The sequence below is a fragment of the Ruegeria sp. CL3 genome (assembly GCF_056536505.1).
Genome location: NZ_JBQFPT010000002.1, coordinates 334319 through 391989 on the forward strand (window position 1 = coordinate 334319; position 57671 = coordinate 391989).

The following is a 57671-nucleotide window of genomic DNA, read 5'->3' on the forward strand; positions in this document are numbered from 1 at the left end:
GCCGCCGTTGGAAAAGTCCGAGAACAAAACAGTCTCGCCTTGATCAATACCTATGGGATGGGTGCGAAAAGTCTTCATATTTTTATGTCTTTAACTCGTAATTACCGGTACTTATTCCACAGATATCTCACAATCACGACAAAAAAACGGCCCCGCGAAAGCGAGGCCGTTCAATTCTTCTGCAGGTGAACCTGTTACAGGCTCATATGCGTTCCAAGGGCTTCCATATCGGCCAGCAGCTTGGCGGCTTCGTCGACGATGGACTGATCATCTCCTTCCTTGGCCGCGTCATGCGAGGCACGCGCGTCAGCGATCAGGTCATCGAGATGCGACCGGGTCACTTCGGCAACCGGAATGGCCTTTTCGGCCAGAACCGACAGGCCATCACCGTTGATCTGAGCAAACCCACCGGTCACCAGATATTCGCTGGCGCCTTCGGGTGCGTCGACCTTCAGGATGCCCGGGCGCAGCGTGGTGATCGTGGGGGCATGATCGGGCATTGCCGTCATATCCCCGTCCGCGCCGGGTAGCTGGACCGCGGTGGCCGCGAGCGAAGCAAGGCTCCGCTCGGGGCTGACGAGGTCGAATTGCATTGTGTTTGCCATCAGGGATACTCCTTAGGCGGCTTCTGCGGCCATCTTCTCCGCTTTGGCGATCACTTCGTCGATGCCGCCAACCATCAGGAAGGCCGCTTCGGGCAGGTGATCGTATTCGCCAGCCACAACAGCTTTGAACGATGCGATGGTCACGTCCAGAGGAACCTGAACGCCGGGCGAACCGGTGAAGACTTCGGCAACATCGAACGGCTGCGACAGGAAGCGCTCGATCTTTCGGGCACGGGCAACGGTCAGTTTGTCTTCTTCCGACAGTTCGTCCATGCCGAGGATGGCGATGATGTCCTGCAGCGACTTGTAGCGCTGGAGGATCTGCTGAACGTCGGTCGCAACCGCGTAGTGCTCTTCACCAACGATGGCCGGGTCCAGCAGACGCGACGACGAGTCGAGCGGGTCAACAGCCGGGTAGATACCCTTTTCCGAGATCGCACGGTTAAGAACGGTGGTCGCATCCAAGTGAGCAAACGAGGTGGCCGGCGCGGGGTCGGTCAAGTCGTCCGCAGGCACGTAGATCGCCTGCACCGAGGTGATCGAGCCCGACTTGGTCGAGGTGATGCGTTCTTGCAGAGCACCCATGTCGGTCGCCAGTGTCGGCTGGTAGCCCACCGCCGAAGGAATACGACCCAGCAGAGCCGAAACCTCGGAGCCCGCTTGCGTGAAGCGGAAGATGTTGTCGACGAAGAACAGAACGTCGGTACCGGACTGGTCGCGGAACTGCTCGGCCAGGGTCAGACCAGTCAGAGCAACACGTGCACGCGCACCCGGAGGTTCGTTCATCTGACCGTAAACCAGCGCAACCTGCGATTCCGACAGGTTGTCAGGCTTAATAACGTTCGATTCGATCATCTCGTGGTAGAGGTCGTTCCCTTCACGGGTCCGTTCACCAACACCCGCAAACACCGAGAAGCCCGAGTGCACTTTTGCGATGTTGTTGATCAGTTCCATGATCAGAACGGTTTTACCAACGCCGGCGCCGCCGAACAGGCCGATCTTACCGCCTTTGGCGTAGGGGGCCAGCAGGTCAACAACCTTGATGCCGGTGACCAGGATTTCCGACTCGGTCGACTGTTCGTCGAACTCGGGTGCGGGCTGGTGGATTGCGCGGGCTTCAGTTGCTTCAACTGGGCCTTTTTCGTCAATCGGTTCGCCAACAACGTTCAGGATGCGGCCCAGAGTTGCGTTACCAACCGGAACCGAGATCGGTGCGCCAGTGTCGGTTACAACTTCGCCGCGGACCAGACCTTCGGTCGCGTCCATCGCGATGGTACGGACGGTGTTTTCACCCAGGTGCTGAGCAACTTCCAACACCAGGCGCTTGCCGTTGTTGGTGGTTTCCAGCGCGTTCAGAATTTCAGGCAACTGATCTTCGAACTGCACGTCGACGACGGCCCCGATGATCTGTGTGACTTTGCCTTTTGCATTCGCCATGTTTCGTCTCCGGTTTTCTTACAGCGCTTCGGCGCCGGAAATAATTTCAATCAGCTCGTTGGTGATCACGGCCTGACGCGAGCGGTTGAACTGAATCGTCAGCTTGTCGATCATCTCACCCGCGTTGCGTGTCGCGTTATCCATCGCGGACATCCGTGCACCCTGTTCAGACGCTCCGTTTTCGAGCAGAGCCGAGAAGATCGCGGTCGCAACCCCCTTGGGCAGCAGGTCGGCCAGAATGGCCTCTTCGCTGGGCTCGTAGTCGAAGATTGCACCGCTGTCGTCACCTGCCGCTTCGTCCTCGAACGAGGCGGGGATAACCTGCTGTGCCGTCGGGATCTGGGTCACAACGTTGACGAACTTCGAGTAGAAGATCGTGGCAACATCGAACTCACCCGCATCGAAGCGAGACAGGACGTCCTTCGCGATGTCTTGCGCATTGGTGTAGCCAATACGTTTGACTTCGCTCAGGTCGACATGACCTACGAACAAATCGCCCAGATCGCGCTTGAGCGCGTCGCGGCCTTTTTTGCCAACGGTCAGAACTTTGACCGCTTTGCCTTTGCCGCGCAGCTCTTCAGCTTTGGCGCGGGCCAGCTTGGCGATGTTCGCGTTGAAGCCGCCACACAGGCCGCGTTCAGCTGTCATCACAACCAGCAGATGGACATCATCACTGCCCGTACCACGGAGCAGCTTGGGGGCGCTGTCGCTACCCCCGACCGAAGCCGCCAGCCCCGCCATCACGGCATTGAACCGCTCGGCATAGGGGCGCGAGGCTTCAGCAGATTCCTGGGCGCGGCGCAGTTTTGCTGCCGCGACCATCTGCATGGCCTTGGTGATCTTGCGGGTCGATTTGACCGACTCGATCCTGTTTTTAAGGTCCTTCAGACTAGGCATCGGAACCTCCTCTTATGCGAAGGTCGCGGCAAATTCGTCGATCGCTGCCTTGATCTTGTCGGACGCTTCACCCTTGATCTTCGGATCTTCGTCGGTGAGCCATGTCAGCAGGTCAGCATGCTTACCGCGCAGGTGCGCCAGCAGACCGGCCTCATAGCGGCCAACATCCGATACGTCGATTTTGTCGAGGTAACCGTTGGTCCCTGCGAAGATGACGCAGACGATTTCCGCGTTGGTCAGCGGCGAGTACTGCGGCTGTTTCATCAGCTCGGTCAGACGCGCGCCACGGTTCAGCAGCTGCTGAGTTGCGGCGTCGAGGTCCGAACCAAACTGCGCAAACGCAGCCATTTCGCGGTACTGAGCCAGTTCCAGTTTAACCGGGCCAGCGACCGATTTCATCGCATTGGTCTGAGCCGAGGAGCCCACACGCGAAACCGACAGACCGGTGTTCACAGCAGGACGGATACCTTGGTAGAACAGTTCGGTTTCCAGGAAGATCTGACCGTCGGTGATCGAAATCACGTTGGTCGGAATAAACGCGGAAACGTCGCCACCCTGAGTTTCGATAACCGGCAGAGCGGTCAGCGAGCCTGCACCGAAATCTTCGTTCAGCTTCGCCGAACGTTCCAGCAGACGGGAGTGGAGGTAGAAAACGTCACCCGGATAGGCTTCACGGCCCGGCGGGCGGCGCAGCAGCAGGGACATCTGACGATAGGACACAGCCTGCTTCGACAGGTCATCATAGATGATCAGAGCGTGGCGGCCATTGTCGCGGAAGTACTCGGCCATCGCAGTCGCGGCGTATGGCGCCAGGAACTGCATCGGCGCCGGGTCGGACGCGGTCGCGGCAACTACGATCGAGTATTCAATCGCGCCGGACTCTTCCAGTTTCTTCACCAGCTGCGCAACGGTCGAACGCTTCTGACCAACCGCAACGTAAACGCAGTACAGTTTCTTCGACTCGTCGTCGCCCGCTGCGTCGTTGTAAACTTTCTGGTTCAGGATGGTGTCCAGAGCCACAGCGGTTTTACCGGTCTGACGGTCACCAATGATCAGCTCACGCTGGCCACGGCCGATCGGGATCATCGCGTCAACCGATTTCAGGCCGGTTGCCATCGGCTCGTGCACCGATTTACGCGGGATGATGCCGGGGGCTTTGACGTCTGCAACGCCACGCTTGGTTGCGTTGATCGGGCCTTTGCCGTCCAGCGGGTTGCCCAGACCGTCAACAACGCGGCCCAGCAGCTCGTCACCGATCGGAACGTCCACGATCGAGTTGGTGCGCTTGACGGTGTCACCTTCTTTGATGTCACGGTCAGAACCGAAGATAACGACACCAACGTTGTCGCTTTCCAGGTTCAGGGCCATGCCCATGATGCCACCGGGGAATTCGACCATCTCACCGGCTTGCACGTTGTCCAGGCCGTATACACGGGCAATCCCGTCACCGACGCTCAGCACGCGGCCGATCTCGGCCACTTCGGCTTCCTGACCAAAATTCTTGATCTGGTCCTTCAGGATTGCAGAAATCTCTGCAGCTTGGATTCCCATTTATCCGACCTCTTTCATTGCATTCTGTAGGGAGTTCAGCTTCGAACGGATCGAGCTATCGATCATTTTCGAGCCCACTTTAACGACAAGACCGCCGATGAGGCTTTCATCCACGGTCGCATTGATAGTTACGGTCTTGCCCACACGCTCGGACAGCGTCTTGGACAGTTTTTCCATCTGTGTTTTGGTCAGCGCCTTGGCCGAGGCGACATCGGCGGTCACTTCGCCGCGCTCTTCGGCCAGCATGTCGCGCAGGACCTGCACCAGCTGCGGCACCACAAACAGGCGACGCTTCTGCGCCATCAGACCCAGCGTGTTGCGCAGGATGGCGTTCAGGCCCATCTTGTCAGCAACAGCGGCAATAGCGTTTTCCTGTTCGGCGCGGGAAACCAGCGGAGATGCGATGAGGTCGCGCAGATCGGCGCTTTCGCCCAGTGCTGCTGCAAGATCATTGATGCCGGATTCCAGACCTGCGAGGTCTTTGTTCTCTTTTGCGATCTCGAAAATCGCGGTGGCATAGCGCTCGGCGATGCCTGTGGAAATCGAAGCTGGTTCGGACACGTCCACCCTTCCGATACTTAGGCCCCGAAAACCGCGCGCGCAGCCAACCCGGGGGCGTGAAGATACCCCGTCCTTGAAGGGCGGGGATCAAAATCACCGGGGATGTATCAGAGGTGCTTCCACCAAGCAATACGCGATAGCGGTAACTGAATTATCCACAAATCGTTATTTTTCATAAGCTTAACCCAAGTGCGACCGTTTGGACCTCTTGGCGCAGTTGAAAAATGTTACTGATTTGCAGGTTTTTGCGATTCCTGTGACCTTTTTCCCGCATTTTTTCCCGATGACTGCGCGGAATCGTCACGCCGGCTTCAGCAAACCGTCCAGCGCTTTGATCGGGCGTTTCACCTTGTCCTTGGTGACCGTACCGCTTGGCGGGCGGATCAGCTTGCTGACCTCAACCATCAGCACGCCTCCGGCCATTACGGTGGGAATGCGCTGGCCGGTTTTTTCGATCAGGCTACCCGATTTCAGCCAGAACCGTCGGAACGAGGGCGGCAGATACAACGCGGAACAGTGGTTTTCAGGCACGAAATGATGGCTGCGCAGAAGGTTCTCGAGTTGCGTGGCCGAATATGGGTGACCAAATCCGAACGGTGTCCGGTCGGACCGCGACCACAGGCCCGCACGGTTCGGCACCACAAAAAGCGCTCTGCCCCCCGGCCCCAACACGCGCCAGCATTCCTCGAGCACCTTGCTGGGCTGTTCCGAGGTCTCAAGCCCGTGCATCACCACCAGCTTGTCCACGTGACCTGTCTCAATCGGCCAGAGCGTTTCTTCGGTCAGAACGGACACATTGGGCATTCCGGCGGGCCAGGGCATCACCCCTTGAGGGCCGGGCATCAACCCGATAACCCGCCGCGCGTCGGCGAGGTAGGGCCGCAAAAGAGGGACCGCAAAGCCAAATCCGGCCACCGTCTGGCCTTTCGCCTCGGGCCAGAGGTCGATCAGCCGACCACGAATCGCAGCCTGCGCCGCACGGCCCAGCGTGCTGCGATAGTAGAAATTCCTCAGATCCTGCACATCAAGATGCATTGCGGACACCCGATCAATCGGCTTAGCTGAGGCGCAGTCTAGCAACGAAAGGGCAAAAGGCCATGCCTCTTGAGATCGTAACCATCCCATGTCTCAGCGATAATTACGCGTTTCTTGCGCATGATGCCGAAAGCGGCGCGACCGCGCTGATTGACGCACCCGAAGCCGGGCCCATCCTGGCCGAGTTGGAGGCGCGCGGCTGGACCCTCAGCCATGTCTTTCTGACCCACCACCACTGGGATCATGTCGACGGACTGCCCGGAATTCTTGAGAAACACCCGGCCAAGGTGATCGGAGCAGCAGCTGATGCGCACCGCCTGCCCCCGCTCGACCAACAAGTCAGCGACGGTGAGAGCTTTGAGTTCGCAGGTGAGCCAGTTCAGGTAATGGATGTCTCGGGGCACACTTTGGGTCACGTCGCCTATTACATGCCGCAAAGTGCCACTGTCTTCACTGCGGATAGCCTGATGGCGCTGGGATGTGGGCGCTTGTTTGAAGGCACGCCGGAGCAGATGTGGCGCTCACTCAGCAAGCTTGCGGCGCTGCCGGATGACACGCTGGTCTGTTCGGGCCACGAATACACCCAATCTAACGCCAAATTCGCCGTCACCGTTGATCCGAATAATGCAGCCTTGCAACAGCGCGTCGTCGATATCGACCGCGCGCGCGCTGCAGGTCTGCCCACGGTGCCCTCAACAATGGGTCTGGAAAAGGCAACCAACCCGTTCCTGCGCGCCGAAGATCCGGCGATTCTGGCCCATTTGGGCATGGAAGGCGCGGACCCAGTTGCTGTTTTTGCCGAGATCAGGGGTAGAAAAGACAATTTCTGATGCCTATTTGACCATCCTCACGGCCACTCTCACAACAAATGTGACTGTCAAGTGAAAGAAAACCCTTGAAGCCGGGCGTCGATCAACCAAACTCTAATAGTATGAGGACATGGTTGGGATGGGGATCCGGCCGCAAGCCTGCCCCCTTCTGACCCAAGACAGAGGAGCACCCGCGTGCCTTCATTCTCGAGCACTTTGGAACAAGCCATTCACGCAGCTCTGGCAGCGGCGAATGAACGGCGACATGAGTTTGCTACGTTAGAGCATCTACTACTAGCGCTTTTGGAAGAGCCTGACGCAATCCGGGTCATGAAAGCCTGCAGCGTCGATCTGGACGAATTGCGCAGTACATTGGTCGAATTCATTGATGAGGATCTGTCAAACCTCGTCACCGATATCGACGGGTCCGAGGCCGTGCCAACGGCAGCATTCCAGCGCGTCATCCAGCGCGCGGCCATTCACGTGCAAAGCTCGGGCCGGACTGAGGTCACAGGCGCCAACGTACTGGTCGCCATCTTCGCCGAACGCGAAAGCAACGCTGCCTATTTTCTGCAGGAACAGGACATGACCCGGTATGACGCGGTCAATTTCATCGCGCACGGCGTCGCGAAAGACCCGGCCTATGGCGAAAGCCGCTCGGTTTCGGGCGCGGATCAGGTCGAAGATGAAGTGCAGGCCACCGCCAGCGACGAAGATCAAAAAGAAAGCGCCTTGGGCAAATATTGCGTCGATTTGAACGCCAAATCGCGCGCAGGCGATGTGGACCCGCTGATCGGTCGCGCCGATGAGGTCGAGCGCTGCATTCAGGTGCTATGCCGCCGCCGCAAGAACAACCCGCTTTTAGTAGGCGACCCCGGCGTGGGCAAAACGGCGATTGCCGAAGGCCTGGCGCATAAGATCGTGGCCGGTGAAGCCCCGGATGTTCTGTCGAACACCACCATTTACTCGCTCGACATGGGCGCTCTGCTGGCCGGAACCCGCTATCGCGGCGATTTCGAAGAACGTCTCAAGGCGGTCGTGACCGAGTTGGAAGATCACCCTGATGCGGTGCTGTTCATCGACGAAATCCACACCGTGATTGGTGCCGGGGCGACCTCGGGTGGGGCCATGGACGCGTCCAACCTGCTGAAGCCTGCGCTTCAGGGGGGCAAGCTGCGCACCATGGGGTCGACCACCTACAAGGAGTTCCGCCAGCATTTCGAAAAAGACCGCGCACTGAGCCGCCGGTTCCAGAAAATCGACGTGAACGAGCCTTCGGTCGAGGACAGCGTGAAGATCCTGCGCGGTCTGAAGCCCTATTTCGAAGAGCATCACGCCATCAAATACACCGCGGATGCGATCAAAACCGCTGTGGAACTCTCGGCGCGCTATATCAATGACCGTAAACTGCCGGACAAGGCGATCGACGTCATCGACGAAGCGGGTGCCGCGCAGCATTTGCTGGCCGAAAGCAAGCGCCGCAAAACAATCGGTGTGAAGGAGATTGAGGCCGTTGTCGCCAAGATCGCCCGTATCCCGCCGAAGAACGTCACCAAGGACGATGCGGTGGTTCTGAAAGACCTTGAAGCCTCGCTCAAGCGCGTGGTCTTTGGTCAGGATGACGCCATTGTGGCCTTGGCCAGCGCGATCAAACTGGCGCGCGCCGGGCTGCGGGAGCCTGAAAAGCCCATCGGCAACTACCTGTTCGCCGGTCCGACCGGTGTGGGTAAGACCGAGGTGGCGAAACAGCTGGCCGACAATCTGGGCGTGGAACTGCTGCGCTTTGACATGTCGGAATACATGGAGAAACACGCGGTCAGCCGTCTGATTGGTGCGCCTCCGGGCTATGTCGGGTTCGATCAAGGCGGTCTGCTGACCGACGGTGTCGACCAGCATCCTCACTGCGTCTTGCTGCTGGATGAGATCGAAAAAGCACACCCGGATGTGTTCAACATCCTGCTGCAGGTCATGGACCATGGCGAGCTGACCGATCACAACGGCCGCACGGTGAACTTCCGCAACGTGGTCCTGATCATGACCTCGAACGCGGGTGCGCAGGAACAGGCAAAGGCCGCGATCGGCTTTGGCCGCGACCGTCGCGAGGGCGAAGACACCGCCGCGATCGAGCGGACGTTTACGCCGGAATTCCGCAACCGTCTGGACGCGGTGATCTCTTTCGCGCCGCTGCCGAAAGAGGTCATCCTGCAGGTGGTCGAAAAGTTCGTTCTGCAGCTTGAGGCGCAACTGCTGGATCGCGGCGTGACCATCGACCTGACGCCCAAGGCCGCCGCATGGCTGGCCGACAAGGGCTATGACGACAAGATGGGCGCGCGCCCTCTGGGCCGCGTGATCCAGGAACACATCAAGAAACCTTTGGCCGAAGAGTTGCTGTTTGGCAAACTCGCCAAGGGCGGTGTTGTTCGTGTCTCGGTCAAGAAAGGCGATCTGCACTTGGATATCCTCGGCCCCGATCAGCCGCGTATTCCGGGCAACAAACCTCCGCTTTTGACTGCGGATTGATCGCAGATCATCGAAACAGAAAAACCCGCCAGTGTTTGGCGGGTTTTTTCATGTCGAAAACCCTTGTGGTCAAAGTCCGTTTGTCACAGCCCAGTGTGGATCTGACGCACTGGAGCGGTATTGGCGACGGCCCATTTGCCCCGAACCCTCCAATAACCGGATAGCAGGCTGGATGCATAGTGCATTCCTAGTTGACCTTGAGATAAGGCCGACAGCACTGCGATACTCAGATCGCGGGTTTTGCGCAGTCTCCCTGCTTTGGTCGGCTTAAAGTACTCGAAATCAATGAACCTGATCTGCTGCCCATCCCAACACATATCGCGAAAGGCGGGGCGGCCGTGGGCAAGATCTGACGCATGAAGCCGCGCCAAAGCCCTTCCTGCGGCGCGACAGGCTGTTTGTTTGCTGACAAGCTCACGAGAACGATCCCCGCAAAAACGGGTCAGGCTGAGACCCGCATCCTCGACGGCGATGAAATCGGAACCCTCGGCCAAGATGCGCGGCACTGGGACTCCTTTGTTCCACAAATAGCGATGCGACGTCCGGTCCCTGGCAAATGCCACCTTAGGGCAACCTTTGACCAGCCAAAGATGGGGGGCAAAGCGCTCGACCCGTTTGAGCCAGAACCTGTCTCCGCTTGCGGTCTGGCACAACAAAACCCGACGGTATGATGCCCGAAAAACCGTTTCAACCGTATGGTACAGGTCTGCTCCCTTCTGGGTCACGCGCGTCTCCTCTCAACCTATGACTTCAATCTAGGTTTGAGGCGGGTGTCTTTCATCGGTTGCAGGTGGCAAAACAGGGTCGGAAGGGCGGTTTTCCGCCACGCGAGGGTTTTAGCGCTCGGTCAGTTTCAACTCAATCCGCCGGTTCTGTGCCCGCGCCTCGGGCGTGTCTTCAGGGTTGACCGGCTGGAACTCACCGAACCCGTTGGCGGCCAAGCGATTGGGTGGAATGCCCAACGCTTCGACCATATAGCGCACGACGGAAAGCGCCCGCCCCTGGCTCAGTTCCCAGTTGTCGCGATACCGACCCGACCCGGCCAAGGGCACGTTGTCGGTGTGGCCATCCACCCGGATCACCCAGTTCAGACCTTCTGGGATTTCGGCAGCAACTGTGCGGAGGATCTCAGCGACTTTGGCGACCTCCTGCCGGCCTTCCAGCGACAACACGGCAGAGCCTGTTGCAAACAGCACCTCAGAGGAGAACACGAACCGGTCGCCTTCGATCCGCACGCCATCCTGATCACCCAACACATCGCGCAGGCGGCCGAAGAATTCCGACCGGTAGCGTTGCAGATCCTCGGCCTGCGCCGCGAGTTCCTCATTCTGTCCGGCCAGCGCTTCGGCCTCAGCCTCGAGGCGTTGACGCTCAGCCTCTTCCAGCAGGCGGCGGCGGCGTTCCTCGGATGCGGCGCGCGCCAGAGCCGCATTCAGGTCTTGCCCCAGTGACTGGATTTGAATTTCGGCGGCCGTATTGCGGTCCTCGTAGTCATCCAGCAGCGCCTGCAGCGATCCCAATTGCCCGCGCAACGCTGCGATTTGCTGGTTCAACAAAGCGGCCTCGCGCTGCGCCTTTTCTGAGACCGCCTGTTCCGCCGAAAGCGTCTCGCGGGCCACGGCCAGCAACGCATCGCGCTGTTCGGCCAAGGAACGCTGGGATGCTGCGTCTTCCTGCGCCTCGGCCTGCGCTGCCAGAGCGGCCTGCAACTGGGCCTCCAGCTCTTCTGCGTTCAGCTCACCAAACTGTCGTTCCAGTTCAGCGCGGGCTGCATTTGCAGCGGCCAAGAGGGTCAGGGTATCCTCAGCCTCTTTGCGCTGCGCCTCTAGCGCAAGGGTCATGGCGGTCAGTTCCGCATCGGCGTTCTGAAGGCGATCCCTCAGACCTTCGGCAGCGGCGGCCTCCGCCAGCCTGCCAGCCTCTTCCGTACTTAGCTGATCTTCGAGTTGAGCTATCTGCGCAGCGCGTTCTTCGCCGCTTTGTTCCAGATCGGCGACCAAAGCCTCCAAAGCCTCGCGGCGGGCTGCAGCAAGGCGGGCGGCTTCGGCTTGCGCGTCAATTTCTTCGCGGCTTTGCGCCAAGGCCTGATTCAGACTGTCGCGTTCGCCCAAAAGATCCGCCCGTTGCGTCTCAAGCGCAGCGATCGCGTCTTGCGCACGCGCCTGATCAGCCAACAGCGCCGCGACCTGAGCCTCGAACCCAGTGATCTGGCTTTGCGCCTCAGCCAGACTATCTTCCGTTTCGGTCAGTGTGGCATTCAAGGCCCCCAACCGCGCTTGCAGACGGCTATTCTCACGCTCTTCCAACCCTAAAGCACCAGCCAGTGCGGCAACCTCATCCGCAAGGGTCGTCAGCTCATCCTCCTGACCCGAGATCGTTTCACGCAGCACGAATTGGATGACCATGAAGATGGTCAGCACGAAGGTCAAAACCATCAACAGACCCGTCATCGCATCGACGAAACCGGGCCAGACCGAGCCCTGGAACCGTTGACCGGTGCGGCGGGAGAGGGCCATGGGTTATTCCCCCTCGTGCGTGGATCGAACCGCGCCGCGTGGCAGGGTCAGAGCCTTCACTAGCAGTTCGATATCCTTGCGGAATTCGTTCATGCTGTCCTGACGACCGGCAGAGATCTCTTCGAGGATGCGCAGCAACTGAACATCCATCGACCGCAGGCGCATCCGGCTTTCTGCATCGATGCCCTCGCCCGCCCCATGTTCGCGCATGTGATCCAGCAAGGCGTCCTGCCCCAACGCAACACGCTCCAGCGCGGCGGCAACGCCTTCGTTATCCGCCTGACGCTGGTTCATTTGTCCGATGACGGTAACCAATTGACCAAGCTTGTTGGACACGTCGGCCCGCTCTTCCTCCTGAGCCGAGAACAGATCCTGTAGCGCGTTCATTTGATCCGACATCGCGTCCAGAACAGGTGCCAGAACGGCGACCTCAGCCCCACCGTCCTCGCCCGAGGCAAATCCGACCCGAGTGATGCCCGACAGCCATTCCTCAAGCTCGCGGTAGAAACGGTTCTGACCATGACCGGCGAAGACCTCCAACAGGCCCACGATCAATGAACCGGCAAGACCCAGCAAGGATGAGCCAAACGCAACGCCCATCCCCTGCAGCTGCGCTTCAAGGCCCGTCATCAAACGGTTGAAAACGGCGAGCCCTTCTTCCCCTTCTTGTGGGTTCAGGCTGCGGATGGTGTCGACAATGGCTGGCACTGTTGTGGCAAGGCCAAAGAACGTCCCCAACAGACCAAGATAGATCAGAACGTTGGTGATGTAGCGGGTGATCTCACGCTCTTCTTCCACCCGTTCCGCCACCGAATCCAGAATGGACCGGGTCGAGGTGGAACTGATCTGCGACCGCGCACCGCGTTCCCGCAGCAGTGAGGCCAAAGGCGCCAACAATTGAGGCGTGCGCGCATCCTCATGCACCACGCCGCCCACAAAGGCCTCGATCCAGCGGACCGAGCCGATCAGCTGCGCGACCTGATAAAAACAGGCGAACACGCCGATGATGAACACCAGCAGGATGAAGCCGTTCAGATAGGGGTTCGCAAAGAAGACCGGCAGCACATAGGGCAGCGCCAGAAACACCCCGAGGCCCGACAGGCCTATTGCGATCAGCATCAGAAGAATCTGCCTGATCGGTTGCGAGAAATGCGGTCTCGCGCCCTGTTGTGCCTGCGCCATGCGCGTTATTCCTGGTTCTGCCTGCTCTGGCCTGAATCTAGCGAAAAGACGCCGATGACGCCAAGGGTTTATGCGGTGATGCTGCGCACCCGTTGCGACAACCACTCAAGATCGGGATCGTGCAGGCCGATCTCGGCCAGATGCTCGGTGGTGTTATACAGATATTCTGTGTTTGGACCGCGCCCTCCAACGGCATGGGCGATGATCTGAGCCTGCTCTTCCAATGGCATGCCGCCGCAATACTGCACGTGATCGGCATCAATCACATAGGTTACGGCATTTACGACCTCACCATTGTCCAAATGCACGTCCAGCATCTTTTCGACATAGGCCGACGAAATCAGCTCGCGCTCACGCAGTTCGTGTAGGGTGCGGTCCTCATGCCCAGCTTCCACGGCCAGCGCCAAACCTTTGCAATGCGTCTCAGGCTGTTCGTCCAAAGCCAGCACAAGGCCGGGGTGGTCCTCGGTGCCGCGATGGTGGATCGAACTCATGCAGAAAGAGCGCGCATATCCGTGCAGCATCGCAAGCTCGGTGCGTGCCACGGGAAAGCCCGGGTTCCACAGTAGCGATCCATATCCGAAAACCCACATCGTCATTGCTCTGGTCCTTGCCCGTTTGGGCCTATAAACATCAAATCCGAGGCAGGAAAAAGGGCCAATGCTCATGCGTCGTCTGATACGAGTGTTCATTTTTATCGCCATCGCATGGAGCGCCTATTGGTTCATCGCGGGCTATGGTCTGCGCAATGCAATCACCAGCTGGTTCGATGCCCAGCAGGTGCGCGGCTGGCAGGCTGAATTCTCGGGCGTTGAAACGGCGGGCTATCCGACACATCACACCACCCGCCTGAACAACCCGGCGCTGGCCGATCCAGTCAACGGCACCGCCTGGAGCGCCGATTGGATTGAATTTCAAAGCCCCGCAATCTGGCCGGGGCGGCAAATCCTCAGCTTTGCCGATACGCCTCAGCGCCTATCCTATTTCGACCAGACCGCGACGATTGAGGCCAAGGCTTTGCAGGCTGAGTTGGAACTGCAACCCGGTGTCGCGCTGGTGCTTGAGAAGATGGCCCTGACTGCTGGCCCTTGGCTAATCAGCGAAAACAATGAGGCACTGGCGGGCGGTGGTACCCTCAGCGTCATCATGGAGCAGACCACTGCGCCCGAAGCCTATGCCATTACGGCGCAAATTGACGGGTTCACCCCCGGTGAAGATTTGCGTGCGCTGATGCAATCGGCGACCTCGCTTCCCCAGCAGTTCGAGACGTTGCAGTTGGATATGCTGACAACGTTCGACAAGCCTTGGGACCGGAGCGCGCTGGAGGACAGCCGTCCTCAGCCCGTCGCCATTGATCTGAATCTGGCCGAGGTCAAATGGGGCGAGTTGCGCCTCTTTGCCGCGGGTGAGCTGGATGTAGACTCGCAGGGCATCCCGACCGGTGAGATTGCGATCAAGGCCGAGAATTGGCGCGACATGATCGCAATGGCGAATGCCGCCGGCGCCCTGCCCGATCAAGCCGTCGACCCGGTTACCCGCGCGCTCAATTTTCTGGCCGGACTGGGCGGCAACCCGAATGCGCTGGACCTGCAATTGAATTTTCGCGACGGGTTCGTGGCTCTGGGGCCGCTCCCCCTTGGCCCGGCCCCACGTCTGATCCTACGTTAGCGGCAAAAGGACCCGGTGCGATACCGCGCCGTATCCAGATGAAAATGGTCCCGATGATACCTGTCTGAATTGGGCCCCAACACGGTGCCAAACGGCCCGCAGGCCCCGCGCCATATCTTCTTGAGTTGCTTTTGCGAGGGGTTCTTTCGCCAGCCTTTCAGAACGGTCACGACCTCTCCATCCGCCATGACAAAACCAGAAATATCTATGGCGCGGCCCTTGCCATGCTCGGATACTCGCGCGCCTTTTTGGTTGTTGCGCGTCCGGCAGGCATAGTGCGCTGCAACTTGCAGCTGCACTACAGGACCACGGCGTTTGAACGTCGGCTTGACGGTTTTGTCGACCCATTTGTTCAACGCGATGGCCGTGCCGCAATCCATCGTCGAAGCCCGGCTCAGCGTCACTCCCGAGACAGAGGTGATTTGAACCGCATCCTTGACCCCGCAGGCCTTTGTTTTGCTGGAGACACGCCCGACAGGTTTGCCTTGTATCGCGATATCACCGCAGACCGAGCCTTTGCGCAGCTTGCGCTTCTTGAAAAGCACCTCCTGCTCCAATGATTTGGGTCTGAGGTAGGGCATCAAAGAGGTATCTGGCCCCAGCAGCGGCAAATCCGCCGGGCGCGCTGCTACGGCGATAAGCTGAGGCGACTCGGGTCGTGTTTCGGGGCGCAGGTTCGGTATGGTCAAAGGCGTTGCTGCCCGGCTGGAGATCGCGACGATGCCAGCAGTTTCGACTGCTGCGCCGGGGCGCGCAACGGGATACAGCGATTGCTCGGGCGCGGCGGCGTGGGTAGCAGAGGCCCAAAGCACGGCAACAAACGCGTATCGCAAAACCTGTCTCATGACCCTGCCTTTCCCCGGCCAAAGTCTGGCGCATCGGTATCCTGACCCGCATCAATAATCCCACGCCGGATAGCGCGGGTGCGGGTGAAATAGTCGAACAGATGCTCTCCGTCCCCGGTGCGGATCGCACGCTGCAGGGCGAAAAGCTCTTCGGTGAAACGGCCCAGAATCTCAAGCGTCGCGTCCTTGTTGGTCAGGAACACGTCGCGCCACATGGTTGGGTCCGAGGCCGCAATGCGGGTGAAATCCCGAAAGCCCGCAGCCGAGTACTTGATGACTTCGCTATCGGTCACCCGACGCAGGTCATCGGCAACACCGACCATCGTATAGGCAATCAGGTGCGGCGCATGAGAGGTCACGGCCAGAACCAGATCATGATGGTCCGCGTCCATCTCATCGACATTGGCCCCCATGCCTTCCCACAAGGCCCGCAACTGGGCGGTGGCCTCGGGGTCCGATCCTTCGACCGGCACCAGAAGACACCAGCGATTGTCAAAAAGCTCGGCGAACCCGGCCTCAGGCCCCGAATGCTCGGTCCCGGCCAAAGGGTGCGCAGGGATGAAATGGACGCCTTCAGGGATATGAGGCGAAACGGCCTCGATCACGCTGCGTTTGACCGATCCAACATCCGTCACCGTTGCCCTCGGCTTCAGCGTCGGGGCGATGTCCTGTGCGACCGCGCCCATCGCGCCAACCGGAACGCAGAGGACGACCAGATCCGCGCCCTCGACCGCCTCTTGCGCGGTGTCGCAGACCCGATCACACAAGCCGATCCTGCGGGCTGTGTCGCGGGTAGCCTCAGAGCGTGCATAGCCGGTGACTTCACCAGCCAGACCTGCGCGTTTGATGGCCCAGAACATGGAGGAGGCGATCAGGCCCAACCCAATCAGCGCAACACGGTCGTAAATCTGGCTCATGCTGCCCCCTCTTTGAATGCGGTGATGGCCGCGACGACACGGCGGCAGGCTTCTTCATTGCCCACGGTAATCCGCAACGCGTTTGGCAGGTTGTAGCCTGCAACGCGCCGCACAATCAAACCCTGCGACTTGAGGTAGTCATCGCAAGCCTCAGCCTCGGCCTGATCGGCAAAGCGCGCGAGGATGAAGTTGGTGCAAGACGGGTCGGACGGGACACCGATCTTGGCCAACCCATCCGACAGCCATACCCTCAGGCGCGCGTTTTCAGCCTGACAGAAGGACAGGAATTCGACATCATTCACGGCCGCTTCGGCCGCAGCCAGCGCAGTCAAAGACAGGTTGAACGGTTGGCGCACCCGGTTCAGCACGTCGATGATCGACTGATGCGCATAGCCCCAGCCCACGCGCATTCCGCCCAGCCCATAAACCTTTGAAAAGGTCCGGGTCATGATGACGTTCTCATGGGCATCGACCAGAGACGCACCGCCATCGAAACCGTCGACAAACTCGGCATAGGCCCCGTCGATGACCATCAGACAACTATCCGGCAGACCCTGCGCCAAACGCTCAAGTTCCTGTTGCGAGATCATGGTTGAGGTCGGATTGCCGGGGTTGGTAACAAACACGACCCGCGTCTGCGCTGTTATGGCTGCCAAAATGGCATCCACATCGACCTTGCGCTCTCGCTCGGCCACCATGACCGGCGTGGCCCCCGCCATCCGAGCAATGATCGGATACATGGAAAACCCATGTTCCGTATAAACCACCTCATCCCCCGGCCCTGCATAGGCCTGAGCGATGAATTGCAGAACTTCGTCACTACCTACACCGCAGATGATCCGCGCCGGGTCCAGACTATGACGCGCGCCGACTGCATTGCGCAGGCTGGCGTGGTCGGTGCTGGGATAGCGATGCAAGGTGGCGGCGCTTTCGCGCACCGCCTCAATCGCTTTGGGGCTGGGGCCAAACGGGTTTTCGTTGGAGCTCAGCTTGATCACATGCTCAACACCCGCCACATGCGACTGGCCGCCTTGATACAGCGCAATGTCCATAATGCCGGGTTGAGGGGTAATCTTGATCATGAGAGGCTCCGTTTATTGGGCCTCTCATACCTGTCTCAACGCTTTCAGAAAAGCAGCAATTCCATCATGCGGCTTTGAAGCGCGCAGTCGCCGGGTCGGCATTGTAGAACGGTGCGAATTCTTCGGTCCGACGGGACAGGTCGTTGACGCTGTCGATGATGAACTGAACCGTTTCCTCGCGCATCAGATACGAGAAATTCAGGCGCACCCAACCGGGTTTCTTCATCTCTTCACCTGCGGACAGAGCGGCGTGCAATTCCTCTGACGCGGCGCGATCTATGCCCAGAAGCCGATGCGCATATGGCCCGGCACAGGCGCACCCTCCGCGCGCCTGAATGCCGTATATGTCGCTGAGCATTCGCGTGAACAGTTGCTGATGCACCGGTTGCCCTGCGTTGTCGCGCACAAGGAAGGAAAAGATCGGCAGGCGATGCGCGTTTTCTAAGCCCAAAAGGGTCAGGTTCGGATTGTCCTTCCACCCTTCCAGCGCCATTTGATTGTACTGCGCCTCGCGGCGGGCGATCTCATCCGTTCCGACGACATCCTTGACGATGAAGGCAAGTGCCGCGCGGATATCACCGATCACGTTGGGCGTTCCCGCCTCCTCTCGCGTTGACAGGTTTTCGCTGTAGTCGTGGCGCCAGGGCGAGACGAAACTCACCGTCCCCCCGCCCGGCCAGCTGGGGCAACGACGCTGTACAACACTCTGGTTCACGACCAGTACGCCCGAAGCCCCCGGCCCGCCCGGAAACTTGTGCGGCGATACCACAATCGCATCTTTCCGCGCATCCGCAGGCCCCAAGTCCATCGGAAGGTAAGGCCCGCCCCCGGCATAGTCCCAAACGGCCAAAGCGCCGCGTGACTTGAGCAAACGCGTCACCGGATCGGGATCGATGATGATCCCCGTCACATTGGACGCGGCCGAAAAGGACCCGATCACCAGATCCGCATCAGCGTGCGTGTCCAACGCCGCCTGCAGCGCGCGCAGATCAACACCCCCTTCAGCCGCTTCCGGAATCTCAACCACCAGAGCCTTGCTCTCGCGCCATGGCAAAATGTTCGAGTGATGCTCATAAGGACCGATTAGGACAACCGGTTGATCAGCTTCCGCCACCCCGAGCAGACTGACCAACCGGTTGAGCCCCGCCGTGGCACCGGACCCGGTAAAGATTACCGCGTCTTCTCCCCTCGCGCCAACAAGGCGGGCTATCTCGTCACGCGCTTCGCGACGCAGACGGGTCATGTAAGACCCGCAGAAGGAGGCCTCGGTGTGGCTGTTGGCATAAAATGGCAACACGTGATCGGCCACAAAGTCTTCGACCTGTCGCAACGCGCGACCCGAAGCAACGTAATCCGCATAGACAAGCGGCACGTCCCCCTGCAGACCCGGGATCAGAACATTCTCTCCGATCAGCCCGTCGCGCAGGTGGGAATTGTGAGTGGTGGAACAGAGATCCGCACGAAATTTGGACAGGGTCATAGCATTGGCTCCTTACTGTAAGTCCAATGTGATCCATTCGAGATGTGGAAACATTATCGTTCTTTGCGTTGAAATCTTCAATCTTGTGTCATATGATTAGAAATGAGCCAAAATCTAGATCAAATAGACACCCACATCCTGAGAGAGCTTCAAAAAGACGCCACCCTTTCGCAGCGCGAGCTGGCCGATCGGGTCGGGCTGTCCCAGAACGCGTGTTGGCGCAGGTTGAAAACGCTGAATGAAAACGGGGTTCTGATCGGGTCAACTGCGCGCATCGCGCGCGAGACTTTGGGGCTGAACCTCGTGGTCTTCGTTATGCTGCGCACCCGGCATCATTCAGCCGAGTGGCTGCAGGCGTTTCGCCGCCATGTTCTGACCATTCCCGAGGTTGTGGATTTCCATCGGATCGGCGGTGACTATGACTATCAACTGAAAGTCGTGACCCAGGATATGGCGTCTTACGACAAGGTCTACCAACGCCTGATCGAGAAGGTCGAGCTGGACAGCGTGACCTCTTATTTTGCGATGGAAGCGATCGCCGAAGGGCGACCACTTCCGATCTGAACTCAGGCCAAACCAAGCATCGCTTTCATGCCGCCGATAAAAGTTGCGTCGTCCAGAGCCTTGCGATTGTCGAGGTATTCAACAGCATCTTCCCCGGCACGATAGCGCAAAGTGTCAGTGTCGTCCGTCACCGCGGTCAAAATGACGTCAGCGACGACACTCGGCGGCGACGTTCGCGCTGCCATTTCTTCCGAGCCCCACGTGCTGAACAAAGCCTGCACGACAGGTTGATACTCGGCCATGCTTTCGTCATTGACAAAATCAAACGAACGGCCACCAAAATCGGTGGCAATCAGACCAGGCTCGACAATCTTGACCTTGATACCGGCCGCAGCAAGTTCGTAGTGCAGCGACTCTGACAGGCCTTCAACCGCGAATTTTGTGCCGTGATAAAGCGTTCCGAGGGGGAAGGTGATTTGCCCGCCAATGGACGAAATATTGACGATGCAGCCCGAACCATTTGCGCGCATATGCGGCAGAACGGCTTTTGTCACAGCCAACAAGCCAATCACATTGGTATCGAATTGCCGCCGGATACGCTCCATCGGGAAAGCTTCGAGCGGGCCGTACGCGCCGTATCCCGCGTTGTTCAAAAGAACGTCAATCTGACCAAAGCGTTCAATCCCCTCGGCAACGGCGGCCGCAATTGAACCCTCGTCGGTGACGTCCAGACGTGTGACCAGAACATTCTCGAGTTGCGTCAACTCAGTTTCCTTGTCGGGGTTGCGCATGGTGGCAATGACGTTCCACCCATGCCTTTGAAACAGCTGGGCCGTAACTCTGCCAATACCAGATGAAGCGCCAGTTATGAGGATAGTCTGTGCCATGGTCATTCTCCGCAATTGTTAGCCTGACCACTAGATAGGTTAGAAAACTGCGATACGCCTGCCGAATTCTCCTCAATATCTGCCTAATTCTCTGGCCGTCAGGATTCTGGCTAGCACTGACCTCTTGCGCAAAATATGCTGAATGAGGCAGTGGGGACACCATGACACAACATGATTTAGTTGAAAAAATCTGCGAAGCTGTGGACGAACAGGCAGAAGATGCTGCTTTCTACCCGACCGCATTGGACGGTTTCGGCCTTCTTCATGATGTCAAAACGAAATCAATAGAAGCGCAGGTGTATGAACCTATTGTCTGCCTAGTTCTACAGGGGAAGAAAGAAACACGTATCGGCGATCGCCTTGTTCACTTCGGAGCAGGCGACTCTCTGATCGTCAGCCATTCCCTTCCGGTTTTGGCCGCCGTCACCGAAGCAAGCCGGGAAAAGCCCTATGTCGGCCTCGTATTCTCGTTGGACTTGTCCATCTTACGCGGTCTCTACGACTCCGTCGGTTCAGAGCCTGCTGAAATCGAAACAGCCCAAAGCCTTGCTGCATCAAAAGCCTCGCCCGATCTGATTGATGCTATGGCTCGCCTGTTTCACGCCAGTCAAAACCCCACAGATGCAAAAATTCTCGCACCGATGATCAGCCGTGAAATCCACTACCGACTCCTACAGGCAGATCACGGTGGCATGCTGCGGCAAATGCTATGGCGCGACAGTACCGCCAGCCGTATTGCGCGCGCCATCGACATCATCCGCGCGGATTTTCGAACAGCCCTGCCCGTCTGCGATCTGGCACAAAGCGCTGGCATGAGCGTTTCTGCCTTTCACGCCCATTTTAAGGCGGTGACAGCCACGTCGCCGCTGCAATACCAAAAAGACCTCAGGCTGCTAGAAGCCCGAAGGCTATTGTCGCACGGTTCGCTGAGTGTATCGCAGGCGGCTTTTGAGGTTGGCTATGAAAGCCCGACCCAGTTTAGTCGGGAATACTCGCGCAAATTCGGCGTGCCGCCTCGTCAGGACATCGGGTCAAAATGCATTGCTTAGAAACAAAAAAGGCCGCGCTGAAAGCACGGCCTTTGTAATCTCGAGTGGCAGCGAAGATTAGTTCTTCGCGTAGAATTCGACGACGAGGTTCGGTTCCATCATGACCGGGTAAGGCACATCGCTCAGGCCCGGTGCGCGTACGAAGGTCGCGGTCATTTTCGAGTGGTCGGCGTCGATGTAGTCAGGAACATCACGCTCGGCCAGAGCAACAGCTTCCAGAACAACAGCCAGTTGCTTGGACTTGTCACGTACTTCAATTACGTCGCCTTCTTTGACACGGTAGGACGGGATGTTGACCCGCTTGCCGTTCACTTTGACGTGGCCGTGGTTCACGAACTGACGTGCAGCAAAGACGGTCGGTACGAACTTGGCGCGGTATACAACGGCGTCCAGACGGCGCTCCAGCAGACCGATCAGGTTTTCACCGGTGTCGCCTTTTACTCGCTCAGCTTCGGCGTAGATGCGACGGAATTGCTTCTCAGTCAGGTCGCCATAGTAGCCTTTCAGCTTCTGCTTGGCGCGCAGCTGCAGACCGAAGTCCGACAGTTTGCCCTTGCGGCGCTGGCCGTGTTGGCCGGGGCCATATTCACGACGGTTGACCGGGGATTTCGGACGACCCCAGATGTTTTCGCCCATCCGGCGGTCGATTTTGTACTTGGCAGACGTGCGTTTGGTCACGGCTGATCTCCTTTAAAGTGGCATTTCAGCTTGATCCGAAAACCGGTTCCCACTTTTCGGGCCGAAATAGCGTCTCCGCTCGGACCGGGCAGTTCCAGTTCAGACCAGGCGTGGTGCCGGGTTATAAAGGGCGTTGTCCTCTTGAGGTTTCCCCCATGACAGGCATCCCCTTGCGGGGGCCACCAACACCAATGAAGCCGCGCTTATATCCGCAGAACTGTCAGAGTCAACACGTCCCGACGGCCCTGCTTAAATTTCTTGAAGGGTTTTTAGGCCAACGGGTTCAGCGCCAGCTAGGTAACCAAACCTATGAAAAGAAACCCGGCGCGGATTTTCCCGGAAACGCCACCACCTGTGCAGTCGGTTGCGGTACGCTCTGCAGGTCGACACCGGCATGCGTTACTTCGCTGATCCAGAAATCCTGATCCCGAGGGGGACAGCCAGTGTTGAACACCAGAGTCGGCCATTGTTCGTCATCGGTGATAACCAAATCTGCCGAAAAGCGCTGCGCCCCATTGGTCAATGTGACCGAACCGCAATACTCTCCCGAGATCTCTTGCGGGGCTGAGAACGCGTCGCGGGTGCGCACAGCGGTCGCGCCCATATTTCCCAGTTGCTCAAGATTTTGCTCCGCCACTTCGCCCAACACCAGCGCCTGACCACGCCAGGACCATGCGGACCCGACCGCCAAAAAGGCCAAAGGCGCTGCCTCAAGCCCATCAAGCTCAGTTTGATTCCATGAAATGGCTACACGACCGTTATATCCGGCTCTCATATACCTGCTCGCACTTATCAACACCCCACCCAGTACTCAACCCGCTTTATCAGGGGAGATTTCGGCGGAAAAGAGACAGAATTTGAGCAATCACGTGAATGTTGCCGAATAGAATCAACTATCCGTGAGCAAACCTGTGCCACCCAAGCTTCCTTAAGCGCGCATAGAGACGATAAGTACATGATATTAATACAAATATTTGAAATCCTGAAACCGCAGGCGGCCGTAGCCGCTCTGCAGTTTCAGCCTGAGACTTCCCGTTCACACCTCAACTTCGACCTTGCCGATCGGGTTTGAACAGCACGCCAGAATGTAGCCTGCTGCTATGTCATCCTCGGAGATACCGCCGTTGTGAACCATGTGAACCTCACCCGAGGTCTTTTTGATTTTGCAGGTGCCGCAAACGCCAAACGTACAGCCCGAGGCGATGTTCAATCCAACCGCACGTGCGGCGACCAGAACCGTATCTGTCTCGGCAACTTTGGCGGTGACACCCGAGGTCGTAAACACGATTTCGGCGGCACTGTCATCGTCCGGAACGATATCATCCAGATCGGGCTGATCCGCTTCGGTCTCAACCGGAGCTCCAAAGCTTTCCTGATTATAGTTGTCCATGTCAAAGCCAAGACCCGACAGAGCTTCACGGACAGCCTGCATAAACGGCTCCGGACCGCAGCAATAGACCTCACGATCCAGATAGTCTGGGGCCATCAGGCCCAGCATCAGCTGGTTAAACTGACCCTGGTAGCCGGTCCAGGGGCTGTAACGATCCGCTTCCTCCACAACAAACTTCAAATCCAAACCCGGCGTCCGACTTGCCATCTGCTCCAACCGTTGACGGAAGATGATCTCGGACGGACGTTTGGCGCAGTTGATGAAGACGACATCCAAATCGCGGCCTTCGTCCCACATGCAGGTCGTCATCGACATCATAGGCGTGATACCCGAACCCGCCGAGATGAACAGATACTTGGCGGCGGCGCTTTCAGCATTGGTGAACAGGCCCGCCGGGCCAATCGCCCGCATCCGCATACCTGGCTGCAGATTGTTCAGCATCCAGCGAGTGCCGATGCTGTCCGGTTGCGCCTTGGCCGTAATCGTGATGGACCGTGGACGCGATGGGGATGACGATATCGTATAGGTCCGATGCACAACGCCTCCCGGCTGCCCCGGCGCCGGAATCTCGAGCGTTAGGAACTGACCTGGATGGTAGGCAAACAAGGCTCCGGAAGGGGCGCGGAACGTAAAGCTGGCGGTGTTTGGCGTCTCGGGCACGACCGAGACGCATTCCAGCGTCTCGTCATCCTGCCAGACCGAGGCAACAGCGTTCAGATCTTTCATCTCCGTCACTCCGCCGCCATCGTGTCAGGTGCAAGGTGACGCGCCAGAGTGCTGCAATACCAATCGGTGAATTGCAGAACACCGGATTCCTGGACCCCCGAATACGGTCCCGGCACATAGGCAGGGCTGTTGATGCCCATTTGGTTGTCTTCCACCACGCGGCGATCTTCATCATTGGTGGCCATCCAGACCTCGGTCAGGCGCTTGACGTCATAGTCGACCCCTTCGACCGCATCTTTGTTGACCAGCCATTTCGTGGTGACTTCGGTTTCGGTCGGGCTGACCGGAGTGACTCGGAAGACAATCGAGTGATCGGCCAGGAAGTGGTTCCATGTGCTGGGATAGTGGAATTTCAGCAACGTCCCAGCATCGGCAAAGGGCGCGCGGCCCAGAAAGCGGCGCGCCGCAGATTTGCCGTCCAGAGTATAGCTTTCCGCCCCTTCCTTCAGCGGCATCCGCGCCAGTCGGTATTGCCCGTCATCATGCAGATAGAACTGCGACGGCATTCCCGCAGCCTCGCAACGGTCGAAGTGAGTTTGCATGAAGGCCGGGGTTTCACCCCCTTCGATACCGGTTACTGAGGGATCATCAGGGAAGGTCCGGCACAGCGAAGGGTGATTGCCACCGCAGTGATAGCACTCGCGGTTGTTTTCCCAAACCAGCTTCCAGTTACCCTTTTCGATGATTGTGCTTTCAAAGGCGACCTTGGCGTTGCTTAGATCATGCGGCTCCAGATAGGGCCGTGTTCTATTGGCGAAAGTGTCGAAATCGGGCGCTTCGTCCGCAAGACAGATATAGATCAGCCCGGCCAGTTCACGGCAGTGAACGGTTTTCAGCCCGTGTTGATTGGGGTCGAAATCAGGCCCCATATCACGCGCCCACAGCAATGAGCCGTCAAGCTCATAGGTCCACTGGTGATAGGGGCAGACCAGTTTGGGCGAGTTCCCCTTGGCCGCTTTGCAGATGATTGACCCGCGATGGCGGCAGGTATTGTGGAAGGCCCGGATCTGGTTGTCCGCGCCGCGCACGATGATCACGCGGTATGCGCCCACAGTGTAGGTCACATAGTCGCCTGTTTTCACCAGTTCACATGCCGGAATGGCAAATAGCCAGTCGCGGTAATGGATGGCCTCAAGATCGGCCTGAAAGACATCTGGATCGGTGTAGAACGCCTGCTCAAGGGCATAGGCCGGGTTTCGACGCGCCAACAGGCTTTGAACGTTGCTCACTTCTGGCTCTCCTGCCGCGCCCCGCGGCTTAGCTTGGGCAGATGACATAAGAGGCCAGGCCGGAGCCGTGCGAGGATCACGTCCGAAACTCGTGCCCCCACCGCCACCCGCGGTTTGACATATATGCAAGGCTGGTTTCCGGACTTGAAAGGGGCTTGCGCCCGGTTTCGACACCTTCCCGGGATCCTCGTCCCAGTGGTCACCTGTCGAACCTGACCTTCCTTACCGTTGCGGGGGCAGCGCCGGAATTGCACCGGCTTCCCAATTCTCTGCCGCCTGAGAATCAAACAGCAGCACCTCACATGCGCAACCTACTCGGGGATGGATTCGTGGCTGAAAGCCTTGCGACATTTCCAGAAACAAAACAGACATGGCCAGCAAAAATGGAGGCCTGAAACAGGGCTGTATTTTGAGGCAAGGATAAAAACAAAATTTACCCGTGTTGCGATGTGTCCCACAAATGCGCATGCATGAAGGGCGCAATCGAACGTGTCTTGCCCCCCAGCTTTTCAACCAATCTTGCAGTGAGCTCAAACACCATCCATGCCTCGGGGATCGTCAGAAGGTCAGGATATGGCGTCTCTTTGTCGGTCGGCACAAACCCGAATAAGGGATAGAATGTCGGCACGCCCAACACGAAGACAGCGTCTGTTCCAATGGACCTCAAGTGGTTGATGCTGGTCTCCATCATCTCTCTGCCAACACCTAGGCCTTGATGCTCGGGCGAGACACCGCAGGGCGCCAGAAGATAGCATTTAACGTCCGGGTGATCCTGGAAGACAAACGGGGTGAACATGACATTGCCCGCGATCTGCCCCTCACGCCTTACGCTGATTGAAATCGTTTCCGGATGCTCAAGGAGATCTTCGGCGAGTTGAGCGATTTCTTCACCTTCTGCTTCGCCAAAAGCCAGCCTATGCACATTCAAGATGGCATCGGTTTCTGAACGGTTCATGATCCATCCCTATCCTGAGCTAAACAGCCTGCGCCGCGTCATACTGCGCGAGATTGCCCGACCGACGCTCCAGAGGTTGCATTCGACGAGCTTCCGCAAGACCAGCCGCTCAGGTCAATATGTTTCTTCGTACAATCGGCAGCGTGCGTCTGTGTCCAGATGTGCGGTTGTCGCGATCTCGGATTGTTTGTGGGCTTGGTATAGCTCGGCGAAGCCTTCGGGGAACCAGCCGGTCACAACCGGGTTGGAAACGAACCGGTCGAGCGCATCTTCCAAAGTCTGAGGCAAGCGCACCAGCCCCCTTTGGTTCAGTTCTTCGACGTCCAACAGCGAAAGATCTTCCTCGGTTGGAATGGGCGCGGGTAGCCCATCTTCGATCCCTTGTGTCCCAGCCATGACAACCGCCGCAAGTGCCAGATGAGGCGAAGCTGCAGCATCCGCCGCACGGTATTCGATGTTGAACTGCCCCGCGATCGAGGCGGGGTCTTTTGCAGTTACAGGACAAATCCGCAAGGAAGCCTCGCGATCGCGGAAACCCAGATTGTTGAAAGCAGCAGACCAACGATGCGGTGTCAGGCGTTCATACGAGATCACCGAAGGCGCTGTCAGAGCCAGGATCGCATCCAGATATTTCAGAACTCCGGCGGCAAAGGCACTCGTCAGATCCGACATGCCGCAGGGGCCGTCTTCGGCGTAGGTCAGCGGCGCGCCCTGATCATCCACAAAGCTCATATGGATGTGGACCCCATTCCCAACGCTCGCGACATCGCGAATAGGGGTATAGGTGGCCCGTTCGCCATAGGCCTGTGCGGTCGCATAGGTCAGTTCGCGTACCATGATGGCCGCGTCCGCCGCGCGAACACCCAGCTCAGGACCGATGACGACCTCATATTGGTTTGGCCCATATTCCTTCATGATCGAATCCGGCTTCAGACCGACCTGAGAAATCGCGTTGATCAAGGTCTCGCACAGATCACGTTGCAGGCCAAAACCCCGATGGCCATAGGCTTCGTTGGCCTGGCTTGGCGGGTCTTTCAACTGGAATTCATGCTCGAACGCGGCCAGCAAATTTGCTCCTGAGACCTTGTGCAGCCGTTCCAGCGCCGCCCTAAAGAGACTGCGCGTGCAGAAGTCCCACGGGTCTCCGTCCAGCGTGACGATGTCGCCCATAAGAAAGTGCAGGCCGGAGTCTTCGCCGAACTCGACCTTTGCCTCGGCCGTGGCGTCTGGGATCAGAAGAAGATCGCCCAGCGCGCCAAACGGGCTTTCGGCAATTCCGTCAAAGCAGTTGATCTGGATATTCGTGGGTGTCCACCCGACCCCGCGCTGCAATCGCTTGTTCAGTTGATCCGCCTGAAAGGCCTTGCCTCGCAATTTCCCGGCAAGGTCAGAGGTGGCGACAAACATCAAGGGGGTTTTGGGCATCATGGGTTGGGGTCCTGATTGTGGGATCGCATGGCATCCCAGGCTTCGATGCGGGATTTCGTCTGGTCCCAGTTGTCTTCGGCAATACGCGTCACCAGCGCCTCGGTGACGGCAAGGGCCGCTGTGTACGTATCCCAGAGCGTGCCGCTTTCGATCGGAACTGGCAAGATTTCCGCCGCATGGCGGGATATGGGAGACAACCATTTGTCTGTCATGAGGACAACGCGAACCCCCCGATCCTGCGCGGCCGTCTCGGCCAATCGCGCCAGCGCAGGTTGGTAGCGGCGAAAATCGACCAGAAACAAGATATCCGCAGGCTTCATCCGCAGCAGGTATTCCGGCCAGACCTCATTGTTGGCTGGAAGATGATACACACCGCTGCGGGTTTGGCGCAGGTGAAAAGACAGGTGCTGCGCGATGGTATCACTGATCCGACCGCCCAAAATATAGACATCGCTTTTTGGCTGGCTCAGTACCGAGCATATGCGCTGAAACTGCGCCTCGGTGATACCTTCTGCCGACAGCGCCATCTGAGACGAGGCGCGCGCAATGAAATCGCGTAAGAACCCGCCATCGACACTGCGCCCCTCGCCGTGCAGATCGGTGGGTGAACGTTGGCCTTCTTTCAACTCGGACAACAAGGCGCGCTGGAATTCCTGATAGCCCCCCAATCCGATCTTGGTAACAAACCGCGAGATCGACGGGGCCGAGACCTCGGCGCGCCGGGCGAGTTCCTGAATCGTGACCAGACCCGCATAGGGGTAGTCGCTCAGCAAAGCAGCGGCCAGCTTGCGCTCGCTCGCGGTCATGCTCTCCGCCTTCGCTTCAATTCTCTGCCTAACGAGCAAGCGGCACCTCCTGATTTGAATGGATCGCATGGAATAAAAATTTCAGTCAATCTATTTTTGATTGACTCTGAAAAAACTTGTTCTCTAACGTGGACCACATGAATACATCAGCTGCAACCCAAGAACTGCTGGTCGCCGGAGATCCCGCCCCGGTGGAATGGGTGAATCGTGACAGTGATGCGAATATCGCACTGCTCTGCGAACACGCAGGGCGCGCGATCCCGCAAAAGCTGGGCGATCTGGGTGTCTCGGAAGAGGTGCAGGCCAGCCATCGCGGTTGGGACATCGGGGCCGAGGCCGTGGCTCGGCAATTGGCTGACCTCCTACGGGCTCCTTTGGTCTTGCAGCGCTATTCCCGGCTTGTGATTGATTGCAACCGTCCGATCGAAGCCCCGGATTCAATTCCGCCAAACAGTTTTGGAGAGCAGATCCCAGCCAATCTGAACTTGACCGCCGCGGATCGCACGGCGCGTCAGCGCGAGATTATGGCCCCTCTGAACGCTGCCATTGAACATATGCTGGACCGGGCACCGCGCGTGCTTGCGGTGTCGATCCACTCCTTCGCCGCACAGGTCGATGGAGAGGCGCGGCCCTGGCACGCTGGATTTCTGACCCGCGTTGACCCGAAAACGGGACAAGCCGCGATCGACCATATCTCGGCCCTACGTCCCGATCTGCACATGGCTTTGAACCAGCCCTATCAGATCGACAGTGAAAGCGACTGGTTCATACCTCGTTTCGCGGAACCTCGCGGACTGGCGCATTCGCTGGTCGAAATCCGCAATGACCTGATCCGCGATGCAAAAGGCGTTGAGGATTGGGCGCAGCTTCTCGCCGAAGCCTTTACCCGGATATTGGAGACCAAGACGTGAGTTTGACCCGCAATGTTCCCCTTGTCCCATCGCAATCTGCCCTGTTGTTCATTGACGTGCAGAACTATTCGGCACATCGCGATGGCGCCGAATTCAAGGACATGCCTGAAGCCGAATTCAATGAGAAATACGGCTGGTATTTCGATCAACTGAACACCCGCGTGATCCCGAACATGCAAGCCATACAAGCCGCCTGTCGCAGCGCCGGCGTCGAGGTCATGTATACTAATATCGAAAGTCTGACACTCGACGGGCGTGACCGGTCACTGGACTACAAGATTACGGGTTTTCATGTTCCAAAGGGCAGCTGGGACGGAAAGGTCATTGACCAGATCGCACCCCAAGGGGATGAGATCGTGTTGCCGAAGACGTCTTCTTCGGTGTTTGTGTCCACGCATGTTGATTACATCCTGCGCAATCTTGGCGTTCGTCAGGTCGTTTTATCCGGCCTTTTGACGGATCAATGCGTCGAAAGCGCCATCCGTGATGCATGTGATCTGGGCTACCTTGTCACTCAGGTCGAAGATGCCTGCCTGACCCATACACAGGATCGGCACGATAACTCTCTGCGCGCGATCAAGGGCTATTGCCGACAGGTCACCACAAAAGAACTGGTCGAGGAGTTGGCTGGTGCTTGATCTGAACGGCATCACCAAGACCTTTGGTGGGGTCCACGCCGTTGAGGATGTGACCATGTCCGTCGCACCAGGCGAGGTGCGCGGTCTGATCGGCCCCAATGGCGCAGGCAAGACGACGCTGGTCAACCTGATCTCTGGGCTGTTAACCCACTCGGCGGGCAGCTTGTCGCTGGATGGCGAGCCGCTGGACAACTTGCGCGCCCACGAACGCGCGGCGCGCGGCGTGGCGCGGACGTTTCAGAACCTGCGCGTCTTCCCAAGCCTCAGCGTTTCCCAGAACATCGACGTTGCCCGCTATTCCGGGCGGGGCGCTGAAATAGTCGAGGCCGCCATCGCCGAGTTTGGCCTGGCGGACAAGCTCAACCAGAATGCAGGCTCGCTGGCCTACGGTCAGCTTCGGCGGCTTGAGATCGTCCGCGCACTGGCCCTGAACCCTCGCGTTCTGATGCTGGATGAACCTGCGGCAGGCATGAACGAACAAGAGACCGAAGCGCTGGGCCGGTCGCTGACTTGGGTCCGGTCCCATTCGGACTGCGCCATCCTGGTAATCGATCACGATCTGAAATTCATCATGTCGCTATGCGACAGGATCACAGTTTTGAATATGGGCACCGTCATTGCCGAAGGTGCGCCCGAAGAAATAACAAAGAACCAAGAGGTTATCGACGCTTATCTTGGCGAAACCGATGAACGCGCCGCGTGATGCAGGCGGCTGTCAACAGGAGAACAAGTATGAAGAAGCTGACCCTTACCACTCTGACCGCCATGAGTTTGGCGATGCCGGCTGTCGCCGAAGACACGATCAAGATCGGGCTGGGCGTACCGATGACCGGAGATCTGGCGATCTATTCCGAATATCTCGGCGCGCGCTGCATGGCCGACATGATCAACGCCGATGGCGGTGCCGGAGGCAAGAAGATCGAAGTTCTGGTTCAGGATTCCGCAGGTGATACGCAGGCCGCGATCTCACTGGCGCAGAAGTTTCTGGACGAAGGCGTTGTGATGCTGGGGACCACGCCGTTCTCGGACACGATGATCCCGGTGGCGCAAATCGCCCAGCCTTACGGCGTTTCTATCTTCCAGCCGCAATCCACGCAGGTCGAGATGCACGCGGGCATCGTGGACAATTTCTTTACCGGCGTCTCGCCTGATCCGTTCACGGCAACGGCAGCTGCCAACCACGCGCTCAGTGAAGGGGTCAAGAATGTGGTTCTGCTGACCTCGGATGAAGGCGGGTCGTGGTCCGCCCGCACCCCGCTGTGGTTCGGTCAAGTGATCGAAGAGGGCGGCGGCAAGGTACTGGCCAAGATGAACTTCAGCTTTGGCACATCGGACTGGTCGCCTCAGATCGCCGACATGAAAGCACTGGGTGAAGAGATCGACGCCGTTTATATTTCGTCGATCATGCCCGATATCGGTGTGTTGGTCCGACAGCTACGCAGCGCAGGTATTGACGCCTGGGTGGTCGGCTCGGATGGGTTTGACGATCCATCCCTGGATGCTGTCGCGGCTGATGATCCTGCGATCCTCGACAAGGTGTTCTTTGCCACGCTGGCCCCCAGCCATGACGAAAGCGCCGTGGTCAAGTTCATGGCCGACTGCAAGGAATTGGGCCACGATGTGCCCGGCTTGTTCCCGGCCACCGGTGCCGACACAGTCAAGGCCGTTGCCTGGGCGGTCGAAACCTCCGGCAGCAGCGACCCGGCGGTGATTGCAGAGACGATCCGTACAGCCGACTCGATCCCGGTGCTGACAGTCGACAGCATTTCGTTCAAGGACACGAAAACCTATGCCCAGCGCACGATACCTGTGATTGGCTATAAAGATGGCAAGCGGGTTCTGATCTCGAACGAAATTCCCGAAAACACACCGAAAGACTGGAACTGAGCCAAAAGACGGGGGCGGTTCCAGCCCCCGTTTCCAATCCCATGCTGAATGTTGAAAACCTGATAGTTTCTCACGGTCCGATCGAGGCCGTGCACGGCATCTCTTTCGCCGTAGAAAAGGGCCGTTGTGTGTCCTTGCTGGGGCCCAATGGTGCAGGCAAGACCTCGACCATCTCGGCGCTGATGGGTGTGGTCAAGTCCTCGGGCCGGATCACCTTTGACGGTGCCGATATCTCTGCGTTGCCTGTGGAAGCCCGCGTGCAGGCGGGTATGTCCGTGGCCCCCGAAGGACGCCGCATCTTCTCGAACCTGAGCGTCGAAGAAAATCTGGTTCTGGGCGGTGCCACGCGATCTGACCGCGCGGCCAAAGACGCCGACATCGCCCACTGGCTTGAGACCTTTCCGATCCTTGGCGAACGCAGAGACCAACCCGCAGGCACCTTGTCGGGCGGAGAGCAGCAGATGCTGGCCATTTCCCGCGCCTTGATGACTCGCCCCAAGATCCTGCTACTGGATGAACCTAGCCTGGGTCTGGCCCCCAAGATCGTAGGCCAGATTTTCAAGATGATCGAACAGCTGAAAGCGCAGGGAATGACGATCATGCTGGTAGAACAGAACGCAACGCAGGCGCTTCGCCTGTCGGACTACGCCTACCTTCTGAATAACGGGCGGATCGTGGCCGAGGGCACCAAGGAAACGCTGGGCCAAAGCAGCGCGCTTATGGCGGAACTGACGGGGATCGCCTGACATGGAATATGTGGCCCAGCAGATGATGAACGCGCTCGCCTTTGGTGCGGAATATGCGCTGATTGCACTCGGACTGGCGATTGTCTTTTCGATCATGGGGCTGGTGAACTTTGCCCATGGTGAGGTGATCGCAGTTGGCGGCTACACGATGGTGGCCTTTGCCGCACTGGCGCTGAACAACCCCATTATCGTCATAGGCGGAGCGATCGCGGCCGCGATCCTGATGTCCCTTCTGCTTGAACGCGTGGCGTTCCGACCCGTGCGATACGCGGACCCGACAACCGGTCTGCTGACTGCCTTTGGTGTCTCAATCATTCTGCAAAACGTGTTTCTGCTTGCGGTCTCACCACGCCCCGTGGCCGTGACATCGTTGTACTTTCTCGACTGGCCCGTGCAGCTTTTGGGCGTTCAGGTATCTTCACTTCAGGTGTTCGAGGCGGTGACGACGGTGCTGGTGATCGTCGGACTGATGCTGTTTCTAAAACGCACAACACTGGGTCTGGCCATGCGCGCCGCCTCGCTGGATTTTGAGATGGTCCGGATGGTCGGCGTCAAATCCAACAGAGTGTTTGCAGTGGCTTTCATGGTGTCGGGCCTACTGGCCGGGCTGGCCTGTATCTTCATCATGGCGCGGCGTGGGTCGGTCGATCCGCATCTGGGGTTCAACCCGGTCCTCAAGGCCTTTGTGGCCTGCGTCGTTGGAGGGTTTGGCAGCCTGCCCGGAGCCGTGCTGGGCGGCTTTCTACTCGGCGCGATTGAGGTCGCCATGCTGGTCCTGCTGCCGCAGGAATATGGCGGCATGAAAGACGCCTTTGTCTTTGGAATCATCGCTCTCGTTCTGGTCTGGAGGCCGGATGGCATCCTGTCGCCCCCGACTGAGAAAGGGGACAAGATATGATCCTGAACCCCAGTCAGAAACGCGGGCTGGTGGGCGCTGCGATCCTGGCCGCCGTATTGATCGCGATTGGGCTGATCGTGACCTATTTCGGCTCTCGCTATCAGCTTCGGCTGGTATACAGCGCCTACGTGAACTTATTGGTCGTTCTGGCCATGCAGGTGTTCATGGGCAATGCGCGCCTGACCAACCTTAGCCACAGTGCCTTCATGGGGATCGGTGCCTACGTGGCCGCGATTTGCGTGACGCCGGTGACGGTCAAATCCATCTCTCTGCCGGATGCGCCTTGGGGGTTGAATGCCTTCTCGCTGGACCCGGTCAGTTCGGCGCTGCTTGCCATTGTGATCACCGCCTTTCTGGCCCTAATCGTCGGACTGTTTGTCGTGCGCCTTACAGGGTCTGGAGTGACCATCTTTTCCCTTGCCGTCCTGGTCATCGTGCACTCGGTATTCCTGTACCGCACCGACATTTTTAAAGGAAATCAGGCGTTTTTCGGCATTCCGCAGGTGTTCTCACTGACGTCTATCGTAATCTTGTCCGTATTCGTTGTGTTCATCGTGCGCCTTTTTCGCGAAAGCCGCTGGGGCATCCAGCTGCGTGCTTGCGCCGATGATGAGGTCGGTGCCGCCGCAATGGGTGTAAACATTCGCCGGTTGCGCCTGATTGCCTGGGTCCTGTCGGCCATACTGCTTGCGGTCGCCGGGATTGCCTACGCCTATTTCCTTGGCACGATCAGCGCGCGGCCCTTTTATTTCAACCACGTCTTTCTGACACTCGCCATGCTGATCCTTGGGGGAATGAGAACGGTCACAGGTGCGGTTCTGGGCACGCTTCTGATCTCGTTCGGGTTGGAATGCGTGCGTTGGCTGGAAACCGGCCCGGTCCTGCTGGGCATCGACCTGCCCGAAGTGCTGGGCCTGTCGGGTATTGCTCTGGGAACAGTCATTGTACTGACTATGGCCCTGCGCCCCGGAGGGATCATGGGTGATCAAGAAATCGAAGACCTGGTTCTGAAAAAACAGGAGTAAGTCATGGGTTGCAACCACACTATTCACAAACACAACCACCATTTCGGTTGGGACAACTCCATCGAACCCGTCCTGAGCGTCGACCCCGGCGAGACCGTCGAGGTCGAAACCATCGACAGTTCGGGCGGGCAGTTGAACGCTTCCTCGACCCTGGCCGATCTGGGCAAGCTGTCTTTCGACGCGGTCAATCCGGTCACAGGGCCGATCCACATCAAAGGGGCCGAGCTCGGCGATACCGTTGCCGTGACCTTTCTGGATTTCAAACCTTCGGGCTGGGGTTGGACCGCCAACATCCCCGGTTTTGGCCTGCTGACCGATCAATTTCCCGACGCAGCCCTGCATATCTGGAACTATGACACCAACACGATGACCCCTGCCCTGTTCGGCCCCGGCGGGAAGGTGCCGCTGAAGCCGTTCGTCGGCACAATTGGCCTGGCACTGGCCGAGCCGGGGTTGCACTCCGTCGTCCCTCCGCGCCGTGTGGGCGGCAATCTGGACATCCGCGACAATTGCGTGGGCACAACGCTTTACCTCCCGGTCGAAGTGGCTGGTGGGATGTTGTCACTGGGGGACACCCATGCCGCACAAGGCGATGGTGAGATTTGCGGTACGGCCATCGAAAGCCCTATGGACGTGGCCATCAAAGTCGACCTCCTCAAAGGCGAGAACCTACCCTACCCGCGTTTTGAAACCAACGGCCCCGTCAGCCGCCATTTCGATACCTCCGGCTACAAGGCGACGACAGGCATCGGTGAGGATCTCATGCAGGCCGCCCGCGATGCGGTGGCGGGCATGGTCGATTGGATCTCGGCCACGACGGGGATGTCCGCGCTTGATGCGTACATGCTTTGCTCGGTCTGCGGCGATCTGCGCATCAGTGAGATCGTGGATATCCCGAACTGGACGGTCTCATTCTACTTTCCAAAGACAGTTCTGGACTGAGGAACGCTGCAACTTTTGAATGTCAGACCTATGCGATCGATGTCGGAAGCAATCAGTCGTTCAAATTACGTCCGCAAGTAAGCGATCTTTTCAGTAGGTGTTCTTCGGTTTCGATTGTTTTGCCATCGTGACGACCAGCGCAAAGCGTCTCACCAGCGGTTCAACTGCCCGTTTTGTAGTGCGCCATAAACATGGCGATGCAATCGTCCATTACGCCCTCGGGGGTCGGGTTCTCGCCCAGGAAAAACTCCGGCCAAAAGAAGAAGTTTTTGACAAGCCCCAAGAGCTGGTTGGTCGCAAAGACCGGATCGGCTTTTCGGATTACGCCAGCGTCCATGGCTTCGCCGATCAACTGCGTCATCGGGTAGTCGTGCGTTTCCGTCTCCGTGAAGAATTTCCGAGAGCGATCCAGGTCGCGGATCAGCTCAGAAAGAACCATGCGGTTTAGTCCGATAGCCGTCTCTTCCGTTATGACCACAATGTACCGCCACAGAGCATCTTTCAGCTGCTCAACGAAGTCACGACTTGGGTCATAGGCAACCGGCTGCATACTCCGGTTCTGCTCCAACATGATTTCTGAGATTGCTTCGAAGAGGGCCTCTTTGCTTTCGAAGTGGTTGTAGAGCGTGCGACTCGAAACATTTGCTTTTTGGGCGATTGAGGTCGTCCTGGCCCCCAGAAATCCTTGCTCCCGAAACTCATCGATGGCTGCATCGATGATATCTTTTCTTTTCTTTTCAGTACGTTTCACGGATTTAGCCTCAAAAAGTAAAAAAGTGTGTTTACAAACTTCACCTCCTCAACATAAGTAAACAAGACGATTTACTTTAGCAAGGTGCAATCCTGCTCGACCTCGAAAGGACCCAAACCATGACCCCCCAAACTTTCATCGCTGGCAAAAACGCAGTGACCTTTAAATCTTTTGGCATGGATTTGGCCGGTGATCTCTACCTGCCCGAAGGTTTTGATGAGACCAAGACCTACAAGGCCATCGTGGGAGCCAGCCCGTTCCCGCAGGTCAAGGATCAAATACCTGCGACCTACGGCCCTGAAATGGCGGCACGTGGCTTCATCTATCTTGGCTTCGACTATCTGGGGATGGGCGATAGCCCCGCACTGCCCGGTGAATTCAAACAATCGCGCTACAATTTCCGCCTGATCGAAAACACCTGGGACGCGGTTTCGTTTCTGGGTACGCTACCCTTCGTCGACGAAATCTATGGCCTGGGCGTCTGTCAGGGTGGTCAGACCATCGCATCGGCAGCGGTGACAGACCACCGTATCAAGAAAATTGCTATGGTGTCGGGCATGATGGCCTCGGACGCGTTCCAGTGGACCAACCGCGATATGGCCAATCAGATGATCGACGCAGCAAATGCCTCGATGCAGAAGCAATATGAAACCGGCGAGCCAGACTACGTTGCACCGTTCGGCTTGAACGACGAAATGTCTCGTGAAGAGTTCACGGAAGCGGCCGCCTACCCGGACATGGCTGGCGAAACCTATGACTATTACGGCCGTGATGGTGCTAAGGGGCCGGTTGCAGTTCCCACCTATACCAACATGCACATTGCTGATCAGCCAATGCAGTCTTTGTTCTCAATTTGTGAAGCCTATGCGGACAAAATCGTGCAGCCGTCGCTGACCATCTACGGCACAAATGCCTCCACAGCGATCTGCTCGACCGCATTTGTCGAGAAACTGACCAATGACCACAAAGAGTTGGCATTCGATGAATTCAGCCACGTAGACTTTTACTACAAGCCCGAGGCCGTGAAAGCGTCGACCGATGCAGTGGCAGAGTTCTTCAACAATTGACGCGAAGGAGTGCTTCGTTTGATTTGGTCCACCGTTCTGTTTGAGAAACGGTGGACCGCGAATGTCAAAAAAGAGACACAAGCAAGAGGAAATAGTTCAGAAGCTGCGCCAACTTGATGTTCTTGTTCGTCAGGGAATGACACTTGCAGATGCGATCCGGGCAGCTAGCCAATCTTCTATTGTTGGTACAAAACTCGCGAGATTTCGGTGTGTACTTCCCAACTCGCACAAAAAAGGTCTCGGCGATCAAAGACCCGGCACCATTTCTTCCATAGAAAACAAAGAGTTTCGGATTGTGGGCGCAAATGACCTTGCGTATGGGCGACAATACTGACGAGATGGGTACTTTTTGCCTTGCGGTTCACAACGGGTTTCGCGCCCTCACTTCAGCCACATTTCGAGTGACCGCAGCTTCTGCACGTCATGCAGCCTTCTATCATCACCATGTCATACTGCCCACAGGACGGGCATGCCTTGCCGCGCGGTGCATCCATGTTGACGACCTGTGCCTGAGGATCGGACTTCAGCCCCATCCCCTCTCCCTCGAGAAAGCCGATGTTGACCATGTGCTGCTCGATCACCCCGCCAATCGCTGCCAGGATCGAGGGGATATACTTGCCCTTCACCCAGGCACCGCCGCGCGGGTCGAACACGGCCTTGAGCTCTTCGACCACGAACGACACATCCCCACCCCGCCGGAAAACGGCCGAGATCATGCGGGTCAGCGCCAGCGTCCAGGCGTAATGCTCCATGTTCTTCGAGTTGATGAACACTTCGAACGGACGGCGGCGGCCTCCGATGACAATATCGTTGATCGTCAGATAGATCGCATGCTCACTGTCGGGCCATTTCAACTTGTAGGTCGACCCCTCTAGTGACTGCGGGCGGTCCAGCGGCTCGGACATGTAAACGACGTCACCGCCATCGACCTCATGCGGTGCAGCCGCGCTTTCACCCGGCGCCGTGTCTGCACTTTCCGATACGGTCAGAACCGAGCCGGTCACATCATTGGGGCGATAGGTCGTACAGCCTTTGCAGCCCTGATCCCAGGCCTGCATGTAGACATCCTTGAAGGCATCAAAACTGATGTCCTCGGGGCAGTTGATTGTCTTCGAAATCGAACTGTCGATCCATTTCTGCGCCGCGGCCTGCATCTTGACGTGATCCGACGGAGAAAGCGTCTGCGCATTCACAAAAAACTCCGGCAGGTCCTTTTCGCCAAACTTGTCGCGCCACATCTGCACGGCATAGTCCACCACCTCTTCTTCGGTGCGCGAGCCATCCTTTTGCAACACCTTGCGCGTGTAGGCATAGGCAAAGACCGGTTCGATCCCCGACGACACGTTCCCAGCATAGAGAGAGATCGTGCCCGTTGGAGCGATCGAGGTCAGCAAAGCGTTACGGATCCCATGCGCGCGGATTTCATCGCGCACATCGTCATCCATCTGCTGCATCGTGCCGCTGGCAAGGAACTTCTCGGCATCGAACAAGGGGAACGCCCCCTTCTCCTTCGCCAATTGCACCGAGGCCAGATACGCGGCGCGGGCGATTGCGTGCAACCAGCGCTCGGTCTGACGCGCCGCCTCGTCAGAGCCATAGCGCAGGCCCAGCATCAAAAGCGCATCTGCCAGACCTGTCACACCCAGCCCGATTCGGCGCTTGGCCTGCGCCTCGGCCTCCTGTTCTGGCAGTGGGAATTTCGACGCGTCCACCACATTGTCCATCATGCGCACAGCGGTTGCGACCAGCTCTTTCAGAGCGTCCTCGTCCAGATGCGCGGCGTCATCGAAAGGCTCGGCCACCAACCGGGCCAGATTGATCGACCCCAACAGGCATGCGCCATAGGGCGGCAGAGGTTGCTCGCCACAGGGGTTAGTCGCGGCAATCGTTTCGACATAGCTCAGGTTGTTGGCCGCGTTGATGCGGTCGATGAAGATCACGCCCGGCTCGGCATAGTCATAGGTCGCCTGCATGATCTTGTTCCACAGGTCCCGCGCTTGAACGGTGTGATAGACCTTGCCACCGAACACCAGCTCCCACGGGCCGTCGGCCTTGACGGCCTCCATGAACAGGTCAGTCACCAGCACCGACATGTTAAACATGCGCAAACGCGCCGGGTCAGACTTGGCAGTGATGAACTGTTCGATATCCGGGTGATCGCAGCGCATCGTCGCCATCATCGCGCCCCTGCGCGAGCCTGCGGACATGATCGTGCGGCACATTGCGTCCCAGACATCCATGAACGACAACGGCCCCGATGCATCCGCTGCCACCCCTTTCACATCCGCACCCCGCGGACGGATGGTTGAGAAATCATAGCCGATCCCCCCACCCTGCTGCATGGTCAGCGCGGCCTCTTTCAGCATATCGAAGATGCCGCCCATGCTGTCGGGCACGGTGCCCATGACGAAGCAGTTGAACAGAGTCACCTGCCGTGCGGTGCCAGCGCCTGCGGTGATGCGACCGGCAGGTAAATATTTGAAATCCTCCAGCGCGCCGTAGAACTTTTCTTCCCAATGCGCCGGGTCTTTCTCGACCCGCGCAAGATCGCGCGCAATACGTCGCCAGCTGTCCTCGACCGTCTGGTCGATGGGCGTGCCATCCGCCTGTTTAAAGCGGTATTTCATGTCCCAGATCTGCTCGGCGATGGGGGCGGCAAAGCGGCTCATTGGCGATTCCTATTCAGCTGCGAGGCATACAAGATAGACCAAATTGACCACCTAGCGCTACTATGACTTGATGCAATAACCCGTTAACCCTACCTTCTTAACCAATTCCTTTGGGGCGACTCTGTGGGTAAACTGTGGATAAATTCGTAAACCTCGTCAAACTTTCGGTCGGGTCAGAGAGCGTCGACACGCTGGTGGCGTGGCAGGACAGCCGCAAGCCGCTTTACGCGGATGGCTGCCCGCGCCACGTGACGCGCATGTGGCCAAAGCGCGAGGCCGAGATCCTGAACGGAGGTTCGATCTATTGGGTGATCAAAGGCGTGATCCAATGCCGCCAGCGTATCCTGCGCCTTGATGAGGTACGCGGTGAAGACGGTATCCGTCGCTGCGCCATTGTCCTCGACCCCGAGGTGCATCGCACCCAGAACGCCCTGAAGCGCCCCTTTCAAGGCTGGCGTTATCTGAAACCCGAAGACACCCCAGCCGATCTTCCAAAATCGCGTGAGCAGGACGACGCCCTGCCAGACGATCTGAACCGCGCTCTGGCCGAAATCGGCATATTGTAGTCAGCGCAGGCAATCCAACAGCTCGGACAAAACCGCTTTGTCGCCAGCATCGTAGCTCGCCACACGGCTGCGCCATAGGGTCGCTTGCGATTGCAGGATGAGACCGTCCGAGAGGATCTTCAGGTGATTGGCCCGCAGTGTTTCACCGGTCGAGGTGATATCGGCAACGGCCTCGGCCGTTTCGTTCATCACGGTGCCTTCGGTCGCGCCCTGGCTGTCGACCAGAGCATAGTCGGCCACCCCGGCATCGGTCAGAAACTCACGCACCAAACGATGGTACTTGGTCGCAATCCGCAGCCGGTGACCATGTGTTCTGCGGAACGCTGCAGCAGCTGCATCCAGATCGTCCAGCGTATCCACGTCGACCCAGCAGGCAGGCGTGGCGATGATCAGGTCCGCCTTGCCAAAACCAAGCGCGGCAACCTCTTCAACTTGTTGCTCCCAGCGCGGCAGCTTTTCCTGCACAAGGTCAACGCCCGTAACACCAAGGTGGATACGACCTGCTGCTAGCTCACGCGGGATTTCCCCCGCTGACAGCAGGATCAGCGAGACACCGTCAATCCCCTCGACCCTGCCTGCATATTCCCGGTCCGATCCACTGCGCGACAGGGTAATGCCGCGCTTTTCGAACCACGAGAAGGTCTTCTCCATCAACCGGCCCTTCGAGGGCACGCCTAGTTTCAGGCTCATTGTGCGTCCTCCTCGATCTCGAGCATCAGGTCAGGGCGGATGACGCCGCCAACAGCCGGAATTTCTTCGCCATTACCCAACTGCCGGGTCAGCGCATCATAGCGCCCACCGGTCGCGATCGGAGGCAGATCGGGGCGGCCTTCGGCGTAGAACCCAAAGACAAACCCGTCGTAATACTCCATCGAGGTCCGGCCATACGCAGCCTCGAAATCCAACCGCTCAACATCCACACCCCGCGCCTGCATCGCTGAGATCCGGGCTTCAAGCCGATCAAGCGCTTGCGTGATCTGCGGCAGGTCGACCGCCACATCGCGCAGCTGTTCCAGCGCAAATGGCATGGTCTCGCGCACATTCAAAAGCGTCTCCAACCCGGCCAGTTCGTTGTCTGAGATGGGCGGCGTGTCGCGATCTTCACGTAAAGCTTCGATCCGCGCCTCGATCTCGGAGGCACGGCGCTTACCGATCATCGGAATGTCGTTGTCCAAAGGGTCTGCGGCATTCAGCAACTCGTCGCGCCCTTCGGGGCCGGGTTTGCGACCTGCAAACCGATCCAGAAGAATGCGGAACCGGCGGGGGCGCCACAGATGCCGCATCAGAGCGGTCTTGCGACGCTCGGTCGTGCGAAGGCCCTCGACGGCTGCGGTCAGAATTCCGATATCCCCGGTCGCCGCCCGCAAAGGCAGACCCCGCAACTGCAACGCAAACAGCGAGAACACCTCGGCGTCCGCGCCGGATGGATCGTCGCGATCAAAGACCTCATAGCCCACCTGGATATATTCATTCGACCGGTCCGGGTCATGCTCCTGACGGCGAAAGACCTCTCCGGAATAGGTATAGCGCGCGGGTTCTGCGCCGTCGCTCATGTGCATCTGCACCACTGGCAGAGTGAAATCCGGGCGCAGCATCTGCTCGCCCCGCAGAGCGTCCGACGTGACATAAGCACGCCCGCGGATGTCTTCGCCATAGAGGTCCAACAGTGTCTCGGCCGGTTGCAGCAGAGGCGTATCGACCACCTGCGCACCTGCGGCCTCGAACCGGACGCGCATCATCGCGGCGCGGGCCTGTATCTGGGAACGGTTGGCCATGGCTCAGTCCTGACTGTCCAGAATTTCACGTACCTTTGCGACCAGATCACCGCGCGGCACTTCGAACTGGCTGGGGCGTTCTTTCCATTCCTCCAGCGTGGCACTTTCGGCGATTTTGGCACCAAGGATCAAGTCTTTGATCTGAACGATGCCATTGGCCTTTTCGTCACCGCCTTCGATCACCGCGATGGGAGAATTCCGTTTGTCTGCATATTTCAGCTGATTGCCGAAGTTCTTCGGATTGCCCAAGTAGACTTCGGCCCGAATGCCGGTATTCCGCAGCTCAGCCACCATCGCCTGATAATCGGCCATACGGTCGCGATCCATAACGGTGACGACCACAGGCCCTGTCGCCTGCGCGCTGAGACGACCCTTTTCGCGCAAAGCGGCCAGCAGGCGATCGACACCGATGGAGACACCAGTTGCAGGCACCTCCTGCCCGGTGAAGCGCTTGACTAGATCGTCGTAACGACCACCACCTGAGACGGAACCGAACTGACGCTTGCGGCCTTTTTCGTCGAAAATCTCAAAAGTTAGCTCGGCTTCATAGACCGGGCCGGTGTAGTAGCCGAGACCGCGTACTACCGACGGGTCGATCTCGATCCGGTCCGAACCGTAGCCGCCCGCATCCAGCAGCGAACCGATCTGTTCCAGTTCAGCAATGCCATCCGCACCGATCTTGCTGTCGCCAACCGCCGCACGCAGGTTCGCGAGCGTTCCGGCGGTATCCGCAGCTTTGGAGGTCAGGAAGGCAAGCACAGGCTCGGCCTGATCGTCGCTGAGACCCACACCGTCGATAAACGCACCAGATGCATCCAGACGGCCTTTGGTCAGCAGCTCTCGGACACCGGCCTCACCAACCTTGTCGAACTTGTCGATGGTGCGCAGAACGTTGTCGCGGGCGGCGGCGTCTTCGCCCAGACCCATCGCTTCAAGCACACCGTTCAGAACCTTGCGGTTGTTCACGCGCACAAGGTAATCGCCACGAGGAATGCCGACAGTCTCCAGCGTGTCCGACAGCATCGCACAAATCTCGGCATCCGCAGCCATCGAGGCCGTGCCCACCGTGTCCGCATCGCACTGATAAAACTGACGATACCGCCCCGGCCCCGGCTTTTCGTTCCGCCATACAGGTCCCATCGCGTAGCGACGATAGGGCGTCGGCAGGTCGTTGCGGTGCTGCGCGTAGACTCGGGCCAAAGGCGCGGTCAGGTCATAGCGCAGGGCCATCCAATCGCCGTTGCCGCCTTCGTCAAACTCCTGCCAAGCAAAGACGCCTTCGTTCGGGCGGTCCACGTCGGGCAGGAACTTGCCCAGCGCCTCGACAGTCTCGACCGCGCTGCTCTCCAAAGCGTCGAACCCATACCGATGATACACGCCTGCAATCGTCCGCAGCATCTCGGTGCGCTGCGTGACTTCCTCGCCGAAATAGTCACGGAACCCTTTCGGCGCTACGGCCTTGGGGCGGGGCTGTTTCTTGGGCTTGGCCATCGGGGGCGTCCTTCACGGGTATTGTTCCGCGCGCGGTCTATCCCATGGCCCGCATCGGGGCAAGGCGCGCTTTCGCTGGTCTTGGCTTTGCAGGCCCGCTATGACCGTCCCTGAAGGAGACCCCAATGCAGCATCTGGAAGAACAGATCGCCCATCTGACCCGCACGGTCGAAGAGCTGAACACCGTCGTCACAAGCCAGCAATCCGAGATCGACCGCCTGACCCGCCGCGTCGAAATGCTGCTGCAGCGCGAGGCCGAACGGGCGCAGGAAGGCTCGGGCGGGGTCGTGTTCGGAGACGAGCGCCCACCGCATTATTGAGACAGATTTCGATGTTGCTGCCTGCTTTTCCGGTTCTTGCTGGTCACGTCCAATACTAATCACTGGGTTACCTTCCGAAATCTTGTTGGTAGGCTAATACTTTAACATCAGTTCACTGGCAGGAGACGTTCTATGGCCGACAAACTTGCTCTTGTCACAGGTGCCGCGCGTGGCATCGGGCTGGCGACAACAAAACTGTTTCTACAAAACGGCTGGAACGTTGCGATGATCGATCGCGACTCTGAGGCGCTTTCTCTTGCCGCAAAGGATCTAGACGGTGCGGTGGCGTTCATCGCTGACGTTTCGGATCAAAATCAGGTCGATGACGTGGTCAAGGCCGTTCTCACCAAATTCAATCGCGTTGATGCTGTGGTGAACAACGCGGGTGTCGCAGACTTCGGGCCAATTGAGGAACACGATTTCGCAGTGTGGCGTCGAGTTATGGAAACCAACCTTGATGGCGTGTTTCTTGTATCCCAGGCGACTATACCGGCCTTGCGCAAAAGCCGTGGCGCAATCGTCAACATCGCATCGATTTCGGGGCTGAGGGCGAGCACACTTCGTATAGCATACGGAACGTCGAAGGCGGGTGTCATCCACCTGACCAAGCAACAAGCCGCCGAACTAGGAGAATTCGGTATACGCGCCAATTGTGTGTGTCCTGGCCCGGTCCGGACCAAGCTTGCGATGGCAGTCCACTCGCCCGAAATCATCGCCGCCTATCATGACGCTATCCCACTGAACCGATACGGTTCGGAGGATGAGATCGCGCAGGTGATCTATTTCCTTTGCTCGGACAATGCCAGCTACGTAACGGGTCAAGTGATCGCGTCCGATGGCGGGTTCGAAAGCACTGGCGTGGGTTTACCTGCTCTACGATCAAGCAACTGAAACTCAACCACGATTTGCCCGCGCCGGGACGCTAAATAGAGTATCTAGGCTCACAACCCCAGCGACGATTTCACGGCGTTGTCGACGACCCCGCCCAGAAGGGCGTTTTTATCCGCGGCACAGCCCTCGGACAGAGCGGCAATGAACGCTTCGCGCAGTTGCGCTTTGTCTTCATCCGTGGCGACGTGGTCCTCGATATTGATCTGACGATTATAGAGCGACAGGGCAGTCATCTTGCCCACGACCTCGACAACAAAGGCCTCATCCCCGTCCGCCTCTTCAGCGATTGAGGCGCAGGTGTAGTGCATGACAGGCAGGGCATCGTCAACCATCTGCTGGGCGGCTTCGTCGGCCAAAGCAAAGACCGGAGCCAACAAAAGTGATACCAAGACAACTGGCTTGAGAGTTTTCATCCGCATCGCAATCACTTCCAGTTATGTCCGATAATCGCACCGGCCACACCGCCGATTGCCGCGCCCTTGCCGTCACCGATCAGGGCCCCAACTCCGGCGCCGATCAACGCACCTTCTATTGTCTGCTTCTTCTTTTTGTCGTCCGCAAAAGCCGCAGTCGCCACGGAAAGCGAGATCGCCCCCGCCAATACCAACGCTTTGGAGCCCATAGCTGAAAGTGCCAAACCCTAACCCTCCTGTTTCATCTGTCACAGAATATGCAGGTACAGCCTAGCCGGGGGACATCGCTGTGGCAACAAAGCCGGGTTCAGACCTCTTCCACTGACAGAACGCCATCTAGCGACTTGATCGCGCCTTTGATCTGCGGGTTGATCGGGAAGTCCTGCCCCAAATCCATCTCGACATCGCCCGGCAGGCCCGGGTCCATCAGGCACAGCTGGATCGGCCCCTTGGCAGCCCCTTTCGCAGCGCTGACCGCGTCTGCCAGCACGCTTGCCACCGTGGGCAACACCTGCGGCTGATCGACGAATATACGCAGGCCGGTCGCGCCCGCCTCGGCCACAACCGAATCCACCGGGCCTACCGAACGACCCAGAAGTTTCAGCTGATCTGCCTCCATCGTCGCCTCGGCGGTCAGAACCACCTGCGCGCCGGTCTCAAGATATTCGCGCGATTTCTCCAGCGTTTCTGAGAATAGCGTGACCTCATACGCTCCAGTCGGGTCCGAAAGCTGCGCAAAGGCAAAGCGATTGCCGCGGGCCGATTTCCGTTCCTGCCGGCCGGCAACAACCCCGGCCATCTTCGCGATCAGAGGGCCAGAGCGCGCCTTTTCCGTCACCTCGTCCAAGGTCAGCACCTGTTTGCGTTTCAGCGCAGGCATGTAGTCGTCCAGCGGATGGCCCGACAGGTAGAAACCGATGGCTTTGAACTCTTCGCTCAGACGTTCGGCAGGCAGCCAATCCGGCGTCGGCGACAGGCGCGGTTCGGGTAGGTCGTCCCCCGCCTCGCCAAACAATGACACCTGGTTCGAGTTCTTCTGTTCGTGGATCGCCGCCGAATACTGCACTAGCGGATCGAGGCTTTCGAACACGCGGCGGCGGTTCTTGTCTAGTTCATCAAAGGCCCCGGCCCGTGCCAGCATCTCCAAAGGGCGCTTGCCGACCTTTTTCAGATCAACCCGGCGCGCGAAGTCGAACAGGTTGACGAAGGGTTTGTCACCCCGACCATCAACCACAAGGCTCATCGCCTCGACACCCACGTTTTTCAACGCGCCCAGCGCATAGACAAGATGCCCATTGTCCACATCAAACGTGGCCTGAGAGCGGTTCACACAAGGCGGGATGTAAGGCAGGTCCAGCCCCTTGCGGACCTCTTCAAAGTAAACGGCCAGTTTATCGGTCAGGTGGATATCGCAGTTCATGACGCCTGCCATGAACTCAACCGGGTGGTTCGCCTTCAGCCAGCCGGTCTGGTAACTGACCACCGCATAGGCGGCCGCGTGGGATTTGTTGAAGCCGTAGTTGGCGAATTTCTCCAGAAGGTCGAACACCTCGGAGGCTTTCTTGGCATCCACGCCATTTTCCGCCGCGCCCTTTTCGAATTTCGGGCGTTCGGCATCCATCGCCTCTTTGATCTTCTTACCCATCGCGCGGCGCAACAGGTCAGCGCCGCCAAGGGAATACCCTGCCATCACCTGAGCGATCTGCATTACCTGTTCCTGATAGACGATGATGCCCTGCGTTTCCTCAAGAATATGATCGATCAGAGGATGCACGGATTCAATTTTCCGCAGCCCATTCTTGACCTCACAATAGGTCGGGATGTTCTCCATCGGACCGGGGCGATACAGCGCTACAAGGGCCACGATATCCTCGATACAGGTGGGTTTCATGCGTTTGAGCGCATCCATCATGCCCGAGGATTCCACCTGGAACACCGCCACCGTCTTGGCAGCCGAATAGAGCTTATATGTCGCCTCATCATCCAGCGGGATAGCGTTGATCTGGTTCTCGGCCCCTTCGGCTGGTTCATAAAGCTCCGTTCCGTCGGCCGCGACATGCAGAGGCCGCCCGGATTTGAAGATCAGGTCCATCGCATTCTGGATCACAGTCAGCGTTTTCAAACCGAGAAAGTCGAACTTCACCAGCCCGGCCTGCTCCACCCATTTCATATTGAACTGGGTCGCAGGCATGTCGGACCGAGGGTCCTGATAAAGCGGCACTAGCGCTTCCAACGGCCGGTCGCCAATCACCACACCCGCCGCGTGGGTCGAGGCGTTCCGCAAAAGCCCTTCAACCTGTTGGCCATAGTTGAGCAAACGCTCCACCACCTCTTCATTCCGCGCTTCTTCGCGTAGGCGCGGCTCATCCTTCAGGGCCTTTTCGATCGAGACAGGCTTCACCCCCTCAACCGGAATCATCTTGGACAGGCGGTCGACCTGCCCGTATGGCATCTGCAATACCCGCCCGATGTCGCGCACGGCAGCCTTCGACAAAAGCGCACCAAAGGTGATGATCTGCCCCACCTTGTCGCGCCCATACTTCTGCTGCACGTAGCGGATCACTTCTTCCCGGCGATCCATACAGAAGTCGATATCGAAATCCGGCATCGAGACCCGCTCGGGGTTCAGGAACCTTTCGAACAGCAGGCTATAGCGCAGCGGGTCAAGGTCGGTGATCGTCAGCGCATAGGCCACCAGAGACCCCGCACCGGACCCCCGCCCCGGCCCAACCGGAATGTCATGATCCTTGGACCATTGGATAAAGTCAGCAACGATCAGGAAGTAGCCTGGGAACCCCATGCCCTCGATGATCCCGAGCTCAAAATCCAAACGTTCCTGATATTCCTCAGGCGTCACCGCATGAGGGATCACGGCCAGCCGTTTCTGCAGACCCTCATTCGCAATCCGGCGCAGTTCGGCCACTTCATCATCGGCAAACTTGGGCAGAATGGGATCACGGCGATAGGCCATAAAGGCGCAACGGCGCGCGATCTCGACCGTATTCTCAATGGCCTCGGGCAGATCCGCGAACAGAGTCACCATTTCCTGCTGCGACTTGAAATAATGCTGCGCGGTCAGACGACGGCGACCGGCTTGCTGATCGACATAGGCCCCCTCGGCAATACAGATCAGCGCATCATGGGCCTCATACATATCTGAGGTTGGAAAATAGACGTCATTGGTGGCGACCAGAGGCAGGTTCTTTGCATAGGCCATCTCGACATGACCACGCTCGGTCAAGCGCTCGGCCTCAGGCTGGCCGTCGTCGCCCGGATGGCGTTGCAGTTCGATATACAAACGATCCGGGAACATCCCCGCCAACCGGTCAACGAGAGCCTCTGCCGCCGGGCGCTGAGCTTGCTGCAGCAACATTCCCACTGGGCCTTCTGGTCCACCAGTCAGACAGATCAGACCCTCCGACCGGTCCGCAAGCTCCTCCAAAGTGACCTGCGGCAACTGCCCGCCCTTGTCCACATAGAGACAGGAACTCAGCTTCATGAGGTTCTCATACCCAACCTCGGACTGCGCCAGCAGCACCAGAGGCGCAGGCGCTTTCGGCTTCTCACCGGGTTGCGGTTGCACATAGGTGAGATCAACCTGACACCCCATGATCGGCTGAATCCCGGCCCCGCTGGCGGTGATTGAAAACTCCAGTGCCGAGAACATCGAGTTGGTGTCGGTCACCGCAACGGCGGGCATCTCTGCCTTCTCGCAAAGACCAGGCAGCTTTTTCAGCCGCACAGCGCCTTCCAGCAGGGAATATTCAGTGTGAACGCGAAGGTGAATGAATCGAGGGGTACTGCTCATACCACGCACGCTATCCTAGTCAGCAGCGACGAAAAAGCGGGAACCGACTCTGTTGACTGCTTAAAAAATCAGCAGCGATTATTCTGATTTTTTAGAAGGTGCTTCGGGTCAGACTCGGCACCGCTTCAAAAATGGTCTTTATTTACAAGTGCCTGACTTCTAAACAACTGCAACATTCACAGGCCGTGCGGGTCCAATGGTGCATCATATAGGCAGTTTTTCTTGCCAGATAAGGTGCGCTGTTTCTAACATCTGACGGCAAGCACTTCGCCCGCCACTCTTTCTACGTCGCATCGAAGGAGGGCCCAACGGGCGCAACCGGGTAAGGCGACGGGTTTCACGAATGGACATCACGTTTCTTCTGAACGGAGAGACAGTGCAGCTGTCGGATGTCAGTCCGACGGTCACCCTGCTGGACTGGCTGCGTGAGGAGCGTGGCCTGACCGGCACGAAAGAAGGCTGCAACGAAGGCGATTGCGGCGCCTGCACCGTGATGGTCACCGACGAGGGCAGCGCCAAGGCATTGAACGCCTGCATCCTGTTCCTGCCACAACTCCATGGCAAAGCCGTCCGAACGGTCGAGGGCGCAAGCGGCCCAAACGATGAGCCTCATCCGGTCCAGAGCGCAATGGTCGATCTGCACGGCTCGCAATGCGGCTTCTGCACCCCCGGCTTCGTGATGTCGATGGTTGCCAGTCACGCAAATGGCGCAACCGACCACGACACCCAACTGGCCGGCAATCTGTGCCGCTGCACCGGCTACGCCCCGATCATCCGCGCCGCGAAAGCCGCCGAACCACATCCCGTCCCGCAATGGATCACTGACGACCAGTCCTTCTTTTGTTCAAAAATACCTCGGGGGGAGGCCGCAGGCCGGGGGGCAGAACCGACCTTCCTCCCCAGGTCATCCGACGAATTGGCGGAAGTCTATACCCAGTACCCCAACGCGACACTCATCGCCGGTGCAACCGATGTCGGCCTTTGGGTCACCAAGCAATTGCGTGAGCTTGACCCGGTGATCTTCCTCAACGGCTGCGAAGACCTAAAACAGATCACAATCACCGACGACGAAATCCGCTTCGGGGCAATGGTCGACATGAACCGGATGGGCGAGGCTATTGCTGATCTCCACCCCTCCTACGCCGAAATGATCCGTCGCTATGCCAGTGTCCAAGTGCGCCACGCGGCCACCGTCGGCGGCAACATCGCCAATGGCTCGCCCATCGGGGACAACCCGCCTGCCCTGATCGCTTTGGGTGCAACTCTGCACCTTCGCAAAGGCGACACCCGCCGGTCCCTTCCTTTGGAGGAGTTTTTCATCGACTACGGCAAACAAGACCGCGCGCCCGGTGAGTTTGTTGAGGCCGTCAGTTTCCCGCGTCAACCCGACCGCCTGAAAGCCTACAAACTCAGCAAACGGTTCGATCAGGATATCTCGGCCGTTTGCGGGTGTTTCAATATCACCGTTACGGACGGCACCGTCACGCAGGCGCGCATTGCGTTTGGTGGCATGGCTGGTACTCCGAAACGGGCAACCCATGTCGAGGCCGCACTCATCGGCAAACCTTGGTCGCACGACGTGATTGACGCCGCACTGCCCAGCTTTGCTGAGGACTATTCACCACTCACGGACATGCGCGCCTCGGCAACCTATCGGCTGGAGACCGCCAAAGCGATGCTGGAACGGTATTTCCTGGAAGATCAGGGCGAAGTGACAGACGTGCTGAAGGTGACGGCATGAGCGTGGCCAAACCCCTCCCCCACGACGCGGCACTGCTGCATGTGGCCGGCGCCGCACGTTATGTGGATGACATCCCGACGCCAAAGGGCACCCTGCATCTGGCCTTTGGCCTGAGCCCGATTGCCAAAGGTACGATCACCGCGATGGACTTGTCGGCCGTGAAAGCTGCGGATGGCGTAGTACAGGTCATGACGGCCGAGGATCTTCCTTTTGCCAACGATGTCTCTCCGTCGATCCATGATGAGCCACTGCTGTCGGATGGCACGGTTCACTATATCGGACAGCCCGTGTTTCTGGTCGTCGCCACCAGCCATCTCGCCGCTCGCAAGGCCGCGCGGTTGGGCAAAATCGTCTATGCCGAAGACACCCCGATCCTGACCATCGAAGAGGCGCTGGCCGCCGACAGCCGGTTCGAGGATGGCCCCCGCATCTACGCCAAGGGCGACGCAGATGCCGCAATCGCCAGTGCGCCCCATATCATCGAAGGAAGCTTCGAGCTTGGCGGGCAAGAGCATTTCTACCTCGAAGGACAGGCAGCTGTGGCCGTGCCCAATGAAGGCGCGGATACGCTGGTCCACAGTTCCACCCAGCACCCCACCGAGATTCAGCACAAGGTGGCCGATGCACTGGGCGTTCCGATGCACGCCGTCCGGGTTGAAACCCGCCGGATGGGCGGCGGGTTCGGCGGCAAGGAAAGCCAGGGCAACGCTTTGGCCGTGGCTTGTGCTATCGCCGCGCGCGCAACCGGCAAGGCCTGCAAGATGCGCTATGACCGCGACGATGACATGATCATCACCGGCAAACGCCACGCCTTCCGCATTTCCTACAAAGCCGGGTTTGACGAGAACGGCCATATTCAGGGCGTCTCGTTCCTACACCACGCGATTTGCGGCTGGGCGCAGGACCTGTCTCTGCCCGTCGCCGACCGCGCGATGCTGCATTCGGACAACGCCTATCTGCTGCCCAATGCGCGGATCGAGAGCCACCGGCTGAAGACCAACACCCAATCCGCCACCGCCTATCGCGGGTTCGGGGGCCCTCAGGGCATGGTCGGGATCGAGCGTGTGATGGACCACGCCGCGCATGCGCTGGGTCTGGACCCGGTCGAGCTGCGCCGTCGGAACTATTATGAACCCGCCCACAAGGTTGCTGAGGCTGCACCGGCAGAGAAACCGCTGGGCCACCCTGACCCGCATGAAGACCTAACTAGCCGGGGCGCAGTTGAGACGGGCGAAGCGCCCGTGCGCCCTCTGCCTGCAGGCGGCAACACCACGCCCTACGGGATGGAGGTCAGCGATTTCGAACTGCACGGTATGACCGAAGCGCTGCTGAAATCCAGCGACTATGCCGCACGCAAGGCTGCCATCGAAAAATGGAACGCAGAGAACAGCGTGATCAAGAAGGGCATTGCGTTCTCTCCGGTCAAGTTCGGAATTTCCTTTACGTTGACCCACCTCAATCAAGCAGGTGCGTTGGTGCATGTGTATCAGGACGGCTCGGTCCACTTGAACCATGGCGGCACCGAGATGGGGCAAGGCCTGTTCCAGAAAGTCGCTCAGGTCGCGGCGTCGCGCTTTGGCATTCCGCTGGAGATCGTGAAGATCACCGCAACCGACACGGCCAAAGTGCCCAATACCTCGGCCACGGCGGCGTCTTCGGGCAGTGATCTGAACGGCATGGCGGTCAAAGCCGCCTGCGACACGATCCGCGACCGCATGGCCGACTATCTGGCCGAGCGTCATCAGGCGGACCCATCGACAGTTACTTTCTCGGATGGGCACGTCTCAGTCGGTGCGGAACGCTATACCTTCTCTGAGGCCGCCGCTTTGGCCTATCAGGGGCGCATCAGCCTGTCGGCGACCGGGTTCTACAAGACCCCCAAGATCGAATGGGATCGGATCGCGGGCCGAGGCCGTCCGTTCTTTTACTTCGCCTATGGCGCATCCGTCACCGAGGTGGCCGTGGACACTCTGACTGGCGAAAACCGCATCCTGCGCACGGATATCCTGCATGACGCAGGCGCATCGCTGAACCCGGCGCTCGATATCGGACAGGTCGAAGGCGGCTACGTTCAAGGCGCGGGCTGGCTGACGACCGAGGAACTGGTCTGGGATGGCAAGGGCAATCTGCGCACACACGCGCCGTCGACCTACAAGATCCCCGCCTGCTCGGACCGGCCCGATACCTTCAATGTCGCGCTTTGGGATGGCGAGAACCGCGAGGATACGATCTATCGCTCGAAAGCGGTGGGTGAGCCGCCCTTCATGCTGGGCATATCGGCATGGCTGGCCCTGTCGAATGCAGTCGCAGCCTGTGGCGACAGCTATCCGGCGCTGGATGCACCCGCCACGGCTGAGGAAGTCTGGCGCGGTGTCCAGCGGATGAAAGGAGGCATCTGATGGGCTTCGACCTGGAGGCTTTGAGGGAGGCGGTCAAAACCCACGGGAAAGTCACCCGCGTTGTCATCGCCGCGATTAAGGGTTCGTCCCCACGCGAGGTTGGCGCCGCGATGTTGGTCTGGCGGGATGGCCAGAGCGGAACAATTGGCGGCGGCACATTGGAGTTTCAGGCCGCCGAAGCAGCGCGGTCCCAATCCCTCCCCGCCCGTCTAACCCATCACGCTCTTGGCCCAGAGATGGGGCAGTGTTGTGGCGGTGCAGTTTCACTGTTCAGCGAGGTCTTTGATCAAAAGGCGCTTGAAGCTCTCGACAACACGGTCATAGCGCGATCCGCTTCGGAAGACGAAATGCCTCTGTCCGTGAAACGATTGCTGGCAACTGCACGTGGACAGGGGATTGCCCCCGAACCGCAGCTGATCGACGGCTGGATGGTTGAGCCGGTTCACAAGCCAACCCGAAACCTGTGGATCTGGGGCGCTGGCCATGTGGGCCGAGCACTGGTGGACGTGCTGTCTCCCCTGCCCGACATCGCGATCACCTGGGTCGACACAGGACCCGATCGCTTCCCGGCCTCGGTCCCCGCAGGTGTCGCGACAGTTCCAGCGGCCAAACCGGCCGAGTTGGTGCGCCATGCACCGCCCACTGCCGAGCACCTTGTGCTGACTTATTCACACAATCTGGATTTAGAGCTGTGCAACCGGCTGCTTTCGCATGATTTCCGCTTTGCGGGGCTGATCGGCTCGGCTACGAAATGGGCGCGATTCCGGTCGCGGCTGGCAGCTCTTGGGCATTCGCCTGAACAGATCAGCCGGATCACCTGCCCAATCGGCGATCCCGCTCTGGGCAAACACCCGCAAATGATCGCCGTTGGCGTCGCCGCGCAGCTTCTGCGTCCGGCCCGACAGACTGAGTTGAAGAAGGACCTGAGCGCGTGACCACTCCTCTTTTAAGCCTGCAAGGGCTGACCAAAGCCTATCCCGGCGTCGTGGCCAATGATCAGGTGTCGTTCGACATCGGCGAAGGTGAAGTACATGCGCTTTTGGGCGAAAACGGCGCGGGGAAATCCACGCTGGTCAAGATGATCTATGGGCTGGTGAAGCCGGACAACGGCACCATGATGCTGCGCGGCCAACCCTTCGCACCAGCGGAACCCCGCGCGGCGCGGGCGGATGGGATTGCGATGGTGTTCCAGCACTTCTCACTGTTCGACGCGCTGAACGTGGCCGAGAATATCGCGCTGGGGATGGAGAACCCGCCGCCCATGGGCGATTTGGCCTCGCGCATCCGCGAAGTGTCCGAGACCTATGGCTTACCTTTGGACCCGTACCGAACTGTCGGCGATCTGTCCGCGGGGGAACGTCAGCGCGTCGAGATCATCCGCTGCCTACTGCAAGACCCCAAGCTGCTGATCATGGACGAACCAACCAGCGTGCTGACCCCGCAAGAGGTCGAAATCCTGTTCGAGACGCTGAACAAATTGCGGTCTGAGGGCACCTCGATCCTCTATATCTCGCATAAACTTGAAGAAATTCGCACGCTGTGTGACCACGCCACGATCCTGCGCCTGGGCAAGAATGTCGGCGAGTGCATTCCGGCCGAGACGTCCGCACGCGATATGGCCGAGATGATGGTGGGATCAACGCTGCAAACGCCCGAACGCTCGGGCCGTGAGTTCGGCGAGGTTGCGTTGGATGTCAGCGGTCTGTCGGTGCCATCGCCGTCGGAATTCGGAACGGCGCTGAAGAACGTCCATATGACGGTCCGCAAGGGTGAGGTTCTCGGCATCGGCGGTGTCGCTGGCAACGGTCAGGATGAGTTGCTGGGCGTGCTGTCCGGTGAGATTCAAACCCCTGCCGATGCGATCAAATTCAATGGTCAGCGGATCGGCAAACTCGGCCCTACCGCCCGCCGGAAACTGGGCGTGCTGACCGCGCCTGAGGAACGTTTGGGTCATGCCGCTGCGCCGGATATGAGCCTGACTGAGAACGCCCTCCTGACCGGGTCGGTGCGCGAAGGTTTGGAGAACAAAGGTTTCCTCAAATGGTCCGAGACCAAAAGTTTCGCTGAAAAGATCATAAGCGCGTTTGACGTCAGAACGCCCGGCCCCGAAAACGCGGCACGGTCGCTTTCAGGCGGGAACCTGCAGAAATTCGTGATTGGTCGGGAAGTCTTGCAGAACCCTGAGGTGCTGGTGGTGAACCAACCGACCTGGGGTGTGGATGCGGCAGCGGCTGCGTCGATCCGGCAGGCCATTCTGGATCTGGCGGCCAAGGGAACGGCGGTGATCTGCATCAGCCAGGATTTGGACGAGTTGATGGAGATTTCGGACAGTTTTGCGGCCCTGAACGAAGGGCGGCTGAGTGCGCCTCGGGAGACAACAGGCCTGACCGTTGACGAGATCGGCCTGATGATGGGCGGCGCCCATGGCATGGAGGTGGCGCATGTGTGATCTGTCGCGTTGCCTTCGGCGAGAGTATTTGGAAAAAGATGAAGACGGGCGGGGAATAAGTACATGATTGTGTTGGAGAAACGGCCGCAACCGTCGAAAGCGTGGTCCTATGCGACCCCCGTGGTGGCAGTGATTGCTACGATGGTCTTTGGCGGCATCCTGTTCGCCATTCTGGGTAAAAACCCGATCGAGGCCATCGGCACCATCTTTTGGGAGCCCCTGTTCGGCGAGTTCGCATTCTACTATCGCCCGCAACTGCTGGTGAAAGGCGCGCCATTGGTGCTGATTGCGATCGGCCTCGCGTTGGGTTTCCGCGCCGGCATCTGGAATATCGGGGCCGAAGGGCAGTACATCATGGGCGCCATCTTCGGGGCCGGGGCCGGATTGGCTTTTTACCCTCTGGACGCCTTTTACATCTTTCCAATCATGGTGATAGCGGGGGCCTTTGGTGGCTGGCTCTGGGCCATGATCCCGGCCTTTCTGAAGGTGCGCTTTGGTACCAACGAAATCCTTGTTTCGCTTATGCTGGTCTACGTGGCCGAGCAGATGTTGGCCTCGGTGTCCCTTGGCTTGCTGAAAAACCCCGAGGGGTTTGGCTTTCCCGGGTCGCGCAACCTGCAATCCTATGACAGCGCGCATAATGCCGAACTGATCGCTGGATCAGGGATGCACTGGGGTGTCGTGACGGCCCTCATCGCGGTGATCTTTTCCTATGTTCTTTTGAACCGGCACATGCTGGGCTTTCACATCCGTTTGACTGGTGAAGCTCCGCGTGCTGCAAAGTTTGCTGGTGTGAATCCTGCCCGTCTGATCCTGTTTTGTCTGGGCCTGTCCGGCGCTCTGGCCGGTCTGGCGGGGATGTTCGAAGTCTCAGGCCCTTCGGGTGTGGTCAGTATCGACTTTAACGTTGGCTACGGCTTCACAGCGATCATTGTAGCCTTTCTAGGCCGACTGCACCCAGTGGGTATCCTGCTGGCCGGTGGCTTGATGGCGCTGACCTATATCGGCGGTGAAATCGCGCAGTCTCAGCTCGGGCTGCCTGCCGCTGCCATTCAGGTGTTCCAGGGGATGCTTTTGTTCTTCCTGCTGGCATTCGATCTTCTGACAAACTACCGCATCCGTGCGGCCCGTAGCGAGGTAGCGTAATGGATCTTGGTGAAATCAATCCCGTCCTTCTGGTCGCCTCGCTCATGGTTGCGGCGACCCCCCTGCTGCTGGCCGCGATCGGAGAGCTGGTCGTCGAAAAAGCAGGCGTTCTGAACCTCGGCGTCGAAGGCATGATGATCGTCGGCGCGATCAGCGGTTTCGCGATCTCGGTGGAAACCGGCTCGCCATGGTTGGGTTTTATCGCGTCAGCTATTGGCGGTGCGGTGCTGTCACTACTGTTCGTGTTGCTGACACAGGTCGCTCTGGCCAATCAGGTGGCCAGTGGCCTTGCGCTGACATTGTTCGGCCTTGGGTTCAGTGCCCTTCTGGGCCAAAGCTATGTGGGGATCAAACCCCCCAGCATGGAGGATATCCATATCC

The 57671-nt window shown here is 58.6% G+C and carries 54 protein-coding genes and 1 riboswitch (2 of these 55 running past the window's edge); of the genes, 23 read left to right on the forward strand and 31 right to left on the reverse strand.

Annotated elements, in window-relative coordinates; translation table 11 throughout:
• The 7 genes from ACR0NO_RS03990 to ACR0NO_RS04020 all read right to left on the reverse strand — a co-directional run.
• Positions 1-78: the 5' portion of an H-type lectin domain-containing protein gene (locus tag ACR0NO_RS03990; RefSeq protein ID WP_480723047.1), read on the reverse strand. Its footprint begins 273 nt before the window's first position; the window shows 78 of its 351 coding nt (coding positions 1-78); its start codon is at positions 76-78; its stop codon lies off the left edge, out of view.
• Positions 79-194: 116 nt separating this feature from the next.
• The gene (locus ACR0NO_RS03995) at positions 195-605 is read right to left on the reverse strand and encodes a F0F1 ATP synthase subunit epsilon (RefSeq protein WP_475216431.1); all 411 of its coding nucleotides are present in this window, start codon (positions 603-605) and stop codon (positions 195-197) included.
• Positions 606-617: 12 nt separating this feature from the next.
• Positions 618-2042: a F0F1 ATP synthase subunit beta gene (gene atpD / locus ACR0NO_RS04000; RefSeq protein WP_170460468.1), complete on the reverse strand. Its 1425-nt coding sequence runs from the start codon at positions 2040-2042 to the stop codon at positions 618-620.
• Between the two features lie 18 nt (positions 2043-2060).
• On the reverse strand, positions 2061-2939 hold the full coding sequence (locus ACR0NO_RS04005; RefSeq protein WP_480723048.1) for a F0F1 ATP synthase subunit gamma: 879 nt from the start codon (positions 2937-2939) through the stop codon (positions 2061-2063).
• Between the two features lie 12 nt (positions 2940-2951).
• The gene (gene atpA, locus ACR0NO_RS04010; protein ID WP_170374618.1) at positions 2952-4490 is read right to left on the reverse strand and encodes a F0F1 ATP synthase subunit alpha; all 1539 of its coding nucleotides are present in this window, start codon (positions 4488-4490) and stop codon (positions 2952-2954) included.
• Positions 4491-5051 (reverse strand): F0F1 ATP synthase subunit delta, encoded by a 561-nt coding sequence (locus ACR0NO_RS04015; protein WP_170374616.1) that lies wholly within the window; start codon positions 5049-5051, stop codon positions 4491-4493.
• A gap of 300 nt (positions 5052-5351) precedes the next feature.
• On the reverse strand, positions 5352-6086 hold the full coding sequence (locus ACR0NO_RS04020) for a class I SAM-dependent methyltransferase (RefSeq protein WP_170722335.1): 735 nt from the start codon (positions 6084-6086) through the stop codon (positions 5352-5354).
• A 62-nt stretch (positions 6087-6148) separates the two neighbouring features.
• On the opposite strand from ACR0NO_RS04020, the gene gloB reads away from it, so the two are divergent.
• A complete protein-coding gene (gene gloB / locus ACR0NO_RS04025; RefSeq protein ID WP_480723049.1) occupies positions 6149-6916 on the forward strand; it encodes a hydroxyacylglutathione hydrolase in 768 nt (255 codons plus the stop codon).
• A gap of 174 nt (positions 6917-7090) precedes the next feature.
• On the forward strand, positions 7091-9415 hold the full coding sequence (clpA, locus tag ACR0NO_RS04030) for an ATP-dependent Clp protease ATP-binding subunit ClpA (protein WP_170460457.1): 2325 nt from the start codon (positions 7091-7093) through the stop codon (positions 9413-9415).
• A gap of 83 nt (positions 9416-9498) precedes the next feature.
• Here the strand turns inward: clpA and ACR0NO_RS04035 are convergent, their stop codons facing one another.
• The 4 genes from ACR0NO_RS04035 to ACR0NO_RS04050 all read right to left on the reverse strand — a co-directional run bounded on the left by ACR0NO_RS04035 (position 9499) and on the right by ACR0NO_RS04050 (position 13712).
• A complete protein-coding gene (locus ACR0NO_RS04035) occupies positions 9499-9921 on the reverse strand; it encodes a BUD32 family EKC/KEOPS complex subunit (protein ID WP_480723050.1) in 423 nt (140 codons plus the stop codon).
• A gap of 330 nt (positions 9922-10251) precedes the next feature.
• A complete protein-coding gene (locus ACR0NO_RS04040; RefSeq protein WP_480723051.1) occupies positions 10252-11931 on the reverse strand; it encodes a peptidoglycan -binding protein in 1680 nt (559 codons plus the stop codon).
• Between the two features lie 3 nt (positions 11932-11934).
• A complete protein-coding gene (locus tag ACR0NO_RS04045; RefSeq protein ID WP_170468352.1) occupies positions 11935-13113 on the reverse strand; it encodes a biopolymer transporter ExbB in 1179 nt (392 codons plus the stop codon).
• Positions 13114-13181: 68 nt separating this feature from the next.
• Positions 13182-13712, reverse strand: a complete 531-nt coding sequence (locus ACR0NO_RS04050; protein ID WP_480723052.1) for a gamma-glutamylcyclotransferase — start codon at positions 13710-13712, stop codon at positions 13182-13184.
• Positions 13713-13779: 67 nt separating this feature from the next.
• Here ACR0NO_RS04050 and ACR0NO_RS04055 point away from each other — a divergent pair, with 67 nt between their 5' ends.
• Complete coding sequence (locus ACR0NO_RS04055; RefSeq protein WP_480723053.1) at positions 13780-14781, forward strand: DUF2125 domain-containing protein; 1002 nt, start codon at positions 13780-13782, stop codon at positions 14779-14781.
• On the opposite strand, the gene ACR0NO_RS04060 is transcribed toward ACR0NO_RS04055, so the two are convergent.
• The 4 genes from ACR0NO_RS04060 to ACR0NO_RS04075 form a co-directional block, all read right to left on the reverse strand.
• Complete coding sequence (locus ACR0NO_RS04060) at positions 14778-15626, reverse strand: extensin-like domain-containing protein (RefSeq protein ID WP_480723054.1); 849 nt, start codon at positions 15624-15626, stop codon at positions 14778-14780. The genes ACR0NO_RS04055 and ACR0NO_RS04060 overlap by 4 nt on opposite strands.
• On the reverse strand, positions 15623-16543 hold the full coding sequence (locus ACR0NO_RS04065; protein ID WP_480723055.1) for a prephenate/arogenate dehydrogenase family protein: 921 nt from the start codon (positions 16541-16543) through the stop codon (positions 15623-15625). Before ACR0NO_RS04065 ends, ACR0NO_RS04060 begins: the two co-directional genes overlap by 4 nt.
• Complete coding sequence (hisC, locus tag ACR0NO_RS04070) at positions 16540-17625, reverse strand: histidinol-phosphate transaminase (protein WP_480723056.1); 1086 nt, start codon at positions 17623-17625, stop codon at positions 16540-16542. The genes ACR0NO_RS04065 and hisC overlap by 4 nt, the downstream gene beginning before the upstream one ends.
• 64 nt (positions 17626-17689) lie before the next feature.
• Positions 17690-19105, reverse strand: a complete 1416-nt coding sequence (locus tag ACR0NO_RS04075; RefSeq protein WP_480723057.1) for an aminotransferase class V-fold PLP-dependent enzyme — start codon at positions 19103-19105, stop codon at positions 17690-17692.
• Between the two features lie 102 nt (positions 19106-19207).
• Between ACR0NO_RS04075 and ACR0NO_RS04080 the strand changes: the two genes are divergently transcribed.
• On the forward strand, positions 19208-19669 hold the full coding sequence (locus ACR0NO_RS04080; protein ID WP_480723058.1) for an Lrp/AsnC family transcriptional regulator: 462 nt from the start codon (positions 19208-19210) through the stop codon (positions 19667-19669).
• Between the two features lie 2 nt (positions 19670-19671).
• On the opposite strand, the gene ACR0NO_RS04085 is transcribed toward ACR0NO_RS04080, so the two are convergent.
• On the reverse strand, positions 19672-20496 hold the full coding sequence (locus ACR0NO_RS04085; RefSeq protein ID WP_480723059.1) for an SDR family oxidoreductase: 825 nt from the start codon (positions 20494-20496) through the stop codon (positions 19672-19674).
• Positions 20497-20657: 161 nt separating this feature from the next.
• On the opposite strand from ACR0NO_RS04085, the gene ACR0NO_RS04090 reads away from it, so the two are divergent.
• Entirely contained in the window at positions 20658-21545 is an 888-nt protein-coding gene (locus tag ACR0NO_RS04090; protein WP_480723060.1) for an AraC family transcriptional regulator, read from the forward strand.
• 57 nt (positions 21546-21602) lie between these two features.
• On the opposite strand, the gene rpsD is transcribed toward ACR0NO_RS04090, so the two are convergent.
• The 7 genes from rpsD to ACR0NO_RS04125 all read right to left on the reverse strand — a co-directional run bounded on the left by rpsD (position 21603) and on the right by ACR0NO_RS04125 (position 28826).
• Positions 21603-22223 carry a 30S ribosomal protein S4 gene (gene rpsD, locus ACR0NO_RS04095; RefSeq protein WP_170374584.1) on the reverse strand — a complete coding sequence of 207 codons (621 nt, stop codon included), beginning with the start codon at positions 22221-22223 and terminating at the stop codon, positions 21603-21605.
• Positions 22224-22530: 307 nt separating this feature from the next.
• Entirely contained in the window at positions 22531-22998 is a 468-nt protein-coding gene (locus tag ACR0NO_RS04100) for a hypothetical protein (RefSeq protein ID WP_170555881.1), read from the reverse strand.
• A gap of 261 nt (positions 22999-23259) precedes the next feature.
• Positions 23260-24339, reverse strand: a complete 1080-nt coding sequence (locus ACR0NO_RS04105; RefSeq protein ID WP_480723061.1) for an FAD-binding oxidoreductase — start codon at positions 24337-24339, stop codon at positions 23260-23262.
• A 5-nt stretch (positions 24340-24344) separates the two neighbouring features.
• Entirely contained in the window at positions 24345-25616 is a 1272-nt protein-coding gene (locus ACR0NO_RS04110) for an aromatic ring-hydroxylating oxygenase subunit alpha (RefSeq protein ID WP_480723062.1), read from the reverse strand.
• 64 nt (positions 25617-25680) lie between these two features.
• A riboswitch (cobalamin riboswitch) is annotated at positions 25681-25884 on the reverse strand.
• Positions 25885-26001: 117 nt separating this feature from the next.
• A complete protein-coding gene (locus ACR0NO_RS04115; RefSeq protein ID WP_480723063.1) occupies positions 26002-26523 on the reverse strand; it encodes a GNAT family N-acetyltransferase in 522 nt (173 codons plus the stop codon).
• A gap of 114 nt (positions 26524-26637) precedes the next feature.
• Positions 26638-27948, reverse strand: coding sequence for a type I glutamate--ammonia ligase (locus ACR0NO_RS04120; protein WP_480723115.1), 1311 nt, complete (start codon positions 27946-27948; stop codon positions 26638-26640).
• The gene (locus ACR0NO_RS04125) at positions 27948-28826 is read right to left on the reverse strand and encodes a MurR/RpiR family transcriptional regulator (RefSeq protein WP_480723064.1); all 879 of its coding nucleotides are present in this window, start codon (positions 28824-28826) and stop codon (positions 27948-27950) included. The genes ACR0NO_RS04120 and ACR0NO_RS04125 overlap by 1 nt, the downstream gene beginning before the upstream one ends.
• Before the next feature lie 68 nt (positions 28827-28894).
• Between ACR0NO_RS04125 and ACR0NO_RS04130 the strand changes: the two genes are divergently transcribed.
• Genes ACR0NO_RS04130 through ACR0NO_RS04165 form a run of 8 tightly spaced genes read left to right on the forward strand, consistent with a single transcriptional unit; the run spans position 28895 to position 35804 of the window.
• Positions 28895-29668 carry an N-formylglutamate amidohydrolase gene (locus tag ACR0NO_RS04130; RefSeq protein ID WP_480723065.1) on the forward strand — a complete coding sequence of 258 codons (774 nt, stop codon included), beginning with the start codon at positions 28895-28897 and terminating at the stop codon, positions 29666-29668.
• Positions 29665-30306, forward strand: coding sequence for a cysteine hydrolase family protein (locus ACR0NO_RS04135; protein WP_480723066.1), 642 nt, complete (start codon positions 29665-29667; stop codon positions 30304-30306). The genes ACR0NO_RS04130 and ACR0NO_RS04135 overlap by 4 nt, the downstream gene beginning before the upstream one ends.
• Positions 30299-31009, forward strand: a complete 711-nt coding sequence (locus tag ACR0NO_RS04140) for an ABC transporter ATP-binding protein (RefSeq protein ID WP_480723067.1) — start codon at positions 30299-30301, stop codon at positions 31007-31009. The genes ACR0NO_RS04135 and ACR0NO_RS04140 overlap by 8 nt, the downstream gene beginning before the upstream one ends.
• Before the next feature lie 29 nt (positions 31010-31038).
• Positions 31039-32193: an ABC transporter substrate-binding protein gene (locus ACR0NO_RS04145; RefSeq protein WP_480723068.1), complete on the forward strand. Its 1155-nt coding sequence runs from the start codon at positions 31039-31041 to the stop codon at positions 32191-32193.
• A 41-nt stretch (positions 32194-32234) separates the two neighbouring features.
• A complete protein-coding gene (locus ACR0NO_RS04150) occupies positions 32235-32939 on the forward strand; it encodes an ABC transporter ATP-binding protein (protein WP_480723069.1) in 705 nt (234 codons plus the stop codon).
• A 1-nt stretch (position 32940) separates the two neighbouring features.
• Positions 32941-33837 carry a branched-chain amino acid ABC transporter permease gene (locus tag ACR0NO_RS04155; protein WP_480723070.1) on the forward strand — a complete coding sequence of 299 codons (897 nt, stop codon included), beginning with the start codon at positions 32941-32943 and terminating at the stop codon, positions 33835-33837.
• Complete coding sequence (locus ACR0NO_RS04160; protein ID WP_480723071.1) at positions 33834-34862, forward strand: branched-chain amino acid ABC transporter permease; 1029 nt, start codon at positions 33834-33836, stop codon at positions 34860-34862. Before ACR0NO_RS04155 ends, ACR0NO_RS04160 begins: the two co-directional genes overlap by 4 nt.
• A 3-nt stretch (positions 34863-34865) precedes the next feature.
• Entirely contained in the window at positions 34866-35804 is a 939-nt protein-coding gene (locus tag ACR0NO_RS04165) for an acetamidase/formamidase family protein (RefSeq protein ID WP_480723072.1), read from the forward strand.
• A gap of 160 nt (positions 35805-35964) precedes the next feature.
• On the opposite strand, the gene ACR0NO_RS04170 is transcribed toward ACR0NO_RS04165, so the two are convergent.
• Positions 35965-36555, reverse strand: a complete 591-nt coding sequence (locus tag ACR0NO_RS04170; RefSeq protein ID WP_170722379.1) for a TetR/AcrR family transcriptional regulator — start codon at positions 36553-36555, stop codon at positions 35965-35967.
• 119 nt (positions 36556-36674) lie between these two features.
• Between ACR0NO_RS04170 and ACR0NO_RS04175 the strand changes: the two genes are divergently transcribed.
• Positions 36675-37622, forward strand: coding sequence for an alpha/beta hydrolase (locus ACR0NO_RS04175; RefSeq protein ID WP_480723073.1), 948 nt, complete (start codon positions 36675-36677; stop codon positions 37620-37622).
• A 386-nt stretch (positions 37623-38008) separates the two neighbouring features.
• On the opposite strand, the gene ACR0NO_RS04180 is transcribed toward ACR0NO_RS04175, so the two are convergent.
• The gene (locus tag ACR0NO_RS04180; protein ID WP_480723074.1) at positions 38009-40291 is read right to left on the reverse strand and encodes an adenosylcobalamin-dependent ribonucleoside-diphosphate reductase; all 2283 of its coding nucleotides are present in this window, start codon (positions 40289-40291) and stop codon (positions 38009-38011) included.
• A 134-nt stretch (positions 40292-40425) separates the two neighbouring features.
• Between ACR0NO_RS04180 and ACR0NO_RS04185 the strand changes: the two genes are divergently transcribed.
• A complete protein-coding gene (locus ACR0NO_RS04185) occupies positions 40426-40857 on the forward strand; it encodes a DUF1489 family protein (protein WP_170468402.1) in 432 nt (143 codons plus the stop codon).
• On the opposite strand, the gene hisG is transcribed toward ACR0NO_RS04185, so the two are convergent.
• Genes hisG through hisS form a run of 3 tightly spaced genes read right to left on the reverse strand, consistent with a single transcriptional unit; the run spans position 40858 to position 44123 of the window.
• The gene (hisG, locus tag ACR0NO_RS04190; protein WP_480723075.1) at positions 40858-41547 is read right to left on the reverse strand and encodes an ATP phosphoribosyltransferase; all 690 of its coding nucleotides are present in this window, start codon (positions 41545-41547) and stop codon (positions 40858-40860) included.
• Complete coding sequence (locus tag ACR0NO_RS04195) at positions 41544-42632, reverse strand: ATP phosphoribosyltransferase regulatory subunit (protein WP_475216375.1); 1089 nt, start codon at positions 42630-42632, stop codon at positions 41544-41546. Before ACR0NO_RS04195 ends, hisG begins: the two co-directional genes overlap by 4 nt.
• Before the next feature lie 3 nt (positions 42633-42635).
• Complete coding sequence (gene hisS / locus ACR0NO_RS04200; RefSeq protein ID WP_480723076.1) at positions 42636-44123, reverse strand: histidine--tRNA ligase; 1488 nt, start codon at positions 44121-44123, stop codon at positions 42636-42638.
• Between the two features lie 125 nt (positions 44124-44248).
• Here hisS and ACR0NO_RS04205 point away from each other — a divergent pair, with 125 nt between their 5' ends.
• The gene (locus ACR0NO_RS04205; protein ID WP_170384915.1) at positions 44249-44443 is read left to right on the forward strand and encodes a SlyX family protein; all 195 of its coding nucleotides are present in this window, start codon (positions 44249-44251) and stop codon (positions 44441-44443) included.
• A gap of 132 nt (positions 44444-44575) precedes the next feature.
• Positions 44576-45334, forward strand: coding sequence for an SDR family oxidoreductase (locus tag ACR0NO_RS04210; RefSeq protein ID WP_170664692.1), 759 nt, complete (start codon positions 44576-44578; stop codon positions 45332-45334).
• 50 nt (positions 45335-45384) lie between these two features.
• Here the strand turns inward: ACR0NO_RS04210 and ACR0NO_RS04215 are convergent, their stop codons facing one another.
• The 3 genes from ACR0NO_RS04215 to dnaE form a co-directional block, all read right to left on the reverse strand.
• Positions 45385-45747, reverse strand: coding sequence for a hypothetical protein (locus ACR0NO_RS04215; RefSeq protein WP_480723077.1), 363 nt, complete (start codon positions 45745-45747; stop codon positions 45385-45387).
• 11 nt (positions 45748-45758) lie between these two features.
• Positions 45759-45971, reverse strand: coding sequence for a YMGG-like glycine zipper-containing protein (locus tag ACR0NO_RS04220; RefSeq protein ID WP_419738497.1), 213 nt, complete (start codon positions 45969-45971; stop codon positions 45759-45761).
• 83 nt (positions 45972-46054) lie between these two features.
• Entirely contained in the window at positions 46055-49555 is a 3501-nt protein-coding gene (gene dnaE / locus ACR0NO_RS04225) for a DNA polymerase III subunit alpha (protein WP_480723078.1), read from the reverse strand.
• Between the two features lie 343 nt (positions 49556-49898).
• On the opposite strand from dnaE, the gene xdhA reads away from it, so the two are divergent.
• The 6 genes from xdhA to ACR0NO_RS04255 all read left to right on the forward strand — a co-directional run.
• Positions 49899-51296, forward strand: a complete 1398-nt coding sequence (gene xdhA, locus ACR0NO_RS04230; protein WP_480723079.1) for a xanthine dehydrogenase small subunit — start codon at positions 49899-49901, stop codon at positions 51294-51296.
• Entirely contained in the window at positions 51293-53695 is a 2403-nt protein-coding gene (gene xdhB, locus ACR0NO_RS04235; protein ID WP_480723080.1) for a xanthine dehydrogenase molybdopterin binding subunit, read from the forward strand. The genes xdhA and xdhB overlap by 4 nt, the downstream gene beginning before the upstream one ends.
• Complete coding sequence (gene xdhC / locus ACR0NO_RS04240; protein WP_480723081.1) at positions 53695-54630, forward strand: xanthine dehydrogenase accessory protein XdhC; 936 nt, start codon at positions 53695-53697, stop codon at positions 54628-54630. Before xdhB ends, xdhC begins: the two co-directional genes overlap by 1 nt.
• Positions 54627-56144 (forward strand): ABC transporter ATP-binding protein, encoded by a 1518-nt coding sequence (locus ACR0NO_RS04245; protein WP_480723082.1) that lies wholly within the window; start codon positions 54627-54629, stop codon positions 56142-56144. The genes xdhC and ACR0NO_RS04245 overlap by 4 nt, the downstream gene beginning before the upstream one ends.
• Before the next feature lie 63 nt (positions 56145-56207).
• Positions 56208-57290 (forward strand): ABC transporter permease, encoded by a 1083-nt coding sequence (locus tag ACR0NO_RS04250; protein WP_170374478.1) that lies wholly within the window; start codon positions 56208-56210, stop codon positions 57288-57290.
• Positions 57290-57671, forward strand: partial view of an ABC transporter permease gene (locus tag ACR0NO_RS04255; protein ID WP_480723083.1) — the beginning only. The gene runs 539 nt beyond the window's last position; only the first 382 of its 921 coding nucleotides appear in the window; its start codon is at positions 57290-57292; its stop codon lies off the right edge, out of view. The genes ACR0NO_RS04250 and ACR0NO_RS04255 overlap by 1 nt, the downstream gene beginning before the upstream one ends.

Excerpts from the sequence above, each read along its gene's own strand:
- ACR0NO_RS03995 (WP_475216431.1), bottom strand. The coding sequence starts at position 605 with ATGGCAAACACAATGCAATTCGACCTCGTCAGCCCCGAGCGGAGCCTT.
- atpD (WP_170460468.1), bottom strand. The coding sequence starts at position 2,042 with ATGGCGAATGCAAAAGGCAAAGTCACACAGATCATCGGGGCCGTCGTC.
- ACR0NO_RS04005 (WP_480723048.1), bottom strand. The coding sequence starts at position 2,939 with ATGCCTAGTCTGAAGGACCTTAAAAACAGGATCGAGTCGGTCAAATCG.
- atpA (WP_170374618.1), bottom strand. The coding sequence starts at position 4,490 with ATGGGAATCCAAGCTGCAGAGATTTCTGCAATCCTGAAGGACCAGATC.
- ACR0NO_RS04020 (WP_170722335.1), bottom strand. The coding sequence starts at position 6,086 with ATGCATCTTGATGTGCAGGATCTGAGGAATTTCTACTATCGCAGCACG.
- gloB (WP_480723049.1), top strand. The coding sequence starts at position 6,149 with ATGCCTCTTGAGATCGTAACCATCCCATGTCTCAGCGATAATTACGCG.
- ACR0NO_RS04040 (WP_480723051.1), bottom strand. The coding sequence starts at position 11,931 with ATGGCCCTCTCCCGCCGCACCGGTCAACGGTTCCAGGGCTCGGTCTGG.
- ACR0NO_RS04045 (WP_170468352.1), bottom strand. The coding sequence starts at position 13,113 with ATGGCGCAGGCACAACAGGGCGCGAGACCGCATTTCTCGCAACCGATC.
- ACR0NO_RS04050 (WP_480723052.1), bottom strand. The coding sequence starts at position 13,712 with ATGACGATGTGGGTTTTCGGATATGGATCGCTACTGTGGAACCCGGGC.
- ACR0NO_RS04055 (WP_480723053.1), top strand. The coding sequence starts at position 13,780 with ATGCGTCGTCTGATACGAGTGTTCATTTTTATCGCCATCGCATGGAGC.
- ACR0NO_RS04060 (WP_480723054.1), bottom strand. The coding sequence starts at position 15,626 with ATGAGACAGGTTTTGCGATACGCGTTTGTTGCCGTGCTTTGGGCCTCT.
- ACR0NO_RS04065 (WP_480723055.1), bottom strand. The coding sequence starts at position 16,543 with ATGAGCCAGATTTACGACCGTGTTGCGCTGATTGGGTTGGGCCTGATC.
- hisC (WP_480723056.1), bottom strand. The coding sequence starts at position 17,625 with ATGATCAAGATTACCCCTCAACCCGGCATTATGGACATTGCGCTGTAT.
- ACR0NO_RS04075 (WP_480723057.1), bottom strand. The coding sequence starts at position 19,105 with ATGACCCTGTCCAAATTTCGTGCGGATCTCTGTTCCACCACTCACAAT.
- ACR0NO_RS04080 (WP_480723058.1), top strand. The coding sequence starts at position 19,208 with ATGAGCCAAAATCTAGATCAAATAGACACCCACATCCTGAGAGAGCTT.
- ACR0NO_RS04085 (WP_480723059.1), bottom strand. The coding sequence starts at position 20,496 with ATGGCACAGACTATCCTCATAACTGGCGCTTCATCTGGTATTGGCAGA.
- ACR0NO_RS04090 (WP_480723060.1), top strand. The coding sequence starts at position 20,658 with ATGACACAACATGATTTAGTTGAAAAAATCTGCGAAGCTGTGGACGAA.
- ACR0NO_RS04100 (WP_170555881.1), bottom strand. The coding sequence starts at position 22,998 with ATGAGAGCCGGATATAACGGTCGTGTAGCCATTTCATGGAATCAAACT.
- ACR0NO_RS04105 (WP_480723061.1), bottom strand. The coding sequence starts at position 24,339 with ATGAAAGATCTGAACGCTGTTGCCTCGGTCTGGCAGGATGACGAGACG.
- ACR0NO_RS04110 (WP_480723062.1), bottom strand. The coding sequence starts at position 25,616 with ATGTCATCTGCCCAAGCTAAGCCGCGGGGCGCGGCAGGAGAGCCAGAA.
- ACR0NO_RS04115 (WP_480723063.1), bottom strand. The coding sequence starts at position 26,523 with ATGAACCGTTCAGAAACCGATGCCATCTTGAATGTGCATAGGCTGGCT.
- ACR0NO_RS04120 (WP_480723115.1), bottom strand. The coding sequence starts at position 27,948 with ATGCCCAAAACCCCCTTGATGTTTGTCGCCACCTCTGACCTTGCCGGG.
- ACR0NO_RS04125 (WP_480723064.1), bottom strand. The coding sequence starts at position 28,826 with ATGCGATCCATTCAAATCAGGAGGTGCCGCTTGCTCGTTAGGCAGAGA.
- ACR0NO_RS04130 (WP_480723065.1), top strand. The coding sequence starts at position 28,895 with ATGAATACATCAGCTGCAACCCAAGAACTGCTGGTCGCCGGAGATCCC.
- ACR0NO_RS04145 (WP_480723068.1), top strand. The coding sequence starts at position 31,039 with ATGAAGAAGCTGACCCTTACCACTCTGACCGCCATGAGTTTGGCGATG.
- ACR0NO_RS04150 (WP_480723069.1), top strand. The coding sequence starts at position 32,235 with ATGCTGAATGTTGAAAACCTGATAGTTTCTCACGGTCCGATCGAGGCC.
- ACR0NO_RS04155 (WP_480723070.1), top strand. The coding sequence starts at position 32,941 with ATGGAATATGTGGCCCAGCAGATGATGAACGCGCTCGCCTTTGGTGCG.
- ACR0NO_RS04160 (WP_480723071.1), top strand. The coding sequence starts at position 33,834 with ATGATCCTGAACCCCAGTCAGAAACGCGGGCTGGTGGGCGCTGCGATC.
- ACR0NO_RS04165 (WP_480723072.1), top strand. The coding sequence starts at position 34,866 with ATGGGTTGCAACCACACTATTCACAAACACAACCACCATTTCGGTTGG.
- ACR0NO_RS04175 (WP_480723073.1), top strand. The coding sequence starts at position 36,675 with ATGACCCCCCAAACTTTCATCGCTGGCAAAAACGCAGTGACCTTTAAA.
- ACR0NO_RS04180 (WP_480723074.1), bottom strand. The coding sequence starts at position 40,291 with ATGAGCCGCTTTGCCGCCCCCATCGCCGAGCAGATCTGGGACATGAAA.
- hisG (WP_480723075.1), bottom strand. The coding sequence starts at position 41,547 with ATGAGCCTGAAACTAGGCGTGCCCTCGAAGGGCCGGTTGATGGAGAAG.
- ACR0NO_RS04195 (WP_475216375.1), bottom strand. The coding sequence starts at position 42,632 with ATGGCCAACCGTTCCCAGATACAGGCCCGCGCCGCGATGATGCGCGTC.
- hisS (WP_480723076.1), bottom strand. The coding sequence starts at position 44,123 with ATGGCCAAGCCCAAGAAACAGCCCCGCCCCAAGGCCGTAGCGCCGAAA.
- ACR0NO_RS04205 (WP_170384915.1), top strand. The coding sequence starts at position 44,249 with ATGCAGCATCTGGAAGAACAGATCGCCCATCTGACCCGCACGGTCGAA.
- ACR0NO_RS04210 (WP_170664692.1), top strand. The coding sequence starts at position 44,576 with ATGGCCGACAAACTTGCTCTTGTCACAGGTGCCGCGCGTGGCATCGGG.
- ACR0NO_RS04215 (WP_480723077.1), bottom strand. The coding sequence starts at position 45,747 with ATGAAAACTCTCAAGCCAGTTGTCTTGGTATCACTTTTGTTGGCTCCG.
- dnaE (WP_480723078.1), bottom strand. The coding sequence starts at position 49,555 with ATGAGCAGTACCCCTCGATTCATTCACCTTCGCGTTCACACTGAATAT.
- xdhA (WP_480723079.1), top strand. The coding sequence starts at position 49,899 with ATGGACATCACGTTTCTTCTGAACGGAGAGACAGTGCAGCTGTCGGAT.
- xdhB (WP_480723080.1), top strand. The coding sequence starts at position 51,293 with ATGAGCGTGGCCAAACCCCTCCCCCACGACGCGGCACTGCTGCATGTG.
- xdhC (WP_480723081.1), top strand. The coding sequence starts at position 53,695 with ATGGGCTTCGACCTGGAGGCTTTGAGGGAGGCGGTCAAAACCCACGGG.
- ACR0NO_RS04250 (WP_170374478.1), top strand. The coding sequence starts at position 56,208 with ATGATTGTGTTGGAGAAACGGCCGCAACCGTCGAAAGCGTGGTCCTAT.